The organism is Enterobacter sp. 342 (assembly GCF_036663495.1).
GTDB lineage: Bacteria > Pseudomonadota > Gammaproteobacteria > Enterobacterales > Enterobacteriaceae > Enterobacter.
Window position 1 is genome coordinate 1 of record NZ_JAWUEI010000024.1, and the last position, 57475, is coordinate 57475.

59 protein-coding genes and 2 pseudogenes (1 of these 61 cut by a window edge) are annotated in these 57475 nt (G+C 47.8%); 22 read left to right on the top strand and 39 right to left on the bottom strand.

All coding sequences use genetic code 11. The features are described 5' to 3' along the window. The 4 genes and pseudogenes from intI1 to V6E55_RS17705 all read left to right on the top strand — a co-directional run. Window positions 1-293: pseudogene (gene intI1 / locus V6E55_RS17690) on the top strand (class 1 integron integrase IntI1); the annotation flags it as partial. Between the two features lie 296 nt (window positions 294-589). Beyond that, window positions 590-1147 carry a recombinase family protein gene (locus V6E55_RS17695; protein WP_001162012.1) on the top strand — a complete coding sequence of 186 codons (558 nt, stop codon included), beginning with the start codon at window positions 590-592 and terminating at the stop codon, window positions 1145-1147. Window positions 1148-1149: 2 nt separating this feature from the next. Then, entirely contained in the window at window positions 1150-4122 is a 2973-nt protein-coding gene (locus V6E55_RS17700; RefSeq protein ID WP_001138073.1) for a Tn3 family transposase, read from the top strand. 78 nt (window positions 4123-4200) lie between these two features. Then, on the top strand, window positions 4201-5205 hold the full coding sequence (locus V6E55_RS17705; protein WP_000427623.1) for an IS110-like element IS4321 family transposase: 1005 nt from the start codon (window positions 4201-4203) through the stop codon (window positions 5203-5205). Window positions 5206-5386: 181 nt separating this feature from the next. On the opposite strand, the gene V6E55_RS17710 is transcribed toward V6E55_RS17705, so the two are convergent. The 9 genes from V6E55_RS17710 to V6E55_RS17750 form a co-directional block, all read right to left on the bottom strand. Further along, the gene (locus tag V6E55_RS17710; protein WP_001805097.1) at window positions 5387-5911 is read right to left on the bottom strand and encodes a hypothetical protein; all 525 of its coding nucleotides are present in this window, start codon (window positions 5909-5911) and stop codon (window positions 5387-5389) included. A 12-nt stretch (window positions 5912-5923) separates the two neighbouring features. After that, on the bottom strand, window positions 5924-6334 hold the full coding sequence (locus V6E55_RS17715; protein WP_000985909.1) for a hypothetical protein: 411 nt from the start codon (window positions 6332-6334) through the stop codon (window positions 5924-5926). Between the two features lie 100 nt (window positions 6335-6434). Continuing rightward, window positions 6435-6641 (bottom strand): hypothetical protein, encoded by a 207-nt coding sequence (locus V6E55_RS17720; protein WP_000134171.1) that lies wholly within the window; start codon window positions 6639-6641, stop codon window positions 6435-6437. A gap of 60 nt (window positions 6642-6701) precedes the next feature. Continuing rightward, entirely contained in the window at window positions 6702-8027 is a 1326-nt protein-coding gene (locus V6E55_RS17725; RefSeq protein WP_000088044.1) for a type II toxin-antitoxin system HipA family toxin, read from the bottom strand. Between the two features lie 4 nt (window positions 8028-8031). Beyond that, window positions 8032-8325: a helix-turn-helix transcriptional regulator gene (locus V6E55_RS17730; RefSeq protein ID WP_012477377.1), complete on the bottom strand. Its 294-nt coding sequence runs from the start codon at window positions 8323-8325 to the stop codon at window positions 8032-8034. Window positions 8326-8725: 400 nt separating this feature from the next. Further along, window positions 8726-10114 (bottom strand): hypothetical protein, encoded by a 1389-nt coding sequence (locus V6E55_RS17735; RefSeq protein ID WP_012695445.1) that lies wholly within the window; start codon window positions 10112-10114, stop codon window positions 8726-8728. A gap of 4 nt (window positions 10115-10118) precedes the next feature. Next, window positions 10119-10616 (bottom strand): membrane protein, encoded by a 498-nt coding sequence (locus V6E55_RS17740; RefSeq protein WP_000340139.1) that lies wholly within the window; start codon window positions 10614-10616, stop codon window positions 10119-10121. Window positions 10617-10818: 202 nt separating this feature from the next. Beyond that, a complete protein-coding gene (locus V6E55_RS17745; RefSeq protein ID WP_000462754.1) occupies window positions 10819-11475 on the bottom strand; it encodes a trypsin-like serine protease in 657 nt (218 codons plus the stop codon). 658 nt (window positions 11476-12133) lie between these two features. Continuing rightward, entirely contained in the window at window positions 12134-12526 is a 393-nt protein-coding gene (locus V6E55_RS17750) for a hypothetical protein (RefSeq protein ID WP_000341066.1), read from the bottom strand. 920 nt (window positions 12527-13446) lie between these two features. Between V6E55_RS17750 and V6E55_RS17755 the strand changes: the two genes are divergently transcribed. Continuing rightward, window positions 13447-14433, top strand: a complete 987-nt coding sequence (locus V6E55_RS17755) for a hypothetical protein (protein ID WP_000211823.1) — start codon at window positions 13447-13449, stop codon at window positions 14431-14433. Next, window positions 14430-16469, top strand: coding sequence for an ATP-dependent helicase (locus tag V6E55_RS17760; protein WP_000166877.1), 2040 nt, complete (start codon window positions 14430-14432; stop codon window positions 16467-16469). The genes V6E55_RS17755 and V6E55_RS17760 overlap by 4 nt, the downstream gene beginning before the upstream one ends. A gap of 2 nt (window positions 16470-16471) precedes the next feature. Here the strand turns inward: V6E55_RS17760 and V6E55_RS17765 are convergent, their stop codons facing one another. Together V6E55_RS17765 and V6E55_RS17770 are read right to left on the bottom strand one after the other, a co-directional pair. Then, the gene (locus tag V6E55_RS17765; RefSeq protein ID WP_000880375.1) at window positions 16472-16726 is read right to left on the bottom strand and encodes a hypothetical protein; all 255 of its coding nucleotides are present in this window, start codon (window positions 16724-16726) and stop codon (window positions 16472-16474) included. 140 nt (window positions 16727-16866) lie between these two features. After that, window positions 16867-17087: pseudogene (locus tag V6E55_RS17770) on the bottom strand (type I restriction-modification system subunit M N-terminal domain-containing protein); the annotation flags it as partial. Window positions 17088-17712: 625 nt separating this feature from the next. On the opposite strand from V6E55_RS17770, the gene V6E55_RS17775 reads away from it, so the two are divergent. Both V6E55_RS17775 and V6E55_RS17780 read left to right on the top strand, forming a co-directional pair. Then, window positions 17713-18054, top strand: coding sequence for a hypothetical protein (locus tag V6E55_RS17775; protein WP_001151572.1), 342 nt, complete (start codon window positions 17713-17715; stop codon window positions 18052-18054). A gap of 91 nt (window positions 18055-18145) precedes the next feature. Further along, a complete protein-coding gene (locus tag V6E55_RS17780; protein WP_000398479.1) occupies window positions 18146-18337 on the top strand; it encodes a DUF7706 family protein in 192 nt (63 codons plus the stop codon). Between the two features lie 240 nt (window positions 18338-18577). On the opposite strand, the gene V6E55_RS17785 is transcribed toward V6E55_RS17780, so the two are convergent. The 8 genes from V6E55_RS17785 to V6E55_RS17820 all read right to left on the bottom strand — a co-directional run bounded on the left by V6E55_RS17785 (window position 18578) and on the right by V6E55_RS17820 (window position 25344). Next, window positions 18578-19033, bottom strand: coding sequence for a hypothetical protein (locus V6E55_RS17785; protein ID WP_000374058.1), 456 nt, complete (start codon window positions 19031-19033; stop codon window positions 18578-18580). A 90-nt stretch (window positions 19034-19123) separates the two neighbouring features. After that, complete coding sequence (locus V6E55_RS17790; RefSeq protein WP_001053340.1) at window positions 19124-20365, bottom strand: vWA domain-containing protein; 1242 nt, start codon at window positions 20363-20365, stop codon at window positions 19124-19126. A gap of 428 nt (window positions 20366-20793) precedes the next feature. Continuing rightward, window positions 20794-21369: a TerD family protein gene (locus V6E55_RS17795; protein WP_000301247.1), complete on the bottom strand. Its 576-nt coding sequence runs from the start codon at window positions 21367-21369 to the stop codon at window positions 20794-20796. Between the two features lie 68 nt (window positions 21370-21437). Then, window positions 21438-22016 carry a tellurium resistance membrane protein TerD gene (gene terD, locus V6E55_RS17800; RefSeq protein ID WP_000116680.1) on the bottom strand — a complete coding sequence of 193 codons (579 nt, stop codon included), beginning with the start codon at window positions 22014-22016 and terminating at the stop codon, window positions 21438-21440. A gap of 48 nt (window positions 22017-22064) precedes the next feature. After that, window positions 22065-23105 (bottom strand): tellurium resistance membrane protein TerC, encoded by a 1041-nt coding sequence (gene terC / locus V6E55_RS17805; RefSeq protein ID WP_000255079.1) that lies wholly within the window; start codon window positions 23103-23105, stop codon window positions 22065-22067. A 22-nt stretch (window positions 23106-23127) separates the two neighbouring features. Then, window positions 23128-23583, bottom strand: coding sequence for a tellurite resistance TerB family protein (locus V6E55_RS17810; RefSeq protein ID WP_000007449.1), 456 nt, complete (start codon window positions 23581-23583; stop codon window positions 23128-23130). A 22-nt stretch (window positions 23584-23605) separates the two neighbouring features. Beyond that, entirely contained in the window at window positions 23606-24763 is a 1158-nt protein-coding gene (locus V6E55_RS17815) for a TerD family protein (protein WP_044704557.1), read from the bottom strand. After that, window positions 24763-25344, bottom strand: coding sequence for a tellurium resistance-associated protein TerZ (locus V6E55_RS17820; protein WP_000254137.1), 582 nt, complete (start codon window positions 25342-25344; stop codon window positions 24763-24765). The genes V6E55_RS17815 and V6E55_RS17820 overlap by 1 nt, the downstream gene beginning before the upstream one ends. 320 nt (window positions 25345-25664) lie before the next feature. Here V6E55_RS17820 and V6E55_RS17825 point away from each other — a divergent pair, with 320 nt between their 5' ends. The 13 genes from V6E55_RS17825 to V6E55_RS17885 all read left to right on the top strand — a co-directional run bounded on the left by V6E55_RS17825 (window position 25665) and on the right by V6E55_RS17885 (window position 39072). Further along, complete coding sequence (locus V6E55_RS17825) at window positions 25665-26723, top strand: ATP-grasp domain-containing protein (RefSeq protein WP_012695441.1); 1059 nt, start codon at window positions 25665-25667, stop codon at window positions 26721-26723. A 9-nt stretch (window positions 26724-26732) separates the two neighbouring features. Then, window positions 26733-27875, top strand: coding sequence for a phosphoribosyltransferase domain-containing protein (locus tag V6E55_RS17830; protein ID WP_001280115.1), 1143 nt, complete (start codon window positions 26733-26735; stop codon window positions 27873-27875). Then, complete coding sequence (locus V6E55_RS17835; protein WP_001040058.1) at window positions 27868-28641, top strand: hypothetical protein; 774 nt, start codon at window positions 27868-27870, stop codon at window positions 28639-28641. Before V6E55_RS17830 ends, V6E55_RS17835 begins: the two co-directional genes overlap by 8 nt. A gap of 1 nt (window position 28642) precedes the next feature. Beyond that, complete coding sequence (locus tag V6E55_RS17840; protein ID WP_001585166.1) at window positions 28643-29722, top strand: cysteine protease StiP family protein; 1080 nt, start codon at window positions 28643-28645, stop codon at window positions 29720-29722. Further along, entirely contained in the window at window positions 29722-30678 is a 957-nt protein-coding gene (locus tag V6E55_RS17845; RefSeq protein WP_011152965.1) for an HpcH/HpaI aldolase/citrate lyase family protein, read from the top strand. The genes V6E55_RS17840 and V6E55_RS17845 overlap by 1 nt, the downstream gene beginning before the upstream one ends. A 10-nt stretch (window positions 30679-30688) precedes the next feature. Beyond that, window positions 30689-31897 (top strand): DUF4236 domain-containing protein, encoded by a 1209-nt coding sequence (locus V6E55_RS17850; RefSeq protein WP_011152964.1) that lies wholly within the window; start codon window positions 30689-30691, stop codon window positions 31895-31897. A gap of 17 nt (window positions 31898-31914) precedes the next feature. Beyond that, window positions 31915-32382, top strand: coding sequence for a tellurium resistance protein TerW (gene terW, locus V6E55_RS17855; protein ID WP_001176767.1), 468 nt, complete (start codon window positions 31915-31917; stop codon window positions 32380-32382). Between the two features lie 462 nt (window positions 32383-32844). Beyond that, window positions 32845-33483 carry a vWA domain-containing protein gene (locus V6E55_RS17860; RefSeq protein WP_001253657.1) on the top strand — a complete coding sequence of 213 codons (639 nt, stop codon included), beginning with the start codon at window positions 32845-32847 and terminating at the stop codon, window positions 33481-33483. Between the two features lie 22 nt (window positions 33484-33505). Beyond that, window positions 33506-34147, top strand: a complete 642-nt coding sequence (locus V6E55_RS17865; RefSeq protein WP_000116681.1) for a TerD family protein — start codon at window positions 33506-33508, stop codon at window positions 34145-34147. After that, window positions 34147-34785, top strand: a complete 639-nt coding sequence (locus V6E55_RS17870) for a vWA domain-containing protein (RefSeq protein ID WP_001253658.1) — start codon at window positions 34147-34149, stop codon at window positions 34783-34785. Before V6E55_RS17865 ends, V6E55_RS17870 begins: the two co-directional genes overlap by 1 nt. A gap of 84 nt (window positions 34786-34869) precedes the next feature. Further along, window positions 34870-35910 carry a TerY-C metal binding domain-containing protein gene (locus V6E55_RS17875; protein WP_001253656.1) on the top strand — a complete coding sequence of 347 codons (1041 nt, stop codon included), beginning with the start codon at window positions 34870-34872 and terminating at the stop codon, window positions 35908-35910. After that, entirely contained in the window at window positions 35910-37547 is a 1638-nt protein-coding gene (locus V6E55_RS17880) for a PP2C family serine/threonine-protein phosphatase (RefSeq protein ID WP_000081059.1), read from the top strand. Before V6E55_RS17875 ends, V6E55_RS17880 begins: the two co-directional genes overlap by 1 nt. A gap of 25 nt (window positions 37548-37572) precedes the next feature. Next, window positions 37573-39072 (top strand): helix-hairpin-helix domain-containing protein, encoded by a 1500-nt coding sequence (locus V6E55_RS17885; RefSeq protein ID WP_001284318.1) that lies wholly within the window; start codon window positions 37573-37575, stop codon window positions 39070-39072. A 165-nt stretch (window positions 39073-39237) separates the two neighbouring features. Here V6E55_RS17885 and V6E55_RS17890 read toward each other — a convergent pair whose 3' ends face one another. Further along, window positions 39238-40320, bottom strand: a complete 1083-nt coding sequence (locus V6E55_RS17890) for a competence protein CoiA family protein (protein WP_001232447.1) — start codon at window positions 40318-40320, stop codon at window positions 39238-39240. 360 nt (window positions 40321-40680) lie between these two features. Beyond that, the gene (locus V6E55_RS17895; protein WP_001285422.1) at window positions 40681-40893 is read right to left on the bottom strand and encodes an Hha/YmoA family nucleoid-associated regulatory protein; all 213 of its coding nucleotides are present in this window, start codon (window positions 40891-40893) and stop codon (window positions 40681-40683) included. Window positions 40894-41062: 169 nt separating this feature from the next. Here V6E55_RS17895 and V6E55_RS17900 point away from each other — a divergent pair, with 169 nt between their 5' ends. Continuing rightward, window positions 41063-42238 (top strand): tyrosine-type recombinase/integrase, encoded by a 1176-nt coding sequence (locus V6E55_RS17900; RefSeq protein WP_000795949.1) that lies wholly within the window; start codon window positions 41063-41065, stop codon window positions 42236-42238. Window positions 42239-42259: 21 nt separating this feature from the next. Here V6E55_RS17900 and V6E55_RS17905 read toward each other — a convergent pair whose 3' ends face one another. The 18 genes from V6E55_RS17905 to V6E55_RS17990 all read right to left on the bottom strand — a co-directional run. Then, window positions 42260-42604 carry a hypothetical protein gene (locus tag V6E55_RS17905; protein ID WP_001805195.1) on the bottom strand — a complete coding sequence of 115 codons (345 nt, stop codon included), beginning with the start codon at window positions 42602-42604 and terminating at the stop codon, window positions 42260-42262. Continuing rightward, window positions 42540-43445: a hypothetical protein gene (locus V6E55_RS17910; RefSeq protein WP_001198595.1), complete on the bottom strand. Its 906-nt coding sequence runs from the start codon at window positions 43443-43445 to the stop codon at window positions 42540-42542. The genes V6E55_RS17905 and V6E55_RS17910 overlap by 65 nt, the downstream gene beginning before the upstream one ends. A gap of 9 nt (window positions 43446-43454) precedes the next feature. Next, complete coding sequence (locus V6E55_RS17915; protein WP_000119428.1) at window positions 43455-44417, bottom strand: DNA replication terminus site-binding protein; 963 nt, start codon at window positions 44415-44417, stop codon at window positions 43455-43457. 90 nt (window positions 44418-44507) lie between these two features. Then, a complete protein-coding gene (locus tag V6E55_RS17920) occupies window positions 44508-44954 on the bottom strand; it encodes a hypothetical protein (RefSeq protein WP_000549069.1) in 447 nt (148 codons plus the stop codon). A 16-nt stretch (window positions 44955-44970) separates the two neighbouring features. Further along, entirely contained in the window at window positions 44971-45507 is a 537-nt protein-coding gene (locus V6E55_RS17925) for a hypothetical protein (protein WP_000107167.1), read from the bottom strand. A gap of 73 nt (window positions 45508-45580) precedes the next feature. Beyond that, window positions 45581-45838, bottom strand: a complete 258-nt coding sequence (locus V6E55_RS17930) for a hypothetical protein (RefSeq protein WP_001371933.1) — start codon at window positions 45836-45838, stop codon at window positions 45581-45583. 7 nt (window positions 45839-45845) lie between these two features. Continuing rightward, window positions 45846-46436, bottom strand: a complete 591-nt coding sequence (locus tag V6E55_RS17935) for a hypothetical protein (RefSeq protein ID WP_000578891.1) — start codon at window positions 46434-46436, stop codon at window positions 45846-45848. 44 nt (window positions 46437-46480) lie between these two features. Beyond that, on the bottom strand, window positions 46481-46756 hold the full coding sequence (locus tag V6E55_RS17940; RefSeq protein WP_001004200.1) for a hypothetical protein: 276 nt from the start codon (window positions 46754-46756) through the stop codon (window positions 46481-46483). 263 nt (window positions 46757-47019) lie between these two features. Then, window positions 47020-47976: a hypothetical protein gene (locus V6E55_RS17945; protein ID WP_000149830.1), complete on the bottom strand. Its 957-nt coding sequence runs from the start codon at window positions 47974-47976 to the stop codon at window positions 47020-47022. A gap of 171 nt (window positions 47977-48147) precedes the next feature. Next, complete coding sequence (locus tag V6E55_RS17950; protein WP_000472041.1) at window positions 48148-49086, bottom strand: hypothetical protein; 939 nt, start codon at window positions 49084-49086, stop codon at window positions 48148-48150. Between the two features lie 66 nt (window positions 49087-49152). Next, entirely contained in the window at window positions 49153-50073 is a 921-nt protein-coding gene (locus V6E55_RS17955; protein ID WP_044704555.1) for a hypothetical protein, read from the bottom strand. 68 nt (window positions 50074-50141) lie between these two features. Beyond that, entirely contained in the window at window positions 50142-51077 is a 936-nt protein-coding gene (locus tag V6E55_RS17960; protein ID WP_000691119.1) for a hypothetical protein, read from the bottom strand. 69 nt (window positions 51078-51146) lie between these two features. After that, window positions 51147-52025: a hypothetical protein gene (locus V6E55_RS17965; RefSeq protein WP_000762003.1), complete on the bottom strand. Its 879-nt coding sequence runs from the start codon at window positions 52023-52025 to the stop codon at window positions 51147-51149. Window positions 52026-52103: 78 nt separating this feature from the next. Continuing rightward, window positions 52104-52625: a hypothetical protein gene (locus V6E55_RS17970; RefSeq protein WP_001011130.1), complete on the bottom strand. Its 522-nt coding sequence runs from the start codon at window positions 52623-52625 to the stop codon at window positions 52104-52106. A 269-nt stretch (window positions 52626-52894) separates the two neighbouring features. After that, window positions 52895-54127: a DUF7146 domain-containing protein gene (locus tag V6E55_RS17975; RefSeq protein ID WP_000220379.1), complete on the bottom strand. Its 1233-nt coding sequence runs from the start codon at window positions 54125-54127 to the stop codon at window positions 52895-52897. A 113-nt stretch (window positions 54128-54240) separates the two neighbouring features. After that, window positions 54241-54462, bottom strand: coding sequence for a hypothetical protein (locus V6E55_RS17980; protein ID WP_000192120.1), 222 nt, complete (start codon window positions 54460-54462; stop codon window positions 54241-54243). 72 nt (window positions 54463-54534) lie between these two features. Next, entirely contained in the window at window positions 54535-56541 is a 2007-nt protein-coding gene (locus tag V6E55_RS17985; protein WP_000762700.1) for a VWA domain-containing protein, read from the bottom strand. A gap of 76 nt (window positions 56542-56617) precedes the next feature. Beyond that, window positions 56618-57475 carry the 3' portion of a DUF3150 domain-containing protein gene (locus V6E55_RS17990; protein ID WP_000174396.1) on the bottom strand. Its footprint extends 270 nt past the window's final position, so only the last 858 of its 1128 coding nucleotides appear in the window; its start codon lies beyond the right edge, outside the window; it ends in the stop codon at window positions 56618-56620.

Here is a 57475-nt window from a genome sequence, read left to right on the forward strand (position 1 = left end):
ATCCACGGAGCGGTGTCGTGCGTCGCCATCACATGTATGACCAGACCTTTCAGCGCGCCTTCAAACGTGCCGTAGAACAAGCAGGCATCACGAAGCCCGCCACACCGCACACCCTCCGCCACTCGTTCGCGACGGCCTTGCTCCGCAGCGGTTACGACATTCGAACCGTGCAGGATCTGCTCGGCCATTCCGACGTCTCTACGACGATGATTTACACGCATGTGCTGAAAGTTGGCGGTGCCGGAGTGCGCTCACCGCTTGATGCGCTGCCGCCCCTCACTAGTGAGAGGTAGGGCAGCGCAAGTCAATCCTGGCGGATTCACTACCCCTGCGCGAAGGCCATCGGTGCCGCATCGAACGGCCGGTTGCGGAAAGTCCTCCCTGCGTCCGCTGATGGCCGGCAGCAGCCCGTCGTTGCCTGATGGATCCAACCCCTCCGCTGCTATAGTGCAGTCGGCTTCTGACGTTCAGTGCAGCCGTCTTCTGAAAACGACAAACGATGTCAGAATAGAGTTAAATTTCCTATTGATTGACATATTCCGTCAAAGGTAATAGATTTCATCCTGACACTTTTGCCTTTGGAGGCATCTTGCAAGGTCAACGCATCGGCTATGTCCGCGTCAGCAGCTTCGACCAGAACCCGGAACGGCAATTGGAGGGTGTTCAGGTGGCGCGGGTGTTCACCGACAAGGCTTCTGGCAAGGACACCCAGCGTCCCGAGCTGGAAAGGCTGCTGGCCTTCGTCCGCGAGGGCGACACCGTGGTGGTGCATAGCATGGACAGGCTGGCACGCAACCTTGATGACCTGCGCCGCATCGTCCAAGGGCTGACACAACGGGGCGTGCGCATGGAGTTCGTCAAAGAAGGGCTGAAGTTCACCGGCGAGGACTCACCGATGGCCAATCTGATGCTGTCGGTCATGGGAGCCTTCGCTGAGTTCGAGCGCGCCCTGATCCGCGAACGTCAGCGCGAGGGAATCGTGCTGGCCAAGCAGCGCGGTGCCTACCGGGGACGAAAGAAATCGCTGAACAGCGAACAAATTGCCGAGTTGAAACGGCGAGTTGCGGCAGGCGACCAAAAAACCTTGGTGGCCCGTGACTTCGGCATCAGCCGCGAAACCTTGTACCAGTACCTGCGGGAAGACTGACCATGCCACGCCGCTCAATCCTGTCCGCCACCGAGCGCGAAAGCCTGCTGGCACTGCCAGATGCCAAAGACGAACTGATACGGCACTACACGTTCAACGAAACCGACCTGTCGGTGATCCGTCAGCGTCGCGGCGCCGCGAATCGATTGGGCTTCGCTGTGCAGCTTTGCTACTTGCGATTCCCTGGCACCTTTTTGGGCGTCGATGAGCCTCCGTTTCCGCCCCTGTTGCGCATGGTGGCCGCGCAACTCAAGATGCCAGTGGAAAGTTGGAGCGAGTACGGCCAGCGCGAACAGACACGGCGGGAGCACTTGGTCGAGCTGCAAACGGTTTTTGGGTTCAAGCCCTTCACCATGAGCCACTATCGGCAAGCCGTGCATACATTGACCGAGCTGGCCTTGCAGACCGACAAAGGCATCGTGCTGGCGAGCGCACTTGTCGAGAATCTGCGGCGGCAGAGCATTATCCTGCCCGCCATGAATGCCATCGAGCGCGCAAGCGCCGAGGCCATCACCCGTGCCAACCGACGCATTTACGCGGCGCTGACCGATTCTTTGTTATCACCCCACCGTCAGCGCCTGGACGAACTTCTCAAGCGCAAGGACGGCAGTAAAGTGACGTGGCTGGCATGGCTGCGCCAGTCGCCTGCCAAACCGAACTCTCGCCACATGCTCGAACATATTGAGCGCCTGAAATCCTGGCAAGCACTTGATCTGCCCGCAGGCATCGAGCGGCAGGTTCACCAGAACCGCCTGCTCAAAATCGCTCGTGAAGGTGGCCAGATGACGCCTGCTGATCTGGCAAAGTTCGAGGTGCAACGACGCTATGCCACGCTGGTAGCGCTGGCCATCGAAGGCATGGCCACCGTCACCGATGAAATCATCGACCTTCACGATCGCATCATCGGCAAGCTGTTCAACGCGGCCAAGAACAAGCATCAGCAGCAGTTCCAGGCTTCCGGCAAGGCGATCAACGACAAGGTGCGGATGTATGGGCGCATCGGTCAAGCGTTGATTGAGGCCAAGCAAAGCGGCAGCGATCCGTTCGCCGCCATCGAGGCCGTTATGCCCTGGGACACCTTCGCCGCCAGCGTCACCGAAGCGCAAACATTGGCGCGGCCTGCCGACTTTGATTTCCTGCACCACATCGGTGAAAGCTATGCCACGCTACGCCGCTACGCGCCGCAGTTCCTGGGCGTGCTCAAATTGCGGGCTGCGCCCGCCGCCAAGGGTGTGCTCGATGCCATCGACATGCTGCGCGGCATGAACAGCGACAGCGCGCGCAAGGTGCCCGCCGATGCGCCAACCGCATTCATCAAGCCGCGCTGGGCAAAGCTGGTTCTGACCGACGACGGCATCGACCGGCGTTACTACGAGTTATGCGCCCTGTCGGAGCTGAAGAACGCGCTGCGCTCCGGTGATGTCTGGGTGCAGGGTTCTCGCCAGTTCAAGGACTTCGACGAATACCTGGTGCCGGTCGAGAAGTTCGCCACTTTGAAGCTGGCCAGCGAATTGCCGCTGGCAGTGGCCACCGACTGCGACCAATACCTGCATGACCGGTTGGAATTGTTGGAGGCGCAACTCGCCACAGTCAACCGCATGGCTGCGGCCAACGACTTACCGGATGCCATCATCACCACCGCGTCAGGCCTGAAGATCACGCCGCTGGACGCGGCAGTACCAGACGCCGCGCAAGCCATGATCGACCAGACAGCTATGCTGCTGCCGCACCTCAAAATCACCGAGTTGCTGATGGAGGTCGATGAATGGACGGGCTTCACCCGCCACTTCACACACCTGAAGACCAGCGACACGGCCAAGGACAAAACCTTGCTGTTGACGACGATCCTGGCCGACGCGATCAACCTGGGTCTGACCAAAATGGCCGAGTCCTGCCCTGGCACCACCTACGCCAAGCTGTCTTGGCTGCAAGCCTGGCACATCCGCGATGAAACCTATTCGACGGCGCTGGCCGAGCTGGTGAATGCGCAGTTTCGGCAACCCTTCGCCGGCAACTGGGGTGACGGCACCACGTCATCGTCGGACGGCCAGAACTTCAGAACCGGCAGCAAAGCAGAAAGCACTGGTCATATCAACCCGAAGTATGGAAGCAGTCCAGGACGGACTTTCTACACCCATATCTCCGACCAGTACGCGCCCTTCAGTGCCAAGGTGGTCAACGTGGGCATTCGTGATTCAACTTACGTGCTTGATGGCCTGCTGTACCACGAGTCGGACTTGCGCATCGAGGAACACTACACCGACACGGCAGGCTTCACCGATCACGTGTTTGGCTTGATGCATTTGCTGGGATTTCGCTTCGCGCCGCGTATCCGTGACTTGGGCGAAACCAAGCTATTCATCCCCAAGGGCGATGCCGCCTATGACGCGCTCAAGCCGATGATTAGCAGCGACAGGCTGAACATCAAGCAAATACGCGCCCATTGGGATGAAATTCTGCGGCTGGCCACCTCCATCAAGCAAGGCACGGTAACGGCTTCGCTGATGCTGCGCAAACTCGGCAGCTACCCGCGCCAGAACGGCTTGGCCGTGGCGTTGCGCGAGCTGGGGCGCATCGAGCGCACGCTGTTCATTTTGGATTGGCTGCAAAGCGTGGAGCTGCGCCGCCGCGTCCATGCGGGGCTGAATAAGGGCGAGGCGCGCAACGCGCTGGCCAGGGCGGTCTTCTTCTACCGATTGGGTGAAATCCGCGACCGCAGTTTTGAGCAGCAGCGCTACCGGGCCAGCGGCCTCAATCTGGTGACGGCGGCCATCGTGTTGTGGAACACGGTATATCTGGAGCGTGCCACCAGTGCTTTGCGTGGCAACGGCACGGCGCTGGACGACACATTGTTGCAATATCTGTCGCCGCTGGGGTGGGAGCACATCAACCTGACCGGCGATTACCTATGGCGCAGCAGCGCCAAGGTCGGTGCGGGGAAGTTTAGGCCATTGCGACCGCTGCCACCGGCTTAGCGTGCTTTATTTAATGAGATGGTCACTCCCTCCTTCCCGGTACTATGCTGAGGACAGGCTTTCATTCGGAGAACTATCATGGAAAACATTGCGCTCATTGGTATCGATCTGGGTAAAAACTCTTTCCATATTCATTGCCAGGATCGTCGCGGGAAGGCTGTTTACCGTAAAAAATTTACCCGGCCAAAGTTGATCGAATTTTTGGCGACATGCCCCGCTACAACCATCGCAATGGAAGCCTGTGGCGGTTCTCACTTTATGGCACGCAAGTTGGAAGAGTTGGGGCATTCCCCAAAGCTGATATCACCACAATTTGTCCGCCCGTTCGTTAAAAGCAATAAAAACGACTTTGTCGACGCCGAAGCTATTTGTGAAGCTGCATCGCGTCCGTCTATGCGTTTTGTGCAGCCCAGAACGGAATCTCAGCAGGCAATGCGGGCTCTGCATCGTGTCCGTGAATCCCTGGTTCAGGATAAGGTAAAAACAACCAATCAAATGCATGCTTTTCTGCTGGAATTTGGCATTAGCGTTCCCCGAGGAGCTGCCGTTATTAGCCGACTGAGTACCATTCTTGAGGATAATAGTTTGCCTCTTTACCTCAGCCAGTTATTGCTGAAATTACAACAGCATTATCACTATCTTGTTGAGCAGATTAAAGATTTGGAATCCCAGTTGAAACGAAAGTTGGACGAAGATGAGGTTGGACAGCGCTTGCTGAGCATTCCCTGCGTCGGAACACTGACAGCGAGTACTATTTCAACTGAGATTGGCGACGGGAAGCAGTACGCCAGCAGCCGTGACTTTGCGGCGGCAACAGGGCTTGTACCTCGGCAGTACAGCACGGGAGGTAGGACGACATTGCTGGGAATTAGTAAGCGAGGTAATAAAAAGATCCGAACTTTGTTGGTTCAATGTGCCAGGGTATTCATACAAAAACTGGAACACCAGTCTGGCAAATTGGCCGATTGGGTCAGGGATTTACTGTGCCGGAAAAGCAACTTTGTCGTCACTTGTGCTCTGGCAAACAAGCTGGCCAGAATAGCCTGGGCCCTAACGGCACGACAGCAAACTTATGTAGCATAACGGCAGAAATACACCGGTTTAAAGAATTACTGATCTGGTTTTGCGAATACTGATATTGATGATACTAACGGCCCACCGGCCTGTTGAGGAACCTGTAAAACGGAAAGGCTCATTGAAGCCGTATATTTTCTGGAGGTTCATCAGGCGCGGAACTCATCAAGGCGCGGGAATAAAATCCCATTCAGACGCCGGATAGATTCAAGCAAGCCAACTTGTCGTCAAAATCGGTGTTGCAAAAACGGGAGTGACCATAGATTCCGTTTTCTGAGACGACCCCATCTACGTCAGGTTTCCGCTTTGGTTCGCTGGTGGCCGTCTCAGCTTGTTTTAGGGTGGAACGTGGATAGGCCAGGTTATATGCTGCGCCTGTGGTCATTTGCTCGATGACCGCAGGTGCATAACCTTCTGCTTCCAGCTTACGATATGCAGCCCGGTAGTCTCTTTGGGTTTTCAGCGGGTATATCTTTCCGCCTTTACCATCGAAAGCGATAAACCAGAAATCGTCCGTGCCAGTTTCCAGATTTCTGCAACGTTTCAGATGCCATCCGCCTTCTCTCGCCCAGATGGTACGGTTATTTCTGGCATTCGTTTTGTCATAACCGTTCTCGTCAAGCCAGCTATCAAAGCTGGTCAGCCCCAGATCCTGAACCTCCAGAGAAGGCACTCGAATGACCTGCAAGGTATGGCGGGGTCTTGGCTCTCTCATCTTGATCTCTTCCTAGCGCTGGTCTGGGAAATACGGATATTGCGGGCCATATTCATAGTCATGCGGGCCTGGCTCAACTTCCCAGAATGGACGGCCGCTAATTGTCTTTGGACCGCGCTCGTTTACGATGTCTTCTACATCCTGAATATTAAATGGCATCGTTGCCAGTAACAGCTGATCTTCGGGTGTCAGCGTCACAGTTGCACCGTCGATACGGCTGTAAAGGTCGGCAAACTGTTTACCTGCACCGTGCAACCGGTGCTCCGCTACACTTCTGATTGCGTGTAAGTCCAGCTCCGCCGCTTCCATGCGATCCACGTATAGTTTCATTTCTTTACGCAAAGCGCTCAGCTCACGGGCTTTAATAAACCCGCAGGCGTACCCACCCAGGGCGATAACTGCAATGATTGCTAAAATTGCCATTTTTTTCTCTCACGTGATTGCGGCCGTTACTCTAGTCTTAATGTGAAGTCTGGGAATTCGCTGGATGTTAAGTACGTTTTCATCCCCAGACTGACAGATGCTAAGGCGCGATCCCAACACTCCATTTGTAAGTATCAGGCCCATCTTCTCCGCTGGTGGCATCTGCTACAATCTGTGCATAACGTTCTCCAGCAAGTTCTCTTACCATCTGATCCACGACCCATTGCAGATGATGCATTTCATCGGTTCCGCCGTAACGACAAGCCAACTCAATAGCCCGCTCTATTCTTTTTTGTTCTTCAGTCATACTGAATCCTCACGCTTACATCAGCTATTCTGAAAACATGCACACTATAAATTGCGGCTGTCATTTCTCAGCCAGGCGCCTGCATTGCTGCCTCATTCCATCAAAAATACTTTCCGCAAGCTGCTGGGGGAACTGGTCCGGAAGAAGCCCGCTAACACGTTCAATGACACCCGGGGTTCTGGCGATGATTTCCTCTATCATCGCCTCTGTCTGCTGTTTACTCAGGCCGGTTATCTCACCATGCCTGATCCAGTGGCGTCGTTGTATTCGATATATCTGGTAATAGTTGCTACTGCCACGTACGGCCATCGCCAGTTTGCACTTCTGCCAGGATATCTGATTGTTCCCATGACCGATCACCGGCCATGCCGACAACACATCATAGAGTGGTGTAAGGTGATAACGTCCCTGTGGCCCAATAGAAATACTGAAATTTTTAGCGTGGCCATCTGTTGCGGCCATCATCCAGAAAACTATCTGCGTCATAAAAAACTGCGCTTTGTCACGCTCAGCACGGTCTGAATTACTCAGAACTTCCATAATTTCCGATATACCTGGCCCGCCGTCCGCCTGATATTTTCGTAATGGCGAAATGCCCAGGGCCTGACACATATCCTCCTGGGGTAAACGAATGATCCATTGTCCGTTTCCTGACCATTTTCGGTCAAAACGTTCTACCACCAGCGCTTTCTGATCTTCAAAGTGAGCAATCTGCGTTCTTGCCACGGGGAGCCCGTACTGTTCGAGAAGTACCGAGCAGAGCCATTCATTTTCAACCGACGAGCGCATGTCGGCTTTCATGTTCCCCACAAGTCCGAGCGGTAGCTTGAATATATGCGTCGTTGGTGTATTACCCTCCGGCATACACCACCGATCTTCATGCCACAGTAGGGCTGTTTTCTCCTGAGCACCGGCAATAGATAAACGTAAGTCGTCGTTATCTTCTGGCCTGCCCGGTAGCAATGTCTCCGTGGTATTACGCAAAGTTGCCGCAATTTCTGATTCAGTAAGCGGGTGATACTTCACGGAATATAAATCTGTGGGTTCATCTCCGTCATGAAGCAGCTGTATCGCGCCCACGCAGTCTTTTCCCAGCTCCGTCAGAAGATCAAAAGGCTCCAGGCTATCGGCCTTGTAACGCATTGCCAGACGTCTGCGTATGCCTTCGCTGTCCGGGAGTAAATTATCAAAATAGTCACGTACCACATTTCCACGCCAGACCTGGTTCCCGGGAGTAAAAGGAAGGGACAATGACAGCGGCCTTCCCTGTTCGTCTGCACTCCAGTCAGGAAGGTATTGTAAGCTGTCTACCCCTTTACTTTTTTCCCAGTATCCGACTTTGATTCCGTTCATCCAGATTGCCAGACGCTGCTGTTTCCGGCTCATATCGTTACCATTTCTCCTGTCGTGCAGGTGAGTTTGATTTAAGCATTTCTTCCGTCTGCTTCCCCTCTGAAGAGGCGGTTGTCGAGGAGAAGCTGATTTTTACGCCCAGGATAGAAAACACCTTGAATAGCCGTTCAATGCTCGCACTGGCAGGGTTGGCTTCCAGACGTGAGTATGTCTGTTGAGTGACCCCTAACCTTTCGGACAGGTCTTTTTGCGTCAGGCCATTCGCCTTGCGAAAACCAATGAGCAAGGGACGCAACTGGTTGAGCGTGTTTAACGGGTAATCATTATTGATCATAAGCTGGCCTCAGTAGTTCCTCTGATACACCTTGTACGCTGTTTTCTAAACATACACCCTAAAAGCTGTAATATCAAATTAACAGCCTAAAAGCTGTTAAATAGAGAGTACAACCTTTAGGCTGTTACTAAGTGGCAGCATAAATCTTTATGAGGTTTGATATGAGAGAACTATCAATAATAAGCCGTTACGCTCGTACAGCATCCGGTAAGAGAGCTGACAGATCAGGATCATCGGTAAACGAGAAGCGGAGTATCTTATGGCCCTGTTGTGAGCTGTATAAATAACTACGAGCTACTCTCTGCCTCGGGGAGGAGGCAGAGAGAGTATTAAAAGCAAAGGCAGACATTTTTAGCAGCTGGTGGGCTATGGGGTTCCGGAGGTGCTCCGGTGAATGTTACTTGACTGGCAAGTTTCCTGCTATGATGGTCAATGCCTCGATGCTGTCTATATTGTTCTGAAGCCGTTCCAGTTCTGCCTTTTCAATACCGGCCCAAAGCTTTAAGTGTCGCTGATAAAGGGACCACTTGAGTGAGTGAAAACCATTCCAGGCCAACCCCATCCAGGAGGCGTAATTCGCATTGAGAATATTGCCGGTGATATACATTTTACCTGCGTTAACAGCACTGGAAGTTCCATAACCCAGGGCAAGCATCATCCGGAAGCGTGGATTTAGCCGCAACGGCATGGTATCCAGTAAGGTCTCCCCAAAAGCTCCTTTTCCCAGCGATACCTGTTTCGCCACATAGAAAACCCGCATCAAAACTTCCATTATGCTCATCGGAATACTTGTCACGATAAACTGACGAAAGTCATACCCGTTGACATACATGTACTCTATTTGTTTGCCGAAGTTAGAACTCCCCACAGGGATCCCCTCAAGCATACGAAGTAGCCCCATAAAAGGAGCCGGTAACCCCATGCCACGGTTTCCTTTTGCTGAGGGGGCATTAACATCCGATGCCAGGTGTCCAAACATTCTGGCGATGAGCCTGAAAATATTGGTTTCGTCTGTAACGCCTTTACTGGAAGGATAAACCACGATCTGTCCATTCTGAACCACCGTACAGGTCCCGTTCAGCATATCCTTTATACCGAAAATAATGCCCAGTACGGGATCGTGTGACAAAGCTCTTAAGCGGTGATTTGTGGGAGACAAAACGCCACCGGCCGCACCCACTAAATCGCTGCTGATCGAACTGTCTGGTGCCCCTATAGGGAACAAATCTGAGAGTTTTGTACTCAGGTCCTCCGGCAAAATGGCATTGAAGGCTTTCTGCACCTGTTTATTGAAAATACCATCCACTTCTGCCGTAAAGCTCACCGTAGGTTTTGGCGGGGCTCTGACGCAAAGTAAATCCAGCATGGATGCTATGAGCCCGCATCCGCAGGCAATAGCATAATCCCAGGCGTCGAGTGCGTAGCGATCATTAAATTCTTTAATATGATTCTGGATCCGGGCATCTACAACAGCCAAGTCATCCGTGGAGAGTATTGTGGCCAGTCCAATATCACCGCATACACGCTGGTTAGCCTCGCTATATATAGTCTTGAGACCAGTAGAATGCATGGCAGTATCTGAAGGGGTCATTTCTCGCAGATGATGTTCTTTAAGCGCCAGATGCTCCGCTTCATCAAGTTCAGTGCCGCTGATTAGCCCGGTCAACTGTGCCTTAAGGCTCTCTATATCACTGTTAATTGTCTCGTGAGCGTTCGCGATATCCTGACCACGGAGCTGAATATAACGGATGGCCCTGAACTCATCATCATAAGGAGACTGACTCATGTGTTTACCTCACCGCGACCAGGCTACCTTTTGGAGCTTTCTTAGTAAGCATGTCGATTGTTGCCTTGATGCCAGCAATTTCTGCCTTAAAATATTCCGCATTCGACATCAACCTTTCCTGAACTTCGTAGAGCTTTTGGATGGCCTGACTAAGGGCGGCTGTCAGTTTCGCATTTTTTTTGTGTTTCACTATCGCGTACCCGCCAATCCCTAACACAGCTACAGGTGCGGCCAATACCGCAATGCCTGCAACCATACCGCCACCGACGATAGACCCTGCTGTAGCGAGCCCGGAGGTTATGCCTGCTGCTGACACTCCCGTTGTACCAAGCGTATAGAGAGCACCGAAGGAAGCCGCTGCGCCTACGCCTGACCCCGCCAAAGCTGCTGCGCCCTCAGTAATACCCGGGAACTTATTTTCAAGCGCCTGAAGAGCACTTGTAACTTCATCCATTGCCTTCTTGCGAATTTTTTCGAGCTCTTCAGTTTCGGTAGCGTCCATTACAGGCCTCGTATTCATAACTTGCTGTGTGATAGGTGAAAAAGAGCACCATAAAAGTGATGAAGAAATCATGACTTACTATTGTGGCACTTTCGAGTTCATGTTTGTCAGTTTCAATGCTGTTGCTGTTAGTAAGGGCAGACGCCATATCGGGCAGACCCAAAATAACTATCGTGCCAGCGTCATTTTGGAACTGACTTTGCTAAAAATCAGTAGCGGACTGAACAGACATGTGTGGATTTGAATCTGGGCAGGTTCCAGACATTATTCCAACCAGACTTCCAATGACAAAATGCTCGTCATTCTCGGAGACGACATAGGGTCCACCAGAGCAACCATCGGTGTTGAAATGTGCTATTACAAAGCGAGTTGTGAGATGTTGGGGAGAATGATTTGAGCAATTTAAAGGCCAAATGCCTGAAACTTCACCAGGGAATGTCGAAATTGTTGTCTCATTCATTGGATATCCGACACCCAATGTACCCATGCCAGCTGCGGGAGCCAGGACCTTAAAGTAACTACTTACAGGCTGTTGTATTCCAGCTGGTAATACGATTTCTGCACTGTCAACAAACGGAATGCCGTCTTTAAAGTCTGCCCTGTCATTAGCCTCATTGAGAATGAAATCGACTAGAACAGGCTCTTCGTTCACCAGTCCTTGATGGTTAAGAAATTTGACGTAAAGTTTAAGTGTATTGCTGACGGGATAAATTTTTCCAAGAGCATTGGTAACAACATGGGCTGCGGTGAGAATCTTTTGCTGCTGACCATTATCGAAACCAAACGCAGTTGCTTCGAGATGGCTACTAAAATGAGGATCATTGCTTACATAGATTTTACAAACGTAGTTTTCAAACATTATTTCCTCCTTTTGCCGGTACCTAATCAGTTACACGGCTGCATGTTATAAACAACTAAACTCGCTTCCTGATATTTGAGTTTGTATGTTTTGCCAGGCACCAGCTCACCTCTGAAACACGGTTAGTCTCCTCCATGACATGGTTATGGCGATGGTCAGAAACTGTTATCGACGAAAGGCTGGAATTCCTTTAATGGCATTATCCATTTCAAGTCGTATGTCCTGAACGGGAGCGTATATTTTTATGATTCCAGATCTTAACCCTGAAACATTCCCCGTATCAAAACTGACCCGTTACAGATAAGTCACCACCGGTGCTGTCGATTAATTTAGTGAATTGCATGTCCTCATCCCATAAAGGGTAGGGCCTACCCCCGGCATCGAGCAAACCTGACCACCCTGCCCTTATTAAGACCCCACATGCGGCAATGGTGCCCTGTCCACGCCGCCCGCGAACTTTGAGGAAATGGGGAGAAAATAAAAAGAAAACAAAAAGTTATCGGCTGAAGTACCGGCGCAGATCGGGAATCAGGCGAAGCCTGACAGCACGTTAGGGCCTGGCAGGGGGCTTGAGGGATGAGGACATGCAATTGTGATAACCTTCCCGCCACGGGGTCGGTTAAATTCGTATCCTGCCGGTGCAATTCCAACGGCCGCGTTACCAGTTCGCCGGGTAGCATGGCCAGCAAAGCCAGGCATCGAGCACCCGGGTTTCACTGACGGCCGCTGCATAGACGCCGGTATCCGGGAAGAAATAAACCGGGGTGGCGTTGTTCAGCTGGTCGCCTTCATCGGCCAGAGCGCCGATCACCTCATGAGGCTTAAGCAGCATATCCGTTAAATATTCATCCGGGTGGATGGCATTCAGCGATATGGCCATCTCCAGAAATTCATCCAGGGTATGGCGGGTACGATACCCCCGGAAAACCTCGTATGAAGGCGTGACGCATTCACCATCCAGGGAACAGGCATCGTAACCGGCCAGCTGCTCTTCGGTGAGTCCGGAGGCATGCTTTGCCACAAGATTCGTAAATTGCTCTTTATCGTCCATCACAATCCTTACGCTGTAGGGGCCTGTTTGTGTTATCACTGCTTCCGGTTTTTACTTCGCACAACCCGGCAGGTATCCGGTCGCCCGGGCGTCCTTTGCGGTCTTGTTCGCCCTTCGCCTGAATTACGTCAAATCCCTTTCACTACCCGGCCGCAGGGTGACACCTCCCCTTTTCTCCGGAAGCGAAAGAGGAAGAACAGTTTAACAGCCCGGATCCTCAATAATTTTCGCGTAACGGACTAAATAACCGGTTTATGCAGCTTCTGATAACCACAGACCGCGATAGAATAAAACGTCTGGTGAGGAACCGGAGTGTTATGTAAGCGGGGGGTTTAACTGGGTATCTGTGTAGTCCTATTTAGCCAGATATCCCGAATAAAAACCTCAACGATTAGGTAAACGAAATGGATGGATTCTGGTCGATGTTCTGTTTGTTTGTCGTGGTAGTTTCACTGCATAAAGCCCTTTCTGTAGCAGCAGCACGAGCAGACGCAGCAAAATTAAATATGCTTCTCAGAATGAGAAAGTTTAAAAAGTAGCTTTCAAGACATCTGAGAATTCTTTTAAATCCTCAGAGGAAGTTATATGTTTAGGCTATTTGCAAACTAAGGTTGGAATTCCATCATTCTAGCCTTAGATCTTTGATCAAGTGAAGTTGCTCACTTGGTTGGATTTTACCGTTTCCTGACGGCTTTTCAGAAGCGAGGGCTGGTTGGAATGCCTTCCAGCTAGAAGTCTTGCAGATGCTCTCCGGGCATTAACTCATTGTCGAATCTGCACCAGTATCACTAGGTTGTTGAGCGGGCGATTAGCTTTTTCACTGAGCCGCTGTACACTCGACTGCTTCAAGAAGCACTACTTACCATTTGCCTGCCGTAAGGTCTGTTCTTAGCTGGATTTTTTTGGGAGGATACGCAGTCATGACAACTCAATCCAGCTCAATACAATACGCTTACGCGCTAGACGGCGAGGGCACCCTCACGCACATTGGCGCTGCCCTGCGCTCACATACTTACACCTGCCCAGGTTGTAAGAGCCCCCTGACCCCGGTAATGGGCGAGTTCAACGCTAAGCACTTTCGCCATTCGGAAGAATGCTGTGCCCTTGAAACCTATCTTCACAAGTGCGGCAAAGAAGCATTCTTCTATCGCTACCAACAAGCTCTCAGCCGTGAAATGCCTATTAGCCTTGAGCTGGAGCGCCGGGTTGCCTGTAATGGTTCTCGTTTAGCCTTGGTTAGAGACGAAGCACGTCAGTGCGTAAAATCCGTGCCTGCACGCTACAACTTGACTCAATTTTTCGATCAGGCAGAGCTGGAAAAACACGATAAGGTCACAGGGCTGCGACCAGACGTGATGTTGTATGATACGACTGGCGAAAGGCGTTGCTACGTAGAGATTTGTGTCACACACCCCTGCTCTCAAGACAAGATCGAAGCCGGTATCCCGATTCTTGAGTTTAAGGTCCAATCTGCCTCTGATATTCAGATGTTGCTTACCGGGGCCTACTCGATCAAGGAGAAGATCCTGAGAGTATTCAACTGGCTTCCCCCGTTTCAATCTGTGGACACCTGTAGCGGCGTCTGCTCAGTAGGTAACGTGGATATGTCTGTCTGGAGTTTAAGTGGTTCCGGCCGACTCAACGAACAAACGATGCCGCTCGCTGAAGTGGATTTAACAATCAATTCTGACGTGAACACATGGCCTAGATCGTTAGGGGCCGCTGAGCTGGCTGATAACTTACGAGCTTTTATCCGTCACGCCGATCCTCATTCACTATTTCCCAACTGCATTATGTGCGAGCAAGCAGGCCGATGGGAGGATGGCTATCTGCAATGTCACAGTAAGGCAAAGATCGTTCCCTACACCGAGGCCCGTCAGTGCGCCAATTACAAGGTTAAGGCATGACCAAAAGACTGACTTGGGAGCAGAAAAGTATTGTCAGCCATGACACCGGACATGCGTTGGTAAAAGCCGTACCTGGTAGCGGGAAAACAACCACACTTGTAAAGCGCGTTGAGCGGCTGGTCAAGACGGGAACTGATCCTCGCTCCATTCTGATCCTGATGTACAACAAGTCGGCGCAGGTGAGCTTCACGGAGAACTTGAAGACGGCACTGATGTCGAGCGTGATTCCAGAAATCCGCACGTTCCACAGCTTGGCCTTAAAGATTGTTGGTTACGGAGAACGCCAACAGATAATCAAGAAGAAAGACCTCATTACTCCAAGCGACTACCGCTATGAGCAACTGGTAAAGCAAGCCTACCGCTATGGCTTTGACCATGAGGCGAATTATATTGACCCCAATGAAATTGAAAACTTCGAGCTGTTTATTGCTCGCTGCCGGGCGGCGGCCGTAACTCCTGTTGATGCTGCCAATGATCCAACGTTCAGCAACATCAAACGGGAGTTTATTCACGCCTATGGCCGCTATTGTGAGCTGCTGGAGGAAAACAGTCTGCGAACCTTTGATGACTGTTTGATTGAGGCTGTCGCACTGTTGCGTAATGACAGCAGCCTTGGTGCCCACTTCAAGCACATCATTGTTGATGAATATCAGGACGTTAACCTGATACAGCATGACATGACCCGCTTGCTATCTAAGTCGGATACGTCGGTTATGGCTGTTGGTGATGTTAACCAGTGTATTTATGAGTGGCGTGGTGCTCGACCAGACTTTATCGGCGGACTGTTTGAAAGGCACTACCCGAATACGAAGGTGTTTCAACTGTCATGCACGTTCAGATTTGGCCATGAGCTTTCCTTGATGGCTAACTCGGTAATTCGGCGCAACTCTACAAAGCTGACCAAGCTTTGTGTCAGTCATCCTAGCACCCCCAAAACAGAGGTCAGATTGCACTTTGATAACTGCCTATCCAAGGTGCTATCAAACCTCTCGGTGAGCAGTGGAACACAAGCCATATTGTCCCGCACTAAGGCGAACCTTGCTGAGGCGGAAATTGCTTTACGCCTGTGTGGGCTACCTTATCGCTACCTCAATGGTTCAAGCGCATTACACACCCGCACCGAAATCGGGATACTGGTAGTTGGCGTCTTGCTGTCTGTGTACGGCGATCTGCGGCTACTGGAAAACCATCCCAACAAACAAGCGATTGTTTACGGCTTTCTGAAGGAGGCTGGTTTTAGATGGCAGAAAGGGCAATTCAAAGCGGCGCTCAGTGGATTGATGGCTCCGCACGCCGACCTATGGTCTGCTCTAGGTCAGTTATTCGAGGGCGCACAATACCAAAAAGATCGGCTGGGCAGGCTCGCCACTATCTGCCAGAAAGACGGAGAGGAAACGCCTGCTATCGATGTGTTACGACGCCTGAGTATGGAGGGTTTCATTGATAGTGTTGGCTCTGAGGGTGTAACTCGCACTGGATCGAACGACCAGCAACGAGGGGTCGTGAGGATCGGGGAGCTACTTGACTCCAGTAAGATCGATTCCCGCACGTTTTTAAACCTTATCTTGAATCCAGGCGAGGCTGCTACTGACTGCGATCCCTTCATCCTTTCCACACTGCATGGTTCCAAGGGGCTGGAGTGGGATAACGTAATACTGATCGGGCTGAATGAGCAGGAATTTCCTGGCGGCAAACCCGATGATGTTTACAGCGTTCGCACATCGATGAACACCCCTCCGGCCGAAGAGGAAATCGAGGAGGAACGTCGGCTGTTTTATGTCGGTATCACTCGCACAAAACAGCAGCTAAATCTGGTGGTCCCTCTTGATGAAGGGCTTGCGCGGTGGCTCAAAAACCGCTGGGATAGCACCCCGAAGAAGTCACCGATAGCTACTCGCTTCGTCTATGAGGCTGGCTGGACTGCTTGTGCGGTTACCAGTGATGCGATCTATAACAGCACGGTAGAGAAACAGAAGGCTGACTTCAGCAAGTTTCACCAATGGTATCTAAGAGATCTTCAGCGGCTAAAAGTCTAGGGCTACCGATACTTTTCGATTTCAGACAGGTGCTCGTTATCCAGATCAATTGTGGCTTTTCTTTCAGAAGCGAGCTTCTTCGCTCGCTTTGCATACTGAAGCCCCTTGGCTGGCTGCTCTCCGCGTAGGATCTGTTCAGCCTGCTTGCTCGTGCTGTGCCCCAGAAAGCGTTCGTACTGCTCGTCAGATACCTCAGTGCCGATCAGTCGTTCGATCCAGCCGCTTTTCGGCGGGTAACTTACGCCCAGCGCAAGCAACTGCCTTTTCTGTACCCACTATTTCCGGCGCGGCCGGCTTCAATCAAGGCTTTGGTTAGAACTACAGCCATTTGGGGACTCTCATACACAAACCTGAACCATGCGGGTCTGATTGGCGGTCAAGATAGCAGCGCATCGAAATCAACACTGAACTCTGCTTCTAAGAACTCAATCGTGGCTGGTTGGCTATCGAGCGATGCTTCCCGTGTAGACTCCAGTGCGCACTCCAATCGACGCAGCAGAGTAAACGGCAAAATGATCTTGCCGAAGTCGGTATGCTTGAAATCCCCCCCCACAGGTCTTCCGCGTTCTTCCAAATGAAATCAGCTTGCGAAGCAGCCGAACCTACGAACTCTGCCATCTTGGCCTCCAACCAACTTTTGCACGAAACGGCACATCTTCCAAAAGAGGGTTGTCAACCAAGTTTTGCACAAAACGGACTTTGATCCATTTCTAACTAAAATCTACAATCCAACCTCAGATTGCAAATAGCCTATGTTTATTACAGATGGTATGGTTCGTGTTTTTGTTTATTCGATGGCAACTGTACTCTTTCTGCCGCTTGGCTTGTTGAAAAGCACGTGGTGGTTTTCACCATTGTTTGCGATAGCTGCTATTGATTACTTAATGTTTCTGCGTCGACAAGGCTAGTTGCTGAACCTCATACCTCAGAGCAATCTGTATGTTTTTTACACCACTGGTTAAAAGGTCAGGCTACGTTCCTGACGTTTTTTAAAAAACAGTTTTATGTTTGATGCGTTACTGGTCTGTCTGGTAACCCAGTGGTACATTACCATTATTAAGGCTGGCTGGCGGTGGTGCATCATGCTTAAACGACCCTCTCTGAGCGTACTTTCCGACAGTCCTGTGCACCGCACCACTTACCCGGCAGGCCTATGTCTTGGTTATTCTTCGTTGTACCTTTTTCTTCAGCTTTATCCCTGACATGTCTGTCTGAACAGTTCTAAGCAAACCGGAATGTTGTCATGGCCAAAGTACAAGGGCTCTTTGTTGGATACCGAAAATTCGCTGTTGATCGTGACTGGCTTCGTCAGCAGGAAGAACAACGTTATCGGGATCGCCAGCGACAATTTGATGAATGGTCCAGGAAATGGGTCACTGTAACCAGGCTCAAAGAGACTCGTTTATGGACTGACGGAGCCATCAGGCGATGGTTGGGTGAACCTCAGCAGCAGGGTAAATATAAAGTTTTCCCCGTTGAAGCGGTTTTGGCTGCTGAGAAGTTGAATGAGTTTCGGCTCTGGCTTAAACCCCGACTGGAAAAGAAACGTGCCCAGCACCACCACTTTTTAATTCCATTTCTGTAAAGTAGAAACAACGGCAGTTCCGGCCGCATTCAAGGCTTCGGCATCTGGTCAGAAATAAAGCGCCATTTTTCAGTATAAGGGAGGTTAGATAGTGGAAGGTATTGAGACACTGAGTTTGCAGCTTGATGAGAATGAAACTATGGCCCTTGCTCAATTAGTTAAACGTCTGAGCTGGAGCGATCTTCGTGGCTGTGCTGTGAGTGACGAAGAAGCCTGGGTAATGAAAAGCGCAATTGAAAAATTACAACAGGCGTTAAGGGAAGAAGGTTATGCGCCTCGATGAGGCTGGCTTCGTTCTTTATTCCGATAACAAATTTGCTTAAGGACTAACTATGAGCCAGCACTGGTATGAGGTGAAAAGCAATCAGGGAATTGTTCAGGTGATTGTTGGGAGAAGATATTAATGTAATGCGTTTCTGCATTACATCAAGCAGATTAGCTTTTTCTGGTCAAAATAGACGATGTGATTTTTCTTTAGCCGAAGTCCATCCGCTCCCCACGCAACCGGTAAAGGTTCGCAGGTTTAATAAAGATAGGTTTCGTATCTCCCTAAGGGTGGGATAGGTAAACTCATAATGGCATCTGTGTTTACTATGTAAGTATTCGGGTAAAATTCATCTAATACAGTAAAGTTTAGTTTCTTACAAAAGCTTAATAAATATGGGTTTTTCACGTCTTCTATTACAACATCGCACCAGGGATTCGATTCACAGCAAAGCTTCAGAAAAGACTTAAACCATCCCTTGTTTTGTATTTCTTCCGGAAGCCGTACCACATGTATGGTCAGACAATCTCCATGATAACGATTAGTACTTTGTCTAAGCCCTACAACAATCCCCTTTTCTTGAATCTGTACACCTGCCTGATGCTCTTTCATGTCGGGCGTATAGTGCCTTGCTCTGTTTAACCAGGCCACCAGCTGCTGAGCCGTACTTGGTGATTCTTCAGCTATCCATTTCAGGTACTTGATGCGGTCCATATGCGCCTCCCTGTACGATTTCCAATGAACAAAGGCTCTACAGTATTAAGCTGCTGTAGAGCTCATTCAACCAAGCTCAAACTGTGCGTATTAAAGGATGCCTAACCTTTTTGTTTCATCGATCCACGGTCTGAATTCTTCCAGTAGATTATCATATAACTTTTCATCGCTAATCGAACCGAAATCATCCATGGCAAAGAAGTGGGTGTTATCAACCCGGCGGTCAGTAAAGTCATCCAGATTTTTGAGGATACCGTAGCTTGAACCACCCAGGCCGACAAACTTCCAGAAGATGGGGTAGTTGGCAGAACGCCGGATTGCATCTTTAATCGCCCGGGTCTTGCTGATCCCGCCATCGGTAATAAATACAACATACACCGGGATTTTCGAGTCCTTAAAGTAGTCGACTATTTCTTCCATCACAGGAGGCTCGTTGTTTGTCCCTCCGAGGCCCGGCAGGTTCTCCCAGGCTGAACGCTTTCCAGCCCCGCGAATGGACTGAATATATGTGTCCAGGTTGTCCAGTGTGACGTTTGGATACTTCTTATGCTTCTCTCCAAATCCCCAGACATCCATTTCACCGTCGTCGTCGAACTGGGCGGCAAGAACGGCGATGCGGTCCAGCACAGACTGAACGTTACCCTTACTGAACTGGCCACTCATTGAGCCGGATGCGTCAAGTACAAATGCAACCGCTGCCTCAAGGGTGTCCAGTTTATTTTTAGTAAGACTGACCGAGGCTTTTTTAGCGAGGCTTACAAGGCGCGGAGATCTGGTTTCCAGTTTCTTTTCCAGACTGATACGAGCAGGCTTTGCTGGCTGCGGAGCTGGCTGTGCGACATCAACGCCATAGCTAATGGCCAGAGGCTCAAGACCACCGTTGAAACCCTGCCCGAGCGCACGAAGCTTCCAGGCGCCATTGTGCCGATATACTTCACCCAGGATAATTGCTTTCTCACTGCGGCCCTGAGTCTCAGCCTGGAACTCAGCGATTCCTTGAGCCTGCATGCTCAACGAACTGAGCCCACTGATGGTATCTTCACCATCAATGACAACTGTGATTGCAATTTTACTGATGTTCGCAGGAACACGATCCAGTGCTATCTCAATGCTGGACTGCTGAGAACCGGTAACGAGCTTTACTGCCCCTTCAGGAGAAGACAGATTATTGTAAAAGATAAAGTCAGAATCGCCGCTGACCTTTCCCTGAGCATTAAGCAGGAACAGGCAGGTATCGGGTTCGCCTTTAAAGCCGGATTTGGTAGGGTACTGAAGATTCAGCCTGATCGCAGATTGCTGAAGTGGTATGTTTTGTCCGGATTGTAGATTCACATTAACTCTCCTGATTTTTGATTATTTTAAAGCGCAGCGTTTATATAGGTTCCCCTGGCTTAGTTCAGGACGCTGGATTTCTGGTGAGGCGTATATATGGTGTGACACCATATTTCATCACGTTGAAGTTTCTATACCTGTTGAATTGGAATTTCCATTGGTCGGGTATTTTATCTTCCAGAACCCGTGCCTTCATAAGTCGCAAACGTAACATATATCAGAGGGGCATGCTGTTGATATAAGGCACGGAATACAGGCTTTAACCAGCAACCAGAGAAAAATCCGTTTCCTGCCTTTAAAAGGCTCACGTCAGAATTAACATCTCTCTGCTTTCTGAGATTCCCGAACCCTTTCTGCCCCCCCCCTCCTGATAGCGGATCGCAACCAAAAAAAACCCCGGCATTGCCGGGGTATGATTCAGCGTTATTTTAGATGTTAACGCCGTGCTGGGAGGCAAGAGCCGCCAGGCCACCGGCAAAGCCCTGACCGACAGCTTTAAACTTCCACTCAGCGCCATGACGATACAGTTCACCGAAGACCATAGCGGTTTCGGTTGAGGCATCTTCAGACAGATCGAAACGGGCAATTTCCGTGCCGTTGTCGTTGTTGTAAACGCGCATGAAGCTGTTGCTCACCATGCCGAAGTTTTGTTTACGCGCTTCTGCATCATAGATGGTAACGGCAAACACCAGTTTTTTGATATCTGCTGAGACTTTGGTCAGATCGATTTTGACCTGCTCATCGTCGCCGTCGCCTTCACCGGTACGGTTGTCGCCCTGGTGCTCTACCGCGCCATCAGGGCTGGTTTTGTTATTGAAGAAAATGAAATGCGCATCTGACAACACTTTACCGTCTTCGCCTACTGCGAACACGGAAGCGTCCAGGTCAAAACCCTGACCATCGGTTACACGGGCATCCCAGCCTAGGCCAACCATAGCAACATTCATGGTTGGTGCTTCTTTGGTCAGAGATACATTGCCGCCTTTTACGAGAGAAACTGCCATTTTTAGCTCCTGCAAACAGTTGAATGAGGGCTGCATTAACAGCCCCGGGTAGAAAAGTTACTTTTTGATCAGGACGCGTTAATGCCGTACTGAGCACATACAGATGCCAGACCACCAGCATAACCCTGACCTACTGCGCGGAATTTCCACTCACCATTGTGGCGATACAGCTCGCCGAACAGCATGGCAGTCTCAGTGGACGCATCTTCGGTCAGATCGTAGCGAGCAACTTCAGTCTGGTTATCGTCATTAACCAGACGAATAAACGCACCGGATACCTGACCAAAGCTCTGGCGACGAGCCTGAGCATCGTGGATGGTCACAACGAAGATGATCTTGTCAACTTCAGACGGGACGGCGTCCAGTTTAATTTTCAGCGATTCATCATCACCATCGCCCTCACCGGTGCGGTTATCGCCGGTGTGCGTTACGGAACCGTCGGATGACGTCAGGTTGTTATAGAAGATGAAATCTGAATCGCCGCGCACTTTGCCGTTTGAGGCCAGCAGGAATGCTGAAGCATCCAGGTCAAAGTCCTGACCGTCTGTTGAACGCGCATCCCAGCCAAGGCCCACCAGGACGTTTTTCATTGACGGAGCTGCTTTACTTAGGGAGACGTTCCCGCCTTTGGAAAGAGAAACACTCATAAAATAACCTCTTCGATTAGTAATTGTTCAGGTTAACACTTAAGGGGATTAACTCCCCTTTTCCTCAGATTCAGGTTTGCCCGGGAACATGACGCTTGCGAGAATGCCCAGCGCCAGTACACCCAGTACAACATACAGGCTGGTTGTTGCCGCGATGCTGTAACCATGATGCCAGATGTGATCGGTCGCATTCAGGCCGAGTTTTGCCGCGATGAAGAACAGCAGCACGATAACGGCCTTCTCCAGATGAACCAGGTACTGTTTCAGTGCCTCAAGGACAAAGTACAGAGTACGCAGGCCCAGGATAGCAAACATCATGGCACTATAGACGATAAGCGGTTCACGACTGACGGCAATGATTGCCGGTACCGAGTCAAACGCGAACATTACGTCCGAGAGTTCAACCACAGCCACACACAGGAACAGCGGGGTCGCATACAGCGCCGCTTTTTTACCACGGCCAATGGTGACATCGCTGTTTTCTGGTTTCGCCAGTTCAGCATCCACTTCCTTCTGGTTAAGCAGGAAGGCATGCCCTCTGAGCTTCGGCCAGATAGGGAAGAAGCGTTTAACCATGCGGTAAGCCAGATGCTGGGAGTAATCCTCAATTTCATCATCGTCATCACCGCTTTTAAGCATCATGACCGCTGTCCAGGCAACGATAATAGCGAAGACAACTTCAACATACGGCCCCAGACTCAGCAGGCTCGTACCGATGGCGACAAAGATGCCCCTGAAGACAATGGCACCAATGATCCCCCAGTAGAGAACACGGTGGCGATAACGATCCGGAACGGCGAACCAGGAGAAGATGGCCATCATGACGAACAGGTTATCGACCGACAGCACTTTCTCCAGCGCATAACCCGTGACAAACAGACTGGCAACCTCAGCACCGTGGTGGATATAGAGGAAACCGGCAAATGCCATCGCAACCACAACCCAGAATACGGACCAGAGCGCCGCACTCTTCAGCGAAATAGGCTTGTCATCACGGTGCATAAACAGGTCAATAAAGATGGCACCGACTGAAAGCGCAATAAAAACAATGACCGTTTCAGTCGGGAAGCCGATGTGTGTGGAAACCATATTTTACCCTTAGGGATGTGGATCAGAGGCCAAATTCAGCCGGGTCGAAGCCCAACGCGATAGCGATCTCGCGGGAGGCCAGTTTCTCGTCCTGATCGAAGTTACCGTCACTTTTCGCAACGGCAATACCAACACGTAAGGCCAGCTGAGCGGCCTCAGGCTGATCTTTCAGCGCCAGGATGTATTTCATGGTTTCGCCCTTGCCGATTTCAACATCGAAATCGAAGCTTGAAACCAGTTTATTGAAGAACTCAATCACCTCATTGGTATCGAAGACCTTCAGCTCTTCTGAAGAGCGCAGAAAGCCCATCATTTTCTGCTTTTCTTCCGAACTTACGCCGTCACTCGATACGGCAATACGGGCACATACAGCAACGGTGCCCTGCATGAATTTTTTGTTTTTGAAACGGCCAACCTGGCGGGTCAGTTCGTCACGGCCTGAGTTAATGGCACCTTTAACTTTGTCGAAAAAGCTCATACCTGTTTCCTTTGTTGCTGTGTTATTTAGAACCGGCGCTCCAGCGAAATCCCCAGCCAAATGCCCGGTCCATTTCGTCCTGGCCTTTGAAGTACTGGTTAATTCGCTCGACTTTAATTGCGCCGTTTTCGTTTACGAGTCTGGCAATGGCGCACAATGTGCGACGGTTTTCACCTTCGGTCAGGCGGGTCTCAATGGGCGGTTGATCCGGCACATGAATGGTGACCACACCATCAGTCTTGTCCCAGCTGGGAACACCTTCATAAATAAAGGCGTAAATCAGCACTTCGCGGATATGCTTCCATTCACGTCCATTGATATGCAGCCACTCGCCGTCTGATACATCACCCGTCCGGTCATCGCCCTTGAGCTGAACATACGGTTCATCGCGATAATCACCGAATGCATTACCGAGCGCCTGAATGACCGATTTATACCCGTCCTGAAGCTCAACAAAGGCCCCCAGATCCAGGTCGATTCCTTTGGAGCCGAACATGCCTGCAAAGCCTGATTTGCCGCTGCCCCGGTGCCAGTTCAGGTTGATCCGGATTTCACCGAAGTTATCCCGTTTGGTCAGGCTGATTGCAGGCTTCTCTTTTGTCAGCGATACCTTGCTCAGGCTGATTTTTGTCTCAACTGGCGGAGGGGTTACAACCGGAGGAGTCGGGGCTGCGGGAGCCGGTTCGTCGGCAATATTTACGCCGAAATGCTCTGCCAGCGGTTTAAGTCCACCGTTGAACCCCTGCGCAACGAAGCGGAATTTCCAGTCATTATTACGACGGTAAAATTCACCCAGAATTAAGGCTGCTTCCTGACGGCCGCTCAGTTCGACACTGCCGCTAACCAGGCCGGTAGCCCCTTGCTCCACGTCGATGGAAAGATTACGAAGACCGGACGCCGTCTGCCCACCGTCACAGGTCACGGTGAACGCAATTTTCTGGACATCAGGTTTCAGCCGGTTGAGCGCGACAGTAAAGGTTGAGTACTGGCCTTCACTGACCAGGCTGACGGTACCATCATCGTTACGTGGCTGACCATAAAACACCATGTCCGCATCACCCTGCACCTTCCCGTCGGCATACAGGCGAAACGCCGAAGCATCCACCTGGCCGCCCGAGGTGATCCGGACCCGCAACTCCTGGGCTGGAACGGGGGCATTGCCCCCCGGCGTCAGGTTCATTAGCGAATAACCGCTGAAACGATATCGGAGTGCATATCGTCAATTGTGCGGCCGCGACAGGCATGGCCAAGGGCGGTAAAGTCCCAGTTGCCGTTATTACGGCGCAGCGAAGAAATAACGATCCCGGTATGTGAGCCCTGCTCAGTCAGCTTGTAGCGAGCCAGCTCTTTGCCGGTTTGATCGACAACGCGGCAGAACGCGTTTTCGACGTCATTGAACGACTGACCACGGAAGCTGTTTACCGTAAACGCCAGGTATTCAACGTTTGCAGGCAGTCGGGAGAGGTTGACATTAATCACCTCATCGTCACCGTCACCTTCACCGGTCAGGTTATCGCCACTGTGCACAACAGCGCCGCAGGTGGATTCCAGTTTGCGGAACCAGATGGTGTCAATTGTTTTACCGGTGCTGTCCATTAATACGCAGCCAGCATCGAGATCGATTGAGTCGTTGCCTCCAAACAATCCTCCAAGAAGACCTTTTTTCTTAACCGGATCCCAACCGAGACCGAAATGAAGCTGGCTTAATGCAGATGATTCTTTGCTGAGTGATACCGTCTGGTTCTTAACTAATGAAACCATGTTTTATTCCTTAAAATGGTAATGACCGAGACAATCAAAGGTATATTTAGTAACTGACGAAGAAAATCATATCATGATGAAGTTCTCTGACAAGGGAAATTTTGGTAGTTTTCTGTAAAAACACAAAAAGAAATCCTTTTCAGGGTGTTAATTTTCTAAGTTTAATTTAAATATCAATGTGTTATCAGGAATCCAAAAAACCTGACGCACTCCATAACCACAGGAGTTATTAATCATATTATGATTGACATGTAGCTTAGACACTCATAGACTCACTTCTCAATCATAAATTTGCATGGCGTTCCGGATAATTAAAAAAAATGAACAAGAAAATTTGGTTTATGGAAGGTTTATCCTCCCAGCGAGATATTATTCAGGGGGTAAAATCATTTGCAAAAAAAAATAATTTTGCCATTACCGTTTTTGCCTCCCACCGTAACGAAAGAAATGAAATCCTTTCCGTTGCCGACTATTCTTTGACTGAACCTGAAGATCCTCAAAAACGTCTTCAGTTTATCCAGGAAACCATTCAGTCCTACGGCATCCACCATATTCATACTGGCCGTAACAGCCAGTGGTTTGAAGAACACCGTTCAGCCATTGAATCGACCGGTGCCACCCTTACTACCGGTGCAACGGGCGTCGACTGGTTAACTCTGGCTGACGAAAAAGTTACTTTTGCTCAGTTTATGGAGCAAAAGGGTCTCCCGGTCGTACCATCCTGGCGGGTGAATACGCTGGCAGAATTAAAAACACACCTCGCGGCCCCGCCGTTCACTGACAGCCCGGTATGCGTGAAGCCGGTGACGGGTATCTATGGCATGGGATTCTGGCGCTTTGATGACAGTGCTTCGCCTATGGCCGTCTTTAATCATCCCGAACATCGTCTGGTCAGTCCGCAACAGTATATTGCAGCAGCATCAGCTGCTGAGTCGTTTAAACCCCTTGTTTTGATGCCGTACCTGCCAGGCCCGGAATTTTCCGTCGATATCCTCGCGGATAAGGGCGAAATACTCGCAGCCGTGGGACGCCGTAAGGAAGGGGTTATCCAGTATCTGGTAAACGAAGGAAGCGCCTGGGAACTGGCGTGTGACTGCGCCAGGGTTATGAAGGCCGACGGGCTGGTGAATGTTCAGACGCGAAACGATGTGAATGGCAACCCGGTGCTGCTTGAAACCAACATGCGTCCGTCAGGGGGGGTGGGTTATACCCTTCACAGCGGGGTGAACCTTCCTGGGTTATTTGCTGCCTTTAAGCTCGGTCTGATGTCTGAAGATATGGTGCGCCAGAGCGCTAAAAACACCTTTTCTCCGGTTGCGGTGAGATCCATTACGGATGTAATTGCATACCCGGAATCACTCTCTAACCTTCTGAATTAAGGCGTATTTATGTCTGATATCCTCGAAGATATGATTTATCGCCGTACCCTCTCATGCGGTACGATTCAGGTAACCCGCGACCAGGGTGAAGTTTCGCTCGATGACCTGTTTGACATCGCTGAAAGACGTAACCCGAAACGCGCCTTTCTGTTTGTCAGCAAAGTACTCGGCAGGCACATTCCCGTGCCACCCTCAGTCATGCGGCAGGCCTACAGACAGCTTGCCAGCCAGTTCCCCTCGACACTGACAGGACCCGTACTGTTTATCGGTATGGCTGAAACCGCCGTTGGGCTTGGGGCCGGTGTATTTGATGAAGTGCGCCACCAGCATCCTGAATCTGTCTATCTGACCTCTACCCGTCACCCGGTTGATGGCACGTTGCTTTGCGAGTTCAAGGAAGAACACAGCCACGCCACCGATCATCTGATCTATCTGCCAGATGATGAAGAGAAAAGACGTCGTGTTACCAACGCACGAACGCTGGTTTTGATTGATGACGAGGCAACCACCGGTAATACCTTTATTAACCTGCTTTCAGCCCTGCGTAATACCGGCAAGCTTCAACATATTGAACAGGTTATAGCCGTTACGCTTACCGACTGGAGTGGCAAAGCCTTGTCCGAGCGCAGCACCTTACCAGTCACTTCGGTTTCTCTTGTAAGCGGTAAGTGGGGATGGACCCCATTACCTGATGCACCTGTCCCGGACATGCCGAAAGTCAACGTAACTTCACGAGGAGAATGGGACATCCAGGGAAAACAGTCCTGGGGCCGACTGGGGATGCTCGCACCTGCGGCCGATCTCGGCCATGAGGTCTCCGTCCACAAGGGGGAACGTATTCTGGTTCTCGGGACCGGGGAATTCGTCTGGGAGCCGTTCCTGCTTGCTGAACGGCTCGAAGCTGCCGGAGCACAGGCATTTTATGGATCGACCACCCGCTCCCCTATCGCCGTTGGTTATGCCATTGAGTCCGCCATTTCCTTTACGGATAACTACGGGCTGGGCATCCCCAATTTTGTCTATAACGTCGCCCACCAGCAGTTTGACCGCATTCTTGTGTGTACTGAGACACCCGCAGAAAGTATTGACACGCAGCTTCTTAAAGCGCTGGCTGAGGTTGCGGCCGTCGTGGAGATTGTTACCTATGAATAAACCCGTTGTTCTGAGCGACCTTGACGACACGCTCTTTCAGACCCGTCGTAAAATGGTGGACGAGCTGGCCCTGGAGCCATTCCGTACCGGTGCCGTTGATCGCACCCTGAATCCACGAAGCTTTATGACGGAAGAACAGTCCATGTTGGTGGACTGGCTCCTGGAGCAGGCTGAACTCATACCCGTTACCGCACGGGGAACTGAAGAAATCAGCCGCGTACGGATCCCTTTCCACTCCTGGGCAATCACCACTCACGGGGCCGTCATTCTCACGCCAGAAGGCAAACCCGACGAGGAGTGGAAGGCCCATATGCTCGGCCAGCTGGCTCCCTATCAGGAAAAGCTGACATCGATGCAGCGTCTGATCACTGAAATGATGGACGCAAAAGGGATCAATGCCTGGGCAAGGCTGAACTTCGAATACGGTGAAACGGCGGTTTATATGGTGATGAAGCACCGCGACAGCACCCGCCTTGACGAGCTCAATGCCATTGCAGATGAGATAGAAACGGTGTTTCCGACCGAGGGCTTCTACATCCACCGCAACAGTAATAACGTGGCCTGGCTTCCCACCGCGGTTGAGAAAGGGCTGGCAGTCAGATGGCTTCTTGAAAAACTTCGGGCTGAACGCGGAGTCTTCCCCGTAATTGGTCTGGGCGACAGCCTGAGCGATCATCGTTTTATGAAACTGTGCAGCTGGTTTGGCATCCCGCGTCAGAGTCAGTTTGCAGATGCCATTTCACAGCGAATTTTTGGAGAAAATTAAAATGCAGCCACATGACACATTTACCGGCTCATACCAGCCCGGTGACGTGGAATTTCTGCTAAAGCCGGTAGTCATTGAGATGACGCCGGTTGAGCAAAAAGAAGAGCTGATTCAGTCAGGGAAGAAACATTATTCGGACATGCTCAGTCAGGAGCCAGCGCCAACACAATGGCATCTTGATTTGTTTCACCGGGCGCTGGATCGGGGCGCAGAGAGACTTGCAAAAGAAGTCACACAGCTCGCTATTGCTCTGGCCGAACGCTTCGGTGATGAGCCCATTGTACTGGCCAGTCTCGTCAGAGCTGGCGTGCCGCTCGGCGTTATGCTGCACCAGGCCCTGCGTGACATGGGGAAAACCTCATGGCATTACGGTATCAGCATTATCCGGGATCGTGGAATTGACGGTGCAGCCCTCGACGTCATTGAAGAGCGCCATGGTACCAGCGGTATTGTCTTTGTTGACGGATGGACAGGTAAAGGCGCAATTACCGGAGAGCTTGTACGCGCACTGAAAGATCGCCCGGGCTATCCTGAGCAGCCGCGACTGGTTGTCCTGGCCGATCCCTGTGGCTGCTCCTGGCTTGCAGCCAGTGATGATGACTGGCTCATTCCTTTTGGCATCATGGGTGCGCCGGTATCAGGCCTGATCTCCCGGTCAGTATGGTCCTCTGAAGGATTACATGGGTGCATGGTTTGCGAGCATCTCAGTGAATTCGAATGCAGCCGGATGCTTGTCGATACCGTCGCCCATTTCCGTAAGAAGTTAACCCCGTCATCCCTCGCTACCCTGAGCTGGAATATGGAGTCAGCCCGGGTCTTATGGCAGACAAGTCGCGACGTTATCGCGTTCCTGGCCGATGAATTTAAAGTGGACAGCGTCAATCGTATTAAACCCGGTATTGCTGAAGCAACCCGGGCTGTATTACGTCGGGTACCGGACCATGTATTTGTGCGTTCTATTGACGACCCGGACGTTGCCTTGCTTGTAGGGCTTGCTCGTGAAAAGGGAATAGTTGTTACAGAAATGGGGGGAACCCTCGGCCAGTATCGGGCTGTAACCATTATCAAGAAGGTACTCTGATGAAAAATCGTCTTTCTCCCTGGAATCTGGGAGCCACGCTATACATGCCTGCAACACGGGAAGATATTGCTGATGCCGTCCTGCACGGGAAAATCCCGGGTTTGCGCTCTCTGGTGATTTGCCTGGAGGATGCTGTCAGTGAAGCAGACATCCCCATCGCCCTCAAAAATCTGGAGCACCTGCTGCACGAGCTCAGTAACAGCATGCGTAGCCTGGGTAAAAATGACTGGCCTCTGGTGTTCATTCGCCCTCGGCATGCCGAAATGGGCAGATGGTTAAAAGCGCATTATGATCTTTCCGCTGTCGATGGGTTTGTGTTGCCGAAATTTACCCTCAGTTCGTTAGCTGAATGGTGGGATATCATGGGCGGGACTCACCTGTGCATGATGCCAACGCTGGAAACAGAAGACGTCTTTGACGTGGTTCAGATGCGCGAGCTGGCCACTCGCCTGGTGGAACATCCCTGCCACGACCGCATTATTGCGCTTCGAATCGGCGGCAACGATCTTATGAACGTTGTGTCGCTTCGCCGCCCCCGGGACCTGACGCTGTATGACAGCCCGATGGGCTACGTCATCAAAATGCTCGTTTCAGTCTTCGGCCCGCGTGATTTTGCCCTGACCGCGCCCGTATGTGAGCATATTGACGATCATGCCGTTATGGCCAGAGAGCTGGCTCTTGATATGGCACATGGGCTTGTTGGGAAAACGGCCATTCACCCGGGTCAGATAGAGGTCATTCAAAACGCGCTGATGGTCACTCAGGGTGAGTATTCTGACGCTCTGCGGATCCTGAACTCTACCCAGGCCGTGTTTAAGTCGCAGGGAGCAATGTGTGAACCCGCCACACATCGCCGCTGGGCGGCTGGCATTCTGGACAGAGCTCGTTTTTATGGGTTACAGAACGAGCAAAGCGCTGATGGAATCAGATTACTTACCGTGACCCAGCATCATTAAGGAAATCATAATGGGGTTCAGGTTCAGAAAGTCGATCAACATTATTCCTGGCGTTCGCCTCAACCTGAGTAACGGTGCACCGAGCCTGAGTGTCGGGCCGAGAGGTGCTTCCGTTTCTTTTGGTAGCCGGGGGACCTATGCCAATCTGGGCTTGCCCGGTACCGGGCTGAGTTACCGTACCCGGCTTGACCGGGCCGCGCGTTCCGGAGGTGGAAACCGGACGGCAACCGACCCGGGGCTCAGACAGGCGCTTGAGCAGGAAGCCGCTGAACTCATGTCAGCGGTAACCGCAATCCGTAATATTCACGAGCTGACGCCGGATCCAAAAACAGGCATCAGCTGGGCAGAGCTGGAAGCAGTATACCTGCATAACAGAACGTCGCCTTTTCAGGTTCCGGCACCGGTGCGTCCAGAAAAGCCAGACTACCTTGCATTGCCGGAAAAGCCTGCCGAGAGCGAAGGCATTAGTTTTCTGGGTAAATGGTTTGAATCGGAATCAGCTAAAGCTGAGCGCCACGCCGAAAATCTTCGCCGGTGGCAGCAGGAGCTGATTGATGTGGAGCGTGAGAATACCCTTCGACAGCACCGGTACCAGCAACAACGGACGGCCTGGGCCGAACAGTATGCAAACTGGAAGTTTGAAGCAGAAGAACATGAAAAACGGCTCGCCACGGCTCAGGCAGATGCCCGGCAGCAGTTCCGGACAGACGCCGCGTTTTTCGAATCATACCTGGCGGGTGTGCTGGCAGAAACTGAATGGCCGCGTGAAACGATTGTTGCATTTGAAGTAAAGCCGGAGCTATCAGCAGTCCTGCTGGACGTTGATTTAGCTGAGATTGAAGATTTCCCTGATAAGATTTACGGCGTTAATGCCCGGGGCACGGAGCTGACGGAAAAAGCCATGACGCAAAAAGCCGTACGCGAAAACTATGCCCGCCACGTCCATGGCTGCTTGTTCCGCCTGGTCGGTATCGTTTTACATACGCTACCTTTCGACAACGTGATTGTGTCAGGCTTTACGCAACGGGTCAGTAAGCGGACCGGCTATCTGGAGGATGAGTATATCCTGTCCTGCAAATGCACTCGCAGCCAGATGTCGTCAGTAAATTTTGCAGGCATAGAACACATTGATCCGGTTGAAGCGTTAGGCGATCACCCGGTTATTCGAAAGATGAGCAGTACCTTCATTTTTCAGCCTATTGAACCACTAACCCTTTAAGCAGGCTAAATCTTACGATGCAATTAAATACCAGACAGGCCCGGATTTTTAAGCTTGCCAACTTACTGGGCACCGGCAAGCCCGTTTCCGCTGCCGACATTATAACCAGTCTGGAATGCTCAGAGCCGACATTAACCCGGGCCCTCAAAGAGCTACGCGAGTCATATTCTGCGGAGATCAAATACAGCAAGGCAGGTCATTCCTACCATCTCGTTAATCCGGGCCAGCTGGATAAAAAGACCCTTCGCCGGATGAATGAAGCGCTCGCACAGAATGCTGAACTGAAAACCGGTGAGTCTACAGGGAAGGTCGTACTCGATAAGGATAAAAAAACAGCCGTGTCCTTATCGCTACGCATGCGGATCTTAAGAAAAATTGACCGTCTGGCTGCGCTGAGTGGCTCGACCCGAAGTGAAGCGGTAGAGAAGCTGGCTCTGCACTCCGTTGACGAACTGATAAAAGAATACAGCGCTAAAAAGTCCTGACGCTAAATCTCAGACCGGGGTGAAAACCCCGGTTTTGTCATATTTTACCTCTGTATTGGCGTGACGTAGTTTTGATCTATTCTCCTCCCGCAATGCCAGCAGCGCCTTACTGACTACAAAACCTGGTGTCTTGACATCCTCTTGTGCTACACATCAATCTTTGGGCGTTTTACACTCCATTCATGCAGATCTGTGATGTATGATGAATTTCATACATAAGACAGTTTATTTGTCCGAGTTTTTTCAGAAATCTTATATTCCAGTCCGGTCTGAATTATTTTTCTGTTGATAAGAGGCCATTCACATGTCGGTAATTCTATGGTGGTTAACTTATTTCTTTAATGCCGCTTCTGAGTATTTAATCTCCACCCGACAGATGTCGTGCCGTTTTATCAAATCAACAAACCCTGGCCTCTTCCTGAAACTACTCTCCTCTTCCGATCTCTTAAGAAGGAATTACATTTGAGACGCTTACCCGTATATCTGCTACTCGACACGTCCGGCTCTATGCACGGAGAGCCTATCGAAGCGGTTAAAAATGGCGTTCAGACGCTGCTTACCACGCTGAAACAGGATCCGTATGCACTCGAAACGGCTCACGTGTCAGTGATCACCTTTGATTCTTCAGCCCGACAGGCAGTCCCCCTGACAGACCTCCTGAGTTTCCAGATGCCAGCACTAACAGCCAGCGGCACCACGTCTCTTGGCGAAGCGCTTTCCCTCACGGCCAGCTCCATTGCCAAAGAAGTACAGAAAACGACGGCTGACACTAAAGGTGACTGGCGTCCCCTTGTATTCCTGATGACGGATGGAAGTCCGAATGATGACTGGCGTAAAGGCCTGAATGACTTTAAAGCGGCCAGAACCGGCGTTGTTGTGGCATGTGCAGCCGGGCATGATGCCGATACCAGCGTCCTCAAAGAAATCACTGAAATCGTGGTTCAGCTCGATACAGCTGACAGTTCGACGATTAAAGCTTTCTTTAAATGGGTCAGTGCGAGCATTTCGGTAGGCAGTCAGAAAGTGGAGTCCAGCAAAAAAGAAGTGATCGGTCTTGAAGACCTGCCACCGCCGCCGCCAGAAGTAAATGTGGTCTTATAATTTTATTGATTAAGGGGATATCATGTCTGTCAGTCTGAGCAAAGGCCAGGGCGTAAGCCTGAAAAAAAATGAATACGATCTCTCGTCCGTTACTATCGGCCTCGGTTGGGATATTAATGAGGAAAAGAAAGGTTTTCTCGGCGGGATCTTTGGTAAAAAAGAAGAAGAATACGACCTTGATGTGATCGCTTTCCTGTGTAATTCAGCCGGAAAGGTGACCGATCTCGGCAATGTGGAAAATGGTAAACCAACGCTTGTGAATGGCGATATCATCTTTTTCAACAGCCTTCGCCATAAGTCAGGCAATATCTGGCTGACGGGCGATAACCGAACCGGAGCCGGTGACGGTGACGATGAGCAAATTATTGTGCGCCTGAATTCCCTTGACGCTCAGTACGAGAAAATTGTGTTCATCGTTCAGATCTACAATGGTGAAAAGCTCCAGCAGCACTTTGGTAAAGTTCAGAATGCCTTCATCCGGGCAGTAGATGCCCGTAATATTGAAATGGCACGATTCGATCTTTCTGGCGGACCCGCCTTCGCCAGCCAGCGCTCCATGGTCTTTGCCGAGCTGATACGCGAGGCTACAGGCTGGAAACTCAGGGCAATTGGTGAGCCTTCAGAATCAGATTCGTTTGTCTCGCACCTGAGGAATTACATGTGATGCGCCGCCTGCCTGTTTACCTTGTTATCGACACATCCGGCTCGATGCGCGGTGAGTCAATCCATTCCGTTAACGTTGGAATTCAGGCGATGCTTAGCGCTCTTCGCCAGGATCCCTACGCCCTCGAAAGCGTTCATATCTCCATTATCACCTATGACAATGAGGCGCGTGAGTTCATTCCTCTCACGCCGCTGGAAGACTTCCAGTTTTCTGACATCGTTGTGCCAAGCGCAGGCGGGACGTTCACCGGTGCTGCCCTTGAATGTCTGATGCAGTGTGTTGAACGGGATGTACGTCGCTCAGATGGTGATACCAAAGGAGACTGGCGTCCTCTGGTATTCCTGATGACTGATGGAACCCCTTCTGATGCCCTGGCGTACGGTGAAGCGGTAAAAGCGATTCGCGGCCGGGGATTCGGATCCATCATTGCCTGCGCCGTTGGTCCTAAAGCAGGCCATGAGCACTTAAAACAGCTCACCGATAAGGTTGTGTCTCTGGAGACGCTAGATTCAACCGCGTTTGCAGGTTTCTTTAAATGGGTATCGGCCAGCGTGTCTTCCGGCAGCACAAGCGCGGGGATTAATAACGGAACTGATACCCTTCCCCCTCCTCCACCAGAAATCCAGCTGGTGCTCTGACAGACAGAAAGGTGCTGTTTCCGGGCAGCACCTTTCTGTACAGCAACGTTTTCTGCTGGCCGTACCAGCCGTACGAGGAAAATTATGAGACGCCTTCCCGTGTTTTTTGTCCTGGACTGTTCAGAGTCCATGATTGGTGAAAACCTGAAAAAAATGACTGATGGTCTGCAAATGATCGTCGGAGATTTAAGAAAGGATCCACACGCACTTGAAACAGCCTGGGTCTCGGTAATCGCATTTGCCGGTGTAGCCCGTACGATTGTACCTCTTCACGAAATTGCCTCGTTCTACCCTCCCCGCCTTCCCGTTGGCGGCGGTACGAGCCTTGGAGCTGCATTGCGTGAGCTGACCGTGCAAATTGATACCCAGGTCAGAAAAACCACTCATGAGGCTAAAGGCGACTGGAAACCCGTCGTGTATCTCCTTACCGACGGACGTCCGACTGACGACACAACCGCAGAAGTGAAGCGCTGGAAGGATCACTACGCGAGTAAAGTGAATCTCATTGCCGTTGGCCTGGGGCCGTCAGCGGACCTGAATATCCTGCGGCAACTGACAGAGAATGTCATGCTGTTCACCGAATCTCAGGAAGGGGACTTTACCCGCTTCATCAAATGGATCACGGCCTCGGTTACGGCGCACAGCCGCAGCGTCGGGGACGACAAACAACCTGAGCTCAGCCAGACTGAATACATAGTCCGGCTGGCCAAGGACGAGCCAGTAAAAGCGTACGACGAAAACTGCGTTACGCTTACCGGCCGTTGCAGCAAGACCCGTCGTCCGTACCTGATGAAGTATGAACGGCCACCAGCAAGGGTTTCCGGGCTCGATTTCAGTCTGAACCTGAACAGCTTTAATATTGCCGGATGCTATCCCATCGATGAGGACTATTTTGCGTGGTCAGATGCCACCGCTACCGGTTTGCAGGTAAATACCAGCGAACTGCATGGCGTACCGGGTTGCCCCCACTGCGGTAATGCCAGTGCGTTTGCCCTGTGCTCATGCGGAAAGTTGCTGTGTATTGACGGCCCGGATGACGTGATCTGCCCGTGGTGTGAAACAGGCCTGTCATTCAGCAATGATGGCGGAAACACTAACTTCGACGTAAACAGAGGGAGAGGTTGATGTCGCAAAATGCTTTACTTGAAGAGAAGATTATCCGCTTAGTTCTGTCTGAGCTGGGCCACCCTGTTGAAGGTGAGCGGCTTTTACTTCTATCGCAGGACCCATCCCTTACCGAAGAAATTATGCGGCTTAAAGAGCGGATTGAGAGCCTTGCACAGGGTTTATCTGCGCGGGTTAGCGAAGGTGATAACGACGCAGAGATTGCCGCCTCGTCAGCATCCAGTCTTTCCGATCAGCAACAAACGGTCGTAAGTGTTGCTGATAACCCGGGCATTGACGCTACCGATACATCAGCACTGCAACCCCTGCCAGAAAATGAGCCTCATCCTCCGTTCTGGAAGCTGATGCCTTATTACGAATTTGATAAACCAGCACAGAGGGAAGACGAAAACCTGTCTTCCCTGGTATTAAAACCCGGGCAGATACCGACAGGCCAGCAGCGGGCCAGCTTAGCTGTGCCACCTGCCGTTCCCCCGAGAGCTAAAATAACGATCCCCAACGCCCGCGCAGGCGAACGTTTCTCTTCGCCGGTTGCTATCGTTCTGGGTGAGGGCCAGCAGGCTACTGTCAGGGACGTTGTCTTTCCCCGGAACATTGGCCTGTCTTTTGACAAAGAACAGGAGTTGCTGACAGGTACTCCCACCGAAAGCGGCGATATAGAGCTTTCAGTAATCTGGTCATGCACGTCGCACGACGAATGTGAAACAAAACAGCTATTTATAATCAATCCCGATCCGAGAAGCCTGTGGAAGGTGGTAGAGCCACCAGCAGACGCTCCCTACCCTAAGTCCCATCTGGACGCTGCTGGCCTGGTCAGGGGTGATATACGTATTGCTGCCGCCAGTCGCCGGGGACGCTCTCATGAGCATGCCGGAAGCTTCAGAGATGACGACTTCTACATCAACCACTGCCAGGAAACAGGATGGTCTGTCATGCTGGTCGCAGACGGAGCCGGTAGTGCGGTAAATTCCCGGGAAGGCTCCCGGATTGCAGTCAAAACGGCTGGCGATTACCTTTTAAATCAGCTCAGTGGTGTGAAAGGCGTCCATTTAAAGCAGCACATCACGGCGTGGGAAGGGAGCGATCAGCAGGCAACAATAAACGCCATGCTTCATCATTTTAAACAGGCAGCTACGCTCGCGGTCAACAGTATCCAGAACGAAGCCATTTGTGCAGAACAACCTGTGAAATCCTATTCAACAACCCTTCTGGCAACTGTAGCGCTACGAACTGATAACGAGCTGTTTGCGGCTGCATTCTGGCTTGGTGATGGTGCGATAGGTGCATACAGCCCTTCCGGTAAAGTCAGGATACTGGGAAATCCCGATAGCGGAGAATACGCAGGACAAACCCGTTTCCTTGACCAGAGCATTATCGCAGACCCCTCGTTTAGCGGCCGCATCAGCGTGGGTAAATGGAATGATGTATCTCACTTGATCCTCATGACAGACGGCGTCTCAGACCCTCTGTTTGAGACGGATAATGGGCTTCGCAGTGACGAAAAATGGACCCGTCTCGTTGATGAGCTCAACCCTGTCCTTACAGACGCCAGTATTGCGCCTGAGAGGTTAGGCGACTGGCTTAACTTTTTCTCCACAGGGAACCATGATGACCGCACTATTGCGGTGTTGTGGTAAGGGATACGCTTTTTCGGTGATCAATATGGCAAATATCGTTACGTGCAAAACAAAGGACGGCGAAACAGTCCAGTATGTTGACGAGGTAATTGGTTCGGGCTCGATGAAGGATGTTTACTTTTCGCCTGATAAATCATACGTCGTCGCTTTTTATCATAAACCGCAGAACGAGCAGGCCCGGGATCGGATTGATATGATCACCGGACGCTACAGGCAAAACATTTTTGGCCAGTCCGGAGGTGAATACTGGAAGGACCTGTTTTGCTGGCCGACCCATGTTGTTGAGCATGGGCATAAAATCGGCATCGTGGTTCCAACCTACAAAAGCTACTTTTTCTTTAAATACGGCTCTAAAAACGATGATTTTCTTGGCATAAAAGGTCGTGAAAAGGAAGGCAAATGGTTTGCCAGCGCCAGCAACCAGAACAAATTTCTCGACCCACGTGAACGAGGCAATACGCTTACCTATCTCAAGGTCTGTCTGCTGCTGACAAGAGCCGTCAGAAGGATGCATGCGGCAGGTCTCTGTCACAGCGATCTAAGCTATAAAAACGTGCTTATCGATCCAGAAATGGGACATGCCTGCATCATTGACGTAGACGGCCTGGTTGTCCCTGGAAAGTATCCTCCCGACGTGGTGGGCACCCCGGATTTTATCGCTCCGGAAGTGGTGAAAACCAGTCATCTTTCCAAAGAGGATCCGAACCGCGTATTGCCAAGCATTACTACTGACCGTCATGCGCTGTCGGTGCTTATCTACATGTATCTGTTCTTCCGTCATCCGCTACGTGGCGGAAAAATACATGACATGTCGGATGAAGTACGTGATGAGACCTTATCTATGGGTGAGAAGGCACTCTTCATTGAACATCCGACAGACAAAAGCAATGCAGTCAAAGTCAGTCAGCTATCGTCCTTTTCACTGCCCTGGGCTGACCCGGAGAAAATTCCTTACACCATCATGGGCCCTTATCTGACACCTTTGTTTGAGCGCGCCTTTATAGATGGCTTACACGATGCCACTAAACGCCCGACCGCCGATGAGTGGGAAAGCGCCCTGGTTAAAACAGTCGATCTGATACAGCCCTGCCAGAACAAGGCGTGTGAACAGAAATGGTACGTTTTCTCGGGTAAGACAAAGCCGGTTTGTCCCTACTGCGGTACGCCATACAAGGGTAAATTACCGGTTCTAAATTTATATTCTTCCCGAAAGGAAGGCAGTTATCGTCCTGACGACCACCGGTTGATGGTGTGGAGCGGGCAGTCAATCTATGCGTGGCATGTGAATCGCCTCATTGCGCCAAATGAGCGTACAACCGATTTGCAAAGGAAACGAGTTGGGTATTTTGTTTTCCATAACGATCAGTGGTGGTTAGTAAATGAAGGCATAAATGGGCTTATGTCATTACCGGATAAACGACAGATTGCCATTGGGGAAAAAATTGAACTGACGAATAACGCTCAGTTTGTTCTGTCAAAGGAGGAAGGCGGCAGGCTGGTCGTCGTTCAGTTAGTAGAAAACTAACGGACGCCCATAACGACTAAAACGTTCTGGCAGCATACTGAACCTGTTTAATGAATCACTATATTAAGCTGTGTCAAATTTAAGCTGCCAGAAAAACTGACTGTCTGTGCCGGATATGCGGTACACCTCCTGCGGCAAGGGTTTAATGCGCAAAGCCCAATTTATTTATAAGAGTGAATAGTTTTGTGGCTCTACCCTGCCGCTCTCCTTTCCTGTGTCATGGTTTTTAACATCTGAAATACTGACATTGTTAAGCCGGTGATTGTATAAGGCGATGCGGACAATCTCATGAAGATATTCAAGTTCGTTTTGTGTCAAGGACTGGCCTTCCTGGGTTTTTGAAATCATTTCCTGCCAGCAGATCAGTCTTTCGTAACTGACATGTTCGCTGTTTTCCAGGCAGTGCAACCTGAAATAGCGAAGGAACAAAGGAAATTCATCGGTCTGAGCGATGTCATAAGCCCGAACCGTTAACCTACACAGACATACAATCGTATCCTGCTGTAACCTGACTAACGCGTTATGACTGCCCGGAAGGATATCAGGCAATTTCATCTTACAGTCAGCAAGGCGCTGAAGAAGAGGCCCTTCCTCTGAAGGCTCCCGTCCCCGATACTCCTGAAGAGGTTCAGATTCAAGTTCATGCATTAATGGATGATATAGCCATTCCCGGGAACTGGTCTCATCAATGATCAGGCTTTCAATGCACTCACTGTATGTTGTTTTACGTCGCCCGAGCTGCACCTGACTGATTTCATATTCAATATCTGGAAGATCGATACGCAATGCGGCAACTCTTTCGGAAGGATGAAGGTGGTCAAAGGTTAACTTCGCAGAAATGCTACGATCCCTGTCCAGAAAGACGGCCACACATAAATCATTAACCTTTACGAACAGATCAGCTGTGCCTCCGAACATACTGCCGCTTCCAATAACCTCATTCAGTGAAACCGGCCCACCATCGTCGCCAGCGAGAAGATTTGGGAAACCAAGAACCTGGTGCTCGTTGATGACTTCAATAATTTTTCCCCGGATGGCTTCCATCAGACCATCACAGTCACCGGCTACAGCAGTACTGTGTGAGAAATGCCAAAGCTTGACCTCCCCCTGCTTTGCTAACAGATCAGTTTTGCAAGCGGGGCAGATGCAGTTACAGTCGATACCCCGGCTGACCTCTGTAATATCTAAAAAGAGTCCTGATTCTCTCTGGAGTCCAAATGGAATACCAAATGTGTAACTCTTACGCATGGCTGCACCCCGTTTTTGATAATTATTCAAACTATATCCGAAATAACGGAGGAGGATTTCTGTAAAACGAATTAAAAGAAATGATTTTTTAGTTTTCCAGATTAATGTTTGACAAGAATCAAATGAGAGCCTTACAAATATGGAGAGAGAAGTTTAGGTAAAGTAACTTTTATCACAACTTCTAAAATTAAGGAGAATATCGGATGTATTTAGCAGTGGGCTTGGCTTATGATTAAAGTCTTTCTCCGAACTTAATAAGAAAGTTAAAAAGACAGGCTATTACAGTGCCTTTAGCCCCGAAAGGGGCATAAACTATTTTCAAATCCAGACACAGTCTTTTTGTTGTGCCAATATCAATAATTACTCGCGAACAAAGGTCCACACACTCGCAGGAACTTTGTCATATAACTTTTTCATTGTCAGTTCAGCTTTACGATGATCATAAGCACCAGAAATTTCAAGAGAGGCGACACCCGAGTTTTTTTCACATAACCTTTCAAATACTTTTTCGAGCGTTTCGAACGAACTACACTTACGGAATTTCATTAAATAAGACTGCTTTGTGTCAGACATAATCAACCTTCTTTAGACAGGCCTCAACTGGCCAGGGATAATCTTAATATCATTTTTCACTTAAGCCTAACGATTTCACAACCTTTTTCGTTGTTTCCACCCTGTTCATAACCAGGTACATGAGTGCTAAAATGACTGTAAATAAAACCAGTGTATCCCGGTGAGCAGGATGAAGAATCAATCAGTGATCAGACAGTTTTCGGAAAGCGAATTGCATCAGCAGCTGGAAACGTTCGGCAACCATGATAAACAGCTTTCACGCTTGATCCGTTACTTTTCCCATCTGAGATACAACACAGCTAAAACCTATCTGCACTGGCTACGAGTATGGAACGAATGGTATCAGGCGAATGCCCGGTTGCATACAGACTGGCCAGTAAGTTCGCTCCCCGTGTCTGAGGAAGCTCTGCTGGCGTTTATGGGGCATCTTGAAGGCAAATTGTCACGAAGCAGCATAAACAGCTGTCTTCAGGCCTTAAACAGTATCCATAAAAAAGGGCTTAACCTGCCCGGGATTATTACGTCTGAAGCATGGTACATGCTGGAAGCCTTAAAACAATCGGAAGCCCGGAAGCGAAAGACGACTAAACAGGCAACTCCCTTTCTTATTGGCGATCTCAAGGCTCTGATAAAGTTACGCAGTACTACAAACTCAGTTCGTAAGCTTCGTGACCTGTGCCTGATCTGGACAGGCTTTGAAACACTGCTCCGTTCATCCGAAATTCGCCGTATACGTCTGAAAGATCTGTCTCTGGATAGTATGACCGGTGAATTTAACCTGACGGTATACCGTACAAAAACGAACATCAGTACACTTCTTACCTACCGGCTGACACGTCAGTTAACTAACTGCCTCTTGAGATTGATGAACCTTGTGAAAATGGATCAGCACAGTCATCCGGATGAATACCTTTTCCAGGCCGTAAATTTCCATGATACAGGCTATATGCCACCCGGCTGGAAGCTTCGGAGTAAAGGGAATGAGCTATCTGAGCTTCTTAAACGGCATAACCTGCCCTACCGTGCTAAACAAAGTCTTCTGAACGATGAAGATGAGGAAGACACTGTGGACGATGCCGGTATGCTCAGCAAAAATTCCCTTTTACGGGCATTTAAAGAAATGTGGAATGAGCTTTATCCAAATGAGACTAAAACCCGTTACTGGACAGGGCACAGCGTTCGTGTAGGCGGTGCGATACAGCTGGATATTGAAGGTTACTCGCTACCACAGATTATGGAAATGGGGAACTGGTCGAATGAAGAAATGGTTATGCGCTACATTCGCAATATTGAAGCTGGTAAAAAAGCCATGATCAAGCTTATGCGAAATGCCTTTGATGAATAGCGCCCTCACGGGCGCATAACTTTATTTTTTCTTGAACGGGTTAAGTCTGGTGAGATTAGAGAGTGCCCCTCCCGGAGGCAAAATTCCCGTCCTTTTATATTTGTACACGCCATTTAATTTCATTGTCTGGATTCCAAGATTAATAAGCGTGACAAGTTTAAGGGTATACAGGAGTGTAAATTGGGGAGCAACCTGAATAAAAACTAATAACAAGCCTGCACACATTACACGTAGCCATGCCGCGTACTCCATGCTCAGCGGACGCTTGAAATAGAATCTTTCGAGCAAATCAACTGTCTTATTACTGATCCACGCCGCCGCCACTGAGAGTAACAACACGATGCACACCATAATGCCCAGTTCCATTTTCACTCCCTTCTCTTTTAGTCTGTTTAAGTTGAGGCTTAGCCACAGTAGTTTTGTTTTTTGCTTTTTTCTTAGGTTTGGTATGGTGAAACAGAAAACAATCCACCATTACCCAACCATTTTTATATCGAGCCACCAGCATCTTCTGGCTGGGGTAATGAGCATGAAACAGCATTTTCACGTCCATGGTGCCCATCAACGACTGTTTGCGCTTTAGCTCATCCTCAGCCATCTGAAATTCTTGTAAGAATTCTGAAGACAGACGCTGACGCAGAATTCTTATGGCACTGGAGTTTTCATCATTCTTTGCCAGGTGCCCGAAGCGTACAAGTGCCTTGTGGGTTATCTGGATGGGTCCCAGATGAGAGCTGAGCTGTTCGTACTGCCAGAAGTAGGTCAAATCCACCTTAACCCAGCTGATGCTGTCCAGCAGAGCCTCGTTCATGATGGTTCCGGACATAGGTACCATTGTCAGCCTGGCCAGACGCATATGTATGTAGTCCGTAAGCAACCTCAGCGACTCAGGAACGTTTTTATTGAGTAGGAGATGCTGAAGCACCGGGGTTGCGGTCTGCCAACACAGATTGCGCCCGTCAGGCAGGAAAGCAAACTTTTGATCGTCAGGCGCAGAGTTCGAAGCGTTTTCCTTACGAAGCAAAAAATAATGGCCGCACAGCAGCTCTGCTCTTACCTGGTCCTCGTCAGGGTCATGTCGGGCTTTACTTAGATCAACGGTTAGCACAACGCGGTTAATCGCATCAGCGTGATATTTTTTTACCCAGACGCAGACACGATAGAGACGCTCATCGATTTTCTGGCTGGCTGTGGAAATCCATTGCATTGTTGTTCCTTAATTTTCGGGGCTGACAATGAAAATGCCCAGCTCAGCCCCCGGCACGAGTTCTGTATATTTCAGGCTCAGCTTCCGTTGGTTGGACGGACCCTGGCTGTTTTCAGGAGCCCAGTCAGAGAGCGTTTTTAATTGAGGTATGTTGCCTGCTGCGAAAATGGGCAAGGATGCTTTTACTACTGAATAATCAGTCTCAGCATATTTATTCCCGTTTCGTTCCTGCCCTTCAGGCCTAAATGCAAAAATGTGAGCAATCGGAACAGGGAAAGAGTTAGTTCGACAAAGGCGATAAGATTCGCCCTGCTTCAGTGGGTGAAATTCAAGACGGTGTAAAGCCTTATCGATATTAGACACGACATTCAAATTGGTAGTTGCTACATTTTTTACTTCTGAGGCTCTCCTGCGCTCCAACAAACTCACAAGTTGCTCTGCTGTTTTAACTTCCTGGTTTCGGTTTAGCCGCCATGAAAAAGTAACTTTTTTAAGCTGGGACTTGATGAAAAGGATATTTCTTGTTGAGTGCATAGCGACAAGGCCCGGGAGCTTCTTGTGCACTTTATCAAAACGGACATTCTTTTTATTATCGATACGCCTCATTGCCGCAGCAAAATCATTTTTTGCTTCGTTTATAGAAGTGATCAAGCTTTCGAGAAGATCTGCTCTTTCGGGGACAATGATTAGACCCGGGTATTTAGTGGTTACTTTGGTGGAATCATGACTTAATGACTCTATGTCATCCACACAGATGTCAGTAAGTGCCTGAATAATTTCCTCAACCGAAGCATCGTCTTTAATACTAACCCTGATGGGTTTAACCTGCTTCAAGCGCTCTTCTGTTCTAGATACGGTGGAGACAGTCATCAGGTTTGCCATCATCGGGGGGGTGTTCGAAAGAAAACACTTGAGCGAGTCGATGCGTTCCAGAATCTGGTCACGAAAATAGGGCAAATCGTCATAACTCATACGTTTCTCCAGGCTCATGTTATTTCCAATCAATTTTGCTGCCCAGGCTGACCTTGCAGAACATAAATGTCATGTAAACCTCTAAAGAAGTCATTTTGAAACAGCTTTCACAGCATGCGATTTATGTTCGATAGGGCTCATGAACAAAGGATGATAATGGAGACGCCATGGATAGTGGATAGTCTTACCCACCTGGGTGATCCGATTGAGGCGAAAACGACCATTTATACAGTCAACTGACCAAAGCCCGGGAGAAACTAACCTCTTCCAGCGGTAAAAAGAGAAACCTGCAACACAGAGGTCATGCTCCAGGAAATGTTGAGTTTCGACGACGCGAACTTTTATCAAAAACCCCAGCATTGGCGAAAACCAGATCAACAACCATGTTGGCGGCAGGATGACTTTGTTCAGGAGATGATCTGTCATAAGCAAGGCAGATAACATCAGAAAACTGATAGTCAACCACAGGGCCATCCAACCGGCCCATACGCGGCTCTGACAGGGTTTCCATTCGAGAAGAAAAAGTTTTTTATGCATTCTGCCCCGCCTAATTTTAATGTATTGCCGAAGTATGCTGCATCATGATGGTGGTGCGGGGAAAGATTTCAAACTTCCACAATTCTGAAGCCGTGTTCCAACCATGAAAGATCCCGTCTCCACAGCGAGTGTTAAAAGCAAGAATTTCATCCCTGACCTGGTAAGCGAGCACTTCTGGCATATCAATAAACTCAGGTAAGGAAAGAAGAATTCCATGGATAACTTCTCCGGTTAACTTACTCATAACCTCTTCCTCAGACAGGGCAGCGTCCGGGAACAAACACAACGGAAGTGAAAAACAACATAGGTCAAGACCAATAGCAGCCCTTCCTGCGTCGTAGCCTTCTTCATTAACGACAAAACGAAAGAATTTTTCTGTCTCACCCCGTAATGATGACGGTCCTTCAGACGGAACTTCAATACCACTGAAGACTTTATCGGTCCAGTTGGTAAAAGGACTGGTGAAAACCCAACAAATTAAGGATAACGCCAGCTCTTCCTTAAACATACGTTCAGTGCCGGTAGTTCTGGAAAGTTGCTTTTGAGTACTCATGTTTTACCTGTTGCATGAAATTATTGATGTTATATAAACACAACCGGCATTTTATCTAATAGGTTTGAAAACACTAAAAATCGCAAATGCTGGTACCTTTCTGTTTTAAGAGATTTTCAAGGTAAAGTGAGGCTAGATCAATTGGCTGGTTCTCTTCAAGACAGGCTCGCACAAGATCTTCAATAGAGACCGAATCAACCCCCCTTCCCTGTAAAATTTCTTTAGCAGATGCCAGCGTTTTATGAACGCTTCGACTTAGTTGTAATCTGACTTGTGTGCGGGTATCAAAAAGACAATCTTCTGTGACACTTTGTGAAACGGTTCTACTCATTGAAAAATCACTCCATTTCTGGGATCGAATGAAAATTAACAGCTATAGATGTATCAGGTTTCCCATTTTCTACGATACTCAACCACGTACGCGCTGAGATTTGTTGTTCACAGACGAGTATGTAACCTGTTCCCTGTTGATGATGTAGCTCAAGAGCTTTTAGGATAGGCTCTGAATGAGGTCCGAGAGCATCACGCGTGTGAATAAGCGTTTGCTCTGGCAATACGTTGCTAAGCATAGACAGCAGAACATTACGCTCATCCTCATTATCCGACAAAACAAGAATTATACGAAAACCCGTTTTTATACGAAATCTGATTTCTGAAACTAACTTTCTTAATCTTAATTTATATATGACCAGGCGGAATCGAGTCATCAGTAAAGAGACCACTGTGAAGATAACGATTACTGCGCCATATTTTGACCTGTAGAACCACCAGTTAAGGCCTCCAGCAACTATCAGGATTAACATTAAAATTAAACTCCCATAGAAAAAAAGTGCTGGGTAGCGAGTTGTCTTTCCTTCAATTAGTGCTGAGGCAAATATCAAAATGGATATTCCGTAAATTACCCAGTCAAAAATACTTTCTCCAATCATTCTTTAGTGAACATCCTTAAAAGTGGAAATGTAGGTTTATGGGTTTATGCATTTTCCTGATGGCCTTGACAACCAAGGATTTCACAGAAATTGTCACAGTGTGAAGCTGTAACAAAGCGCTCTCCACGTTCGAATCGCTCAACCAAATCCTTTCTTACTTCACTTCCAGGTTTCTGGAAGATGTACTCAAACTGGAGATCCTCGGCCGTTGAAAGTAGTCGTTCTATGCTGAAATCAACATGGTAAAAGCAAAACTGATTATCAACCGGGGGAAAGTTGCTTTTGGTACTGTTCTCGTTTTTGGATTTTAGTTCATTCATGAGCTCTCCTTGGTTGAGAACAGTATACAAATCTCTTTAGGGATTTTTTTTCGTTAATAGCACTTTTTTGAGTTTAAAGAGTATGTTCATACCAGAGCATTAGAGGCTACGAAAAGGATAATGGAATTAGAAAGATAGATTTTAAGTGGTGATGTAAGGTGGGATAGGTAGAAGAGGAGTAGACGCTTGTAAGCGAGGCAAAAAAAAGGCACGGAAACCGTGCCATAAGAGTATGTGAGAAAAAATCAAAATCAGGGAAAGAATCAAGCAGCTTGTGAAACTGAATCTCCAACTGCAAGATTTAAATTTCTTAGGTTATCGAAAACTTCAGATACTAAGTCATTACGGTCGTGGATTTTAATCCGCCCACCGGTTAACTCTGAAACATAAACGGTATGGCAGAGGTCAGTAACCACTTCGCCGTATTCATCAACGACTTCCAAAGATGCAATCATCGGAATATAAGAAGCCGCAGCATAGCTCTCATAAATACTTATTATGGAGTCATTGTTGCGTCGAGAAATTACCCTACCAGAAGGTAAAGCCTCATCTTCCATATAGCAATCAGATAGGTCCTCACAGAAGTCATTTTCTTTAAGTGAAATATTAAGGGTCAATTCACTGTTGATAGAGCGTGAATAAGAATATTCACTCAGTTTATAGCAAGCCAAACTTATATCACTAAAAGTTTCATAAGCTTTATAGAGGCTCGATGTTATAGACTCAGATACAAATGTTATTAGTCCAATAAAATGAGTATCCCAGAACTGTTGCAAAGCAAAACGGGCAATCATAACCTGACCATCAACCTGCATCAGTCTGTTATATTCATCCCGGTCATAACCTTTCGACTGAGAAACATCATTAGACATGCTAAGAACTTCACTACAAACATCATCATATTCAAAACGGCTAGTTGCAAAGTGTTTTCCTGAAATCTCAAGGTACTGACCAGAGACTGCGTCAAACACCTCAAGAAAGTAACAGAGTCGAGATTTTAAAGATTCTCTGTTTAAAGCTTCTATTTCATTCTCAGAGATACTATCGACATATAAATCAACAGCATTCTTGAGTTCAATAGCTTTGATATTACAGGTAAAAGAAAGCTCGTCACTTTGACAATGGCAAACACTTAATACTATATCCGCCTCATCAAAATCTATGCCAAGATAGCTCAGAACTGCTCGGACATAGTTTTTATCATCAGATGAATGTGTCATATACACTACCTCAAATTTGAGAGGAAGTGCCCCAGAAGGGAAGCGACTTCCCCACTGGGTTAGATAAAAGTTTGGTTAAGCTAAAAGAAGATGCCAGCGACAGATTTTACATTGTCATAGACAAGTGTCTTCAGCCAACCAAAGTTACTTTTTTGGACTGAAGCAAAAGGATCATTGAGACGCGTTACGAAAATCGTCAAAAGCTTCAGTTATTAGTAATGTGCGATCAGTTACTCTGTATCGGTCATTACTTTCGAGAGATACGTAAGTTGAATGCGAAGAATCACAGACAACACGCCCTCTTTTATTGATCAATCTTACTTCCATCATCACCGGCACATTGATAATTGAAGCAACATCGGTATAGAGGGATATGAGGGCATCATTGTCACAATATAACGCCCCGTTCCCATCAAATGTATCGTTAAACTTAATATATATATCTGGCATATTTGCCGGATAATCATCAGTATTGAAATCAATGCATAACTTTAAGTCATCATTAATACGGCGATTAATCTTATGCTGCCCAACACGTACAAAGCCATGTTCAACAGCTTTGATAATCCTTAAAGTTTCATTAAGACAATCTGTAATTCTTTTCTCGACAAATGAGATAAAGTCACCAAAGTCGGAATGAAAAAACTGTTTAAGTGCAAATTTCGCAACTAACACTTTCCCATCCACCTTCATTTTATCGAGATAAAGATTTCTTATAGCATCAGTAGAAGAATTAGCTTTAGATAACTCTTCACAGTCATTAATAATCATTGAAACAATATCAATAACTTTAACTGGGCTTAAAGTATTACTATATCCGCGAATATCAAACGTAAAAAATCCGAAATTCTTAAATACTCCAAGAAAATAAATTATTTTTTGTTTCAAAAGAATAGAATCGGAGTAAGATGCGTTGTGCTTTATTAGTTCAGATATGTAGAGATCCAACATACAATTTAAATTATCGATATCTACATCGTAATCAAAGGTTACTTTGTCGAACGAAGTATCAGATAATTGAACGGTTATATCGTCAGCGGGAACATTAAGGCCTAAATTTTGATAAAGAAAGGCACTAACAAATTCCACGTGGTCAGATTCTTTAAACATTTACACTACCTCATGACTAAAAAGGAAGTGCTTCCCACCGGGAAGCAAGTTCCCGGATGGGTTAGATTAATTATAAAAGAGTTCTTCAGAAGGTAAATGCATTTCTGGTTTGAACTGTTTTAAGGAGTTGTTTATAGCTTTTCGATATAACCCTGAAGAGTGTGGCTTAAACATTTGATATTCCGTAACGAGCAGAGGAGACGTAAAGCATCCTAAGTTCACTAGTGAAATATTTGATGTTTCTTCACAAACATCTAATTCAGCGTATATCCGCCTCTTCATTACCCTGCCTGCTAAATAGCGACGAACATGATTTATAAACTTGTCCGCATCTGATATAGAATTAACTATATAATCAGATGTGACTATCTGATTAGATACAGTTTCAGGTATAGCTTCGGCTATTATTTTTACGTTCATTTCATAATCAACACTATGGAAGCAAGCAAGAATTTGTGGCTTCGCGCTTTCTAAAATCTTTTCAAGAACAGAAAAAATCAGAGAGAACTCGTTTAAAATTCGCTTTTGTATAAGTCCATGTAGATGTTTTATGAAAGGAGAACCGTGTTCAACAAGGCCTAGTATAAGATCCTTAGAGGCCAAATCTGAGCGGTAATAAACGTATTCTAGATTATCCCGGTTAAATCCTTTGATAAGCAAATCAGGCTGCTCTGAGACCAGTCGTAAATGAGTTGAAGCTATAGAAACTTCAAAACGAAAGTTCGCGAGATTTACAGGGCCTGCTTTTAATGTAGCCGCTTCGGAAAAATAAATGAAAAGAGGATGCAAATCATCGTTACCACAGTAAAGATGGTCTGCGCCCTTAAGATATTTCACCAAATGAGGTAGAAAAGATATTACTGGAATATCAGCCACAAATCGAATATGCCGAAATGGTTTTGAATCCAAATATATATTTTCCACTACAGCGCCAACAAAACCCATTTTAACAAGAATAGATTCAACTAACTTTTGTATCGCATTCATTTAAATACCCTCTTAATAGAGGGATTTCTCCCAAAGGGAGAAATCCCTATGGGAGAAAATAATTTTAATTAATAATTGTAGCGAAGCGCATGTTCTTTTTCACTAAGATGGTTTTCATATTCCGACTTACCAGAACTTAAACACTCTTTGAAAAAGACCTTTGAAAAATTCTTCAAGTCACTTCGGTTGTTAATTTCTTTGTCAGACATCAACTTAGCTGAGTGTGAGGTATCCACAGGCCCCAACCACCATTCATATTTAATATAAACACAATTGGTTTTTGTATGTCCATTTAGAAATCGTTTTGCATTTCTAAGTATTTTTCTACAACCGTTAAGGTCTGAAAGTAAGATATCTGGAGCAATGAGCTCTTCCAGAATATGACCAGGTAAGCCTTTCCTAAAAAGCTCAACATCGTAACTACAATACCAGTCACGATAATTAAAAGCTTTAATAAGTCTTTCAGGTGTATCCAAAGATATCTTATTCAGGATTTTTAATGCAAAGCATACAGCATCTTTTAACAACTCGTGCACCTCAACATTGATAAATGAGAAAAACGAGCTTAATTCTTTCTCTAAGGAATTATACAACTTACCGTAAATATCCTGAGAAAAAAGATACTGCAATCTTTCTTTATTATAAGTGCAATTCGAAATTGAATAGACTTCTCCTCTTTCGATTTTGCACCCTTCCCTTAAAACTATAGGAAACCTCAAATGGTTAACAATGAAAGAATGATTCTTTCTTTGCTTCAAAGCATCTAATTGAAATTTCGTAATTTCCTCCAGATTTGCATCTTCAAAACCTGGAAAGGGAATATCACAGAAACAAGAACTATATGCTTTTGCTGATTCATACATAAACTCCAGTGAAACATCAGCATCAAAAGACATACCAGAGAACATGCCCTGCCCATTGTCTAAAAATGTAATGTTTTTAACCTGTATTTTTTTATGTTGAACAACCAAAAAGGCATTAATGATTTTTTCGATAATTTTCATGTGATCCTCTCTCAATAAAAAAGGGATCACTCCCATATGGGGTGTGATCCCCACATGGGTATAATTTAATTAAAAATCTGTAAGACCTAAATCTTTATTTCTACCACAAACTGTAGAAGATATAAGACGTTTTACTCGCTTTCGAGCACTTCGGCCTGACGTATCTTTCAAGTACATCGGTAATGACAATGATGAGATTTGATTACTTCGCTTATGATGGCAGACTATATAGCCCTGCCTCCACCCCGAACGCACAAACTCACGGATGCGGTTAATATATGCCGAAGCTTGAGATTTTGTACTTATCGATTCAGAACACTTTAAGTTCTGTTCGATAGAGTAAAGCTCAGCCGCCATTAATTTCACCTCATACAGGTCATCCCCATAACTTATAGTTTTCAACAGCTCTTCCTTTTCCCGAATGAAAAATACTTGCTGCATTCCAAGGATCAGGTCATAGGCCTCTCGAAAGAGGTCGATAAGCTTATTACGAACATAAATCATAAACTCCTCAAAGTGCTGAAGCCAGAAATAAGCCGCATTACTTATTTGTGAATTGTGAGAACAAACAAGCCCTTTAGCAAGCTCGACCTCTTCCTCCCGAAAAGTAAAGTTACTTTTCTTAAACCGACTTTGTTCAAAAATGCTTTGATGCATTTCTATCCATACAGAAACAAAACCGAGGGATTCAAATTCTTCGTTTAACAAATGTAAACTTTCGAAGATTTTCTGAATTTCGATCCCGATGTCATATGACAGTGGACATTCTTTTATAGAATAAACATAACCGGGTAGGAAGTGAGATAAATGCTCAGTTCGCAAATATAAACTGAATTTAAGTTCTGTCAGTGGTTGTTTCAAAGATAATTTAGATGATTCGCTTATATTTACTGGTTCAACACCATTTCTAATCAAAATAGCTTTTACCAGGTCCGTAGCTAACTTCATACAGCCTCCAGTCGTTATTGAGGCCTCCCTGATGCAGGTTGGCCATCAGGGAAAATATGTAAATCAATTAGCAACCAATCAGACCGTTGCCATTACATTGTCAATGTATCTGACAAGGGATGGGCGGTCGTCCTGTAAGGCAAAACGGCGAAGGTCATCAAGATTATACGCAGGAAGATAATCAGCGTAACCTCGAATACGAAGGTCCTCAACCACAACTTTTATATACTCAAATCGTCCAAGATTTCCTTTTAATGGGGGTTTTCCTGGACTAGACAGCATATCGTCTGCTTGCTCCCATGTGATTTCTTTAGCTTCACCACTATGTAGATCAAGATGGACATATATGAATGACTTATAATCTCCACGGCAACGAAGATAATATTTCGGATAGAAATATTTGTCACAACGCAACAAACACGTTCCTGAAGGACGAACTACGTACAACAGGTTTCTGTCATTTTCTAATATGCCATGTTTCAAAATCGTTATATCTATCTCATTATCATGCAGCAAATAGCATGACGATGGTTCATTGACGATGCGCGATTTTATAACAGCAGCAAATTTATTAAAAACTTCGTTAGTTTGAAAATTCATTAAAATGCTCTCCGATGTAAAACGACGAGCATCACCATAACGGTAATACTCCCGTTATGGGTTTTAATAGTTTATGGAATAACCATGTCATACAACCGACCATAGCCAGTAGTACCGCACATTTATTTAACTGAGCAAGCATCTCAGCCGTGAAAAGACCTTAAAGGCAGGTAATTATCACGAAGGAAAGCGGTTATCTTATCAATACAATTTAAAAAATAATATTGATAAGATAACCCCCCCCGCAAAATGCGGGGGAGTTATCGTTGTTACAGCTGATTAAGACATTCAGGAGCCCAGTGAATCGGGAATCCATCCTGCCCTGTTAACTGGAGAACATCGTTCCAGTCGATACCCTTTTTCCCATCAGGAATATCTTGTGCTGGTTCGAAGACTTCAATTGTCAGCTTTGATGCGGGATATCGTTTAGCCAAAAACTCAACCATGCGGCTTTGAAGTCGCTGAGCAGCTTCGATACCGGCACGAGTGCCTTGTGAGTTAGCAATATCCTTATCCGCCCAGATATAAAAGTTTATATATTTTACATCCGGCGGAGGCAGTAAAAAATCAGGAACAGTAACGTTTTCAAGGCACCATGCGGAGCTGGCTGCCCAGCATGGTGTTGAAGTCGCTTCTACAACAGAAAGCGCATTCTCGATCCCTTCAGCCACTCCCAGTGTCCAGGTCGAACTACCTGAATCATAGTGAGGGTCAAACAACTGAATTGAGCCACCTGTCATATCGGCAGGAGGCTTCATCATCAGCTTTGGATTTTCTACAGGTGCCTTATCACCGTTTTTGTCTACGTATGTTCTATGGATAGTCAGAGGCCGACCTCGGGTGTCACGATAGATTGCAATCATTCCCGGATAGATAATCGATTTCTGCTTATCTTTATCCCAATAGTAGATCCGGTTATTAAAGCCTAAATCCTTTGGTAAGTGACTCAGTAAGCGGGAGATCCCACGATTACGGAGGTACAAAGCAACAGGAGTATTAGGCTTTATTTCACCGGTATAGTGATACATCACATCAAGTTTTCGCATTCGCTTTGCCACTTCCTCTCGGTCAAGAGTTTCTGTGGCACGAACTGCTGATTTATAGCGTCGTTCATTTTCAATGTCGGCGTCAGTTAACGGAGCATGCAGATCCATCCCGAAAAAATCTGAGAGAATCTTTTTGCAAGTCTGCGTTTTACTTAATTCATAATATTTCGCCAGAACATCAATTCCGTCGCAAAACTCATTTACCGGAAAGTCATTATGGATCGCACATCCGGTATAAAGGTCTTTTTGTCGGAAACGAAACTTCGATTTCCCTGCGCCAGTAAACGGGCAAGGAACCTGGCTCGGGGCTTTTGCACAAGCGTCTTTGAAAGCAGGTATTCTTTCGAATATATACTTCCAGCCAGACACTTCAGCAATTCGAGCATGAACGAGTTTAATAAAGTGTTCAGATACTTCCTGTGGTTTACGACGAAGAGCCGGGGATGCATAAGTCATGATGATCTCTCTTATCTGGCATTGTGAGTTTCTCAATGCCTTCTGCGGTGCAGAAGACAGGGAGAAACCCACAACGCAGAATTTAAGAAAGAGGGCCCGGGGGCCCTCAACATTTATGCTTCAGTCGTGAAGCCATTATTCTCAAGACGCTGTATGTAGTTATCTACAAGTAACGCAGCCTGCTGGCTATTACCCTCCGCTATAGTGACTTCGCGGAAGATTCTTTCCTGAGGGCTATCATTGCTTATAACTTCACCAACACGTCCGAAAATACGGACTTTATGCATCGCACCGACTTTTTCATGTTCTACACGGTAAGTTTTTATCTGAGTCATATTTTGCTCCTTATTCCTTCATGGAGCAAAAAGACCCACCGGGGCCTTTTTGCCCCGATTGGGTAGAGTTTATTAAGAAAGTATTTGATGAACTAGCTTACTGACTTCAATAGACAATAAAGAAGTATCATCAACTGTTACGAAAGTGTCCGTTTCAAAACCAATTATTTCATCAGTCTTAATACCAACACCAACGATTTCTATTCCATTACATTTAGCCTTTTCCATAACTTCGACGATAGTAAATTCCGATTTATTCGGATAACCATCAGTTATAAGAAAAATTATTTTCCTATCGAATTGGCTGTCAAGTAACAGATCAACAGCTGCCATTAAAGCAGATCCCGTAGGGGTATAATAACCCTTACATCCAAGAGTGAATTTCGATAGAGATTCCTCAACGCTTTGATCAAACGTTTTGATAATCTCAAATTCACTTTCCTTGAAGGGAAAAACTATATTGGAGACATGCATTTTTGACAAACTTTCAGCGGCCATCGATAAAGCAAGATCTGACTTAATGGCATGAATATATCTTTCATCATTAGCCATTGACGCTGAAATATCACGAACTAATACGAGGCCAACATGCCCTCTATTTTTAGATTCGCTTTGAGCTCTGAAGACATCACGAACTCCCATTTGTGACAGAATTAATCGATTTCCATCGAAGGTAATTCCACGCTCATGAGTTTTGTTTCGGCCACGCATTTTAACCTGCTGTAAAACAGACAAGTCGCTACCGATTGAATGACTCAGAGACAAAGCCTCATTGTAAACATTCAAATCGATAAGGAGATCAGGGATATCCCATTCAGAAGCACCGAATTCGGCTTTCACGTCATCGGATACTTTTGATGCAATACCTTCAATCTCTTTAGCCAAAGCATCGTGATAATCTTCGCTATCCTCATCACTGCTAAGAAAGGCATCCAACAAATCTGCCAGTATCTCCCATTGAGCCGATGAAAAGTTACTTTCATCTTCAACGTTAGTCGAACTGGCTTCATCTGATTCACTCTCGGAAGGGTTAATCGCATCAGTATCGTCTTCAATAATGTTATCACCCGTGGGATTGCCACCGGTGGGTTCATTATTTCCCTCGTTATCTTCAGCAAGTTCTGAAGGCTCAGAACATCCCTCTTGAGCAAGATCAGCGTTATCGGAAGTATCTGCCTGACCTTCACTATCGTCCTCAGAATCATCCTCACGACTATCAGTCGACGTAAGCGATTTATCTTCTGATTCGGTATCGGTATCGGTCTCGGATTCATCATATGCCTCCTGCTCCTCCTGCTCTGTCTGCTGCTGTTGTTCCTTTGCCTCATCCCGCAGTCTCTCTAAAAGAGCCAGGGTCTTACGAGCAAGGGATTCACAGCCCTGAGTATTTTCACAACCAAGAGCATCATGAAAAATTTCCTCAACATCAGAAATTACTGGAGAAAGTATCTTTTGGGCATAGTCAAAAAACGGATCGAGGGTTTCTTTGTGACCTACCTGCTGAAGGACTTTTACTCGCAATGAGTTAAGCAGATACCACTCAATAAATAGGACAGGATTTTCCGGACGAGAAGATATATCAGGAGTCATCCTTCCGGCTTTAACCATCAGTGCGTAAGTGGCTGCAAGCCGCCGCTTTGCATCCGGATAATCGTTACCAACCTTCTCTTCCATCTGTACATCATCGAACAGATTTATAAGCCCGGTAAGACGTTTTGCCCTGCTATAAGCTTTACGTTTCTCAGCGAGGCTCTCAAACTCTGCATTCATTCCGTCATCGAAGCGTGTAAACCCTTCAGATGACATGAGAACACTATTAAAGGCGTCACTGTAAACCTCACTGACGGTATAGCGACCATGACCAGCTTCATGACAGGTAAAACCTTCAATCAGACTGACAAAGTCATCATCGCTATAATCGCCGTTTGGTAAAACACAAACTTTATTGACAGGATCAAAATACGGTCCTTTGGTATTGTCGTCTATTACAACTCTTACATCGCCTAAGCCGCTAATGACTTTTGCTATATTCTGTAAACGCTTAATATGGCGCGGCGATGATTTAAGATCTAATTTCATAGAATACCTCTTTATAAAAAGGGGTACTCACCCAGATGGTGAAGTACCCATCTGGGGTTTTTAATAAAGCAAACAGTTACCAGCCTTTGAGCTCGATATCAAAACCATTTTCAGCATTGTCTTCCTGTTGCGAAACTGATTTCTCAGGTTCAGCTACAGAATCAGTGTTTGAAAACGTGCTGTTTTTTATATCGTTCTCTACGACAGGTTCAACCTGAAACACATTTGTTGAATCTAAAATAGCTTCAATACCTGTGTTCTGTAGCGCGTTCGGTTCTGTTTGTGAGCTTTGATTAAATGATCTGGTAATAGATTCCAACCAGTCAGTAACCTTTTGCTCTCCTGAAATAATACGCTTTAACATTGAAGCATCACTCATGAAATAAAACCACTGCTGTAACACCGCAACGTCGCGAGGTTCAGAAATGGCACCTTTAGGTAAATTATTCATTATGTGTTTTATAGCTTCTGCAAGTACTGCCGCCTCTTTATGTATAAACATGAAGCTAATGATCTTATTTTGCATTTGCTTCAGTCGGTCAATAGTACTTGAGCGCAAATTATTATTTTTACTAATTTTTTCATAAACCCTCATTGCTTCTTCTGCCAGATCTGTTATCAATTGTTCCTGATAGTAGTCCTGGGTTTCATCACCTTCAACGCTAATAGGCGTAAAAGGAATAAAGTGAGCAATATTAAATCTAAAGGATTTTATGAAATCATCTTTAGTTAATTTCAACTGATCAATCAAAGAAGACATTCTTGGGCTTCTATTTTTTTCAGCCTCAATATGCATCTCATAATTGTCTACAACGTTTTGAATACCTGCCTGAAACTCTCGTTCAATCTCTTGGGCCCCTTCCAGAAACTCTTCCATACTGGAAACTGGTAAAATCCACATATTGCTATAGCGGATGCACAAGCGTGAGCAAAG

Bases quoted from the DNA above. Each gene is read 5' to 3' on its own strand.
- V6E55_RS17700 (WP_001138073.1), top strand. From the start codon at position 1,150: ATGCCACGCCGCTCAATCCTGTCCGCCACCGAGCGCGAAAGCCTGCTG.
- V6E55_RS17705 (WP_000427623.1), top strand. From the start codon at position 4,201: ATGGAAAACATTGCGCTCATTGGTATCGATCTGGGTAAAAACTCTTTC.
- V6E55_RS17710 (WP_001805097.1), bottom strand. From the start codon at position 5,911: ATGAGAGAGCCAAGACCCCGCCATACCTTGCAGGTCATTCGAGTGCCT.
- V6E55_RS17715 (WP_000985909.1), bottom strand. From the start codon at position 6,334: ATGGCAATTTTAGCAATCATTGCAGTTATCGCCCTGGGTGGGTACGCC.
- V6E55_RS17720 (WP_000134171.1), bottom strand. From the start codon at position 6,641: ATGACTGAAGAACAAAAAAGAATAGAGCGGGCTATTGAGTTGGCTTGT.
- V6E55_RS17725 (WP_000088044.1), bottom strand. From the start codon at position 8,027: ATGAGCCGGAAACAGCAGCGTCTGGCAATCTGGATGAACGGAATCAAA.
- V6E55_RS17735 (WP_012695445.1), bottom strand. From the start codon at position 10,114: ATGAGTCAGTCTCCTTATGATGATGAGTTCAGGGCCATCCGTTATATT.
- V6E55_RS17740 (WP_000340139.1), bottom strand. From the start codon at position 10,616: ATGGACGCTACCGAAACTGAAGAGCTCGAAAAAATTCGCAAGAAGGCA.
- V6E55_RS17745 (WP_000462754.1), bottom strand. From the start codon at position 11,475: ATGTTTGAAAACTACGTTTGTAAAATCTATGTAAGCAATGATCCTCAT.
- V6E55_RS17750 (WP_000341066.1), bottom strand. From the start codon at position 12,526: ATGGACGATAAAGAGCAATTTACGAATCTTGTGGCAAAGCATGCCTCC.
- V6E55_RS17755 (WP_000211823.1), top strand. From the start codon at position 13,447: ATGACAACTCAATCCAGCTCAATACAATACGCTTACGCGCTAGACGGC.
- V6E55_RS17760 (WP_000166877.1), top strand. From the start codon at position 14,430: ATGACCAAAAGACTGACTTGGGAGCAGAAAAGTATTGTCAGCCATGAC.
- V6E55_RS17775 (WP_001151572.1), top strand. From the start codon at position 17,713: ATGGCCAAAGTACAAGGGCTCTTTGTTGGATACCGAAAATTCGCTGTT.
- V6E55_RS17785 (WP_000374058.1), bottom strand. From the start codon at position 19,033: ATGGACCGCATCAAGTACCTGAAATGGATAGCTGAAGAATCACCAAGT.
- V6E55_RS17795 (WP_000301247.1), bottom strand. From the start codon at position 21,369: ATGGCAGTTTCTCTCGTAAAAGGCGGCAATGTATCTCTGACCAAAGAA.
- terD (WP_000116680.1), bottom strand. From the start codon at position 22,016: ATGAGTGTTTCTCTTTCCAAAGGCGGGAACGTCTCCCTAAGTAAAGCA.
- terC (WP_000255079.1), bottom strand. From the start codon at position 23,105: ATGGTTTCCACACACATCGGCTTCCCGACTGAAACGGTCATTGTTTTT.
- V6E55_RS17810 (WP_000007449.1), bottom strand. From the start codon at position 23,583: ATGAGCTTTTTCGACAAAGTTAAAGGTGCCATTAACTCAGGCCGTGAC.
- V6E55_RS17815 (WP_044704557.1), bottom strand. From the start codon at position 24,763: ATGAACCTGACGCCGGGGGGCAATGCCCCCGTTCCAGCCCAGGAGTTG.
- V6E55_RS17820 (WP_000254137.1), bottom strand. From the start codon at position 25,344: ATGGTTTCATTAGTTAAGAACCAGACGGTATCACTCAGCAAAGAATCA.
- V6E55_RS17825 (WP_012695441.1), top strand. From the start codon at position 25,665: ATGAACAAGAAAATTTGGTTTATGGAAGGTTTATCCTCCCAGCGAGAT.
- V6E55_RS17830 (WP_001280115.1), top strand. From the start codon at position 26,733: ATGTCTGATATCCTCGAAGATATGATTTATCGCCGTACCCTCTCATGC.
- V6E55_RS17835 (WP_001040058.1), top strand. From the start codon at position 27,868: ATGAATAAACCCGTTGTTCTGAGCGACCTTGACGACACGCTCTTTCAG.
- V6E55_RS17840 (WP_001585166.1), top strand. From the start codon at position 28,643: ATGCAGCCACATGACACATTTACCGGCTCATACCAGCCCGGTGACGTG.
- V6E55_RS17845 (WP_011152965.1), top strand. From the start codon at position 29,722: ATGAAAAATCGTCTTTCTCCCTGGAATCTGGGAGCCACGCTATACATG.
- V6E55_RS17850 (WP_011152964.1), top strand. From the start codon at position 30,689: ATGGGGTTCAGGTTCAGAAAGTCGATCAACATTATTCCTGGCGTTCGC.
- terW (WP_001176767.1), top strand. From the start codon at position 31,915: ATGCAATTAAATACCAGACAGGCCCGGATTTTTAAGCTTGCCAACTTA.
- V6E55_RS17865 (WP_000116681.1), top strand. From the start codon at position 33,506: ATGTCTGTCAGTCTGAGCAAAGGCCAGGGCGTAAGCCTGAAAAAAAAT.
- V6E55_RS17870 (WP_001253658.1), top strand. From the start codon at position 34,147: ATGCGCCGCCTGCCTGTTTACCTTGTTATCGACACATCCGGCTCGATG.
- V6E55_RS17875 (WP_001253656.1), top strand. From the start codon at position 34,870: ATGAGACGCCTTCCCGTGTTTTTTGTCCTGGACTGTTCAGAGTCCATG.
- V6E55_RS17880 (WP_000081059.1), top strand. From the start codon at position 35,910: ATGTCGCAAAATGCTTTACTTGAAGAGAAGATTATCCGCTTAGTTCTG.
- V6E55_RS17885 (WP_001284318.1), top strand. From the start codon at position 37,573: ATGGCAAATATCGTTACGTGCAAAACAAAGGACGGCGAAACAGTCCAG.
- V6E55_RS17890 (WP_001232447.1), bottom strand. From the start codon at position 40,320: ATGCGTAAGAGTTACACATTTGGTATTCCATTTGGACTCCAGAGAGAA.
- V6E55_RS17895 (WP_001285422.1), bottom strand. From the start codon at position 40,893: ATGTCTGACACAAAGCAGTCTTATTTAATGAAATTCCGTAAGTGTAGT.
- V6E55_RS17900 (WP_000795949.1), top strand. From the start codon at position 41,063: ATGAAGAATCAATCAGTGATCAGACAGTTTTCGGAAAGCGAATTGCAT.
- V6E55_RS17905 (WP_001805195.1), bottom strand. From the start codon at position 42,604: ATGGAACTGGGCATTATGGTGTGCATCGTGTTGTTACTCTCAGTGGCG.
- V6E55_RS17910 (WP_001198595.1), bottom strand. From the start codon at position 43,445: ATGCAATGGATTTCCACAGCCAGCCAGAAAATCGATGAGCGTCTCTAT.
- V6E55_RS17915 (WP_000119428.1), bottom strand. From the start codon at position 44,417: ATGAGTTATGACGATTTGCCCTATTTTCGTGACCAGATTCTGGAACGC.
- V6E55_RS17920 (WP_000549069.1), bottom strand. From the start codon at position 44,954: ATGCATAAAAAACTTTTTCTTCTCGAATGGAAACCCTGTCAGAGCCGC.
- V6E55_RS17925 (WP_000107167.1), bottom strand. From the start codon at position 45,507: ATGAGTACTCAAAAGCAACTTTCCAGAACTACCGGCACTGAACGTATG.
- V6E55_RS17930 (WP_001371933.1), bottom strand. From the start codon at position 45,838: ATGAGTAGAACCGTTTCACAAAGTGTCACAGAAGATTGTCTTTTTGAT.
- V6E55_RS17935 (WP_000578891.1), bottom strand. From the start codon at position 46,436: ATGATTGGAGAAAGTATTTTTGACTGGGTAATTTACGGAATATCCATT.
- V6E55_RS17940 (WP_001004200.1), bottom strand. From the start codon at position 46,756: ATGAATGAACTAAAATCCAAAAACGAGAACAGTACCAAAAGCAACTTT.
- V6E55_RS17945 (WP_000149830.1), bottom strand. From the start codon at position 47,976: ATGACACATTCATCTGATGATAAAAACTATGTCCGAGCAGTTCTGAGC.
- V6E55_RS17950 (WP_000472041.1), bottom strand. From the start codon at position 49,086: ATGTTTAAAGAATCTGACCACGTGGAATTTGTTAGTGCCTTTCTTTAT.
- V6E55_RS17955 (WP_044704555.1), bottom strand. From the start codon at position 50,073: ATGAATGCGATACAAAAGTTAGTTGAATCTATTCTTGTTAAAATGGGT.
- V6E55_RS17960 (WP_000691119.1), bottom strand. From the start codon at position 51,077: ATGAAAATTATCGAAAAAATCATTAATGCCTTTTTGGTTGTTCAACAT.
- V6E55_RS17965 (WP_000762003.1), bottom strand. From the start codon at position 52,025: ATGAAGTTAGCTACGGACCTGGTAAAAGCTATTTTGATTAGAAATGGT.
- V6E55_RS17970 (WP_001011130.1), bottom strand. From the start codon at position 52,625: ATGAATTTTCAAACTAACGAAGTTTTTAATAAATTTGCTGCTGTTATA.
- V6E55_RS17975 (WP_000220379.1), bottom strand. From the start codon at position 54,127: ATGACTTATGCATCCCCGGCTCTTCGTCGTAAACCACAGGAAGTATCT.
- V6E55_RS17980 (WP_000192120.1), bottom strand. From the start codon at position 54,462: ATGACTCAGATAAAAACTTACCGTGTAGAACATGAAAAAGTCGGTGCG.
- V6E55_RS17985 (WP_000762700.1), bottom strand. From the start codon at position 56,541: ATGAAATTAGATCTTAAATCATCGCCGCGCCATATTAAGCGTTTACAG.